This is a genomic window from Micromonospora tarensis (genome assembly GCF_016803395.1).
Lineage (GTDB): Bacteria > Actinomycetota > Actinomycetes > Mycobacteriales > Micromonosporaceae > Micromonospora > Micromonospora tarensis.
Map to the genome: position 1 here is coordinate 1 of NZ_JAEVHL010000030.1, position 42,257 is coordinate 42,257.

Here is a 42,257-nt window from a genome sequence, read left to right on the forward strand (position 1 = left end):
CGCCTGGCTGCGCCCGCCGGGCGCCGTCGCGCGCCGTGGCTGGAGCGGTTCGACCTGGACGCCGAGCCGGAGGTGGGTGCCGAGCTGCTGCGCGCCGCCCACGAGGCGCTCGGCGGTCCCGGTCTGTACTACGCCGCCCTGCCGGCGTACTGGCGGCGTCGACCCGAGGTGCTGGCCGTGGTGCGGGCACCGATGGCGGCGGCCCGACTCGCCGGGCTGGTCGAGCGGGAGGAACGGATCCGCTGCTCGTGGACCGGCACGCCACTGCCGGCGTCCTCCGGCCGGTACGACTTCCGCCCGCCCGTCGACGCGGCAGAGGTCAACGCCCTGGTCGCCCGGATCGCCGAGCCGGACGTGCTGACCGGCGCCGAGATCGCCCGGGCGGTCGGCGGCGTCGACCTCGCCACCGACCCACTGGCCTGGCTCGGGGATGCGACCGAGCGGTGGCGCGTCGCGGTGCGGGCCGGTGAGCCGGTCGGGCTGGCCGGGACGTTCGGCGACGCCTGTTACCCGCTGCTGGCCTACCTCGGCCTGCTCGACGAGGCGGCCCGGCCCGACCTGCTGGCGGAGGCCGTCCGGGTGCTGGCCGCCGACGGCGCCCGGGAGGTCATCGCCGACGTGCACGCGCACCGGGTGGCGGTGCGGGCGGAGCTGGAACGGACCGGGTTCCGGCAGTTGCGCTGCCGGGTCGTCTTCGCGCCGCCGAACCGGCAGGGCTAGCCGACCGGGGTGCGCCCGGTCACCCGGGCGCACCCCTCGGCCAGCGCGGGCCGCCGGCCCTGCCAGCATCGGACCATGCCGGAGATCATCGCGCTGTCGGTCGGCGGGTTGGCGCTGGTCGCGACGGCGATCGTCGGGCTCCGGCGCTGGTCGGTGCGTCGTGCGCGGCCACGCCTCGCGCCGCCGCGACCGCTCGACTTCGCCGCGGCCACCCGTGCCGCCGAGGCCGTCGTCGCCGCCGAGGCGGCGGACCCCGACGTCCGGCCGGAGTCGCGCAGCCGCCTGCTGAGCCACGGCTTCCGGACCGAGCGGGTCGTGCTGCTGCTGCACGGATACACCCTCGCCCCCGAGCAGTACGACTACCTCGCGCAGGAGTTCTTCGACAGTGGATACAACGTGTGGATCCCGCGCGCCCCGCAGCACGGGACCGTCGACCGGCAGGCCCACCACCGGGTCGAGGCCGGTGCGCTGAGGGCGTACGCCGAGCAGGCCCTCCGGGTCGCGGCCGGCCTGGGTGACGAGGTGGGCGTGGTGGGGATCTCCGGCGGAGCGGTGCTCGCCGCCTGGCTGGCCCAGGCACCCGGCACCGTGGTCCGGCGGCTGCTGTTGCTGTCGCCGTTCTTCGGCCCGGACCCTCGGCAGGCGCCGGCCTACGCGGTCCGGCCGCTCATCCTGCTGTACGGACGCCGCCTCCTGCCGGACCGGGTCACCTCACGCGGTTACTCCCTGGCCGCGGTCAGCCAGTACCTGACGATCGCGGGTACCCTGCCGAACCCACCCCGACGGACCGGTCTGCGCGCCGTCGCGGTCGCGATCAGTCCGCTCGACGGTGTGGTGGACCCCCGGGCGGCGGTCGACGTGCCGCGCCGGATCGCCGACGCGAACGGGACACCGTTGCGGGTCTGCACCCTGCCGGAGGCGCTGGGCGTCGGTCACAACACGCTCAACCTCGCCGCCCTCGGTGCCGAGGGCGCCGAGCTGCGCCGGCGGTACGTCGCGCTCTACGAAGGGCAGCCGGCGCCGACAGCGAGCCCCGCGGCGGGGAGTTGAGCGGCAACGCTCCGCTCCAGCGGGTGGCGGCTGGCGTGATCTCCGGTTCCCGGCCGGCGGGCACCGGGACCCTCGTGGCGTGGTCATCGCCGCGAGTGCCCCGGTCGCCCGCCCGGCGCCGGAACAGTGCCGTCGCGACCCCGCTACCTGGCGGACTCGCTGGCAGCGTTGAACACCGGCGGGGCGTAGCCGGCCGGCTTGTCGCCGATGCCGAGACCCGGGCTCACCACCCAGGACTGGTACCGCGGGGTGAACATCACGTAGGGCGCACCGAGCCGCGGCGCGCTGGCCTCGTCGAGCCGGCGACGGGCGTCGGCCGGGATCTCGAAGTCGAGCGCCCCGAAGTTGCTGCCGACCTGCTCGGCGCTGCTCGCCCCGATGATCACCGAGGCGACGGCGGGTTGGCTGGCCACCCAGTTGATCGCGACCTGGGCCATGCTGCGGCCCAGGCCGGCGGCCACCTGCTCCAGGGCCTCGATGACCTGCCATTCGTCGGGGCTGACCTCGCGACCTCCGGCGTCGGGGTTGGTCAACCGGCCGGTCCCGCTCAGGCCGTCGCCGCTGCGTCGGTACTTGCCGCTGAGCAGGCCGCTGGCGATCGGGCTCCACGCGGTGAGCCCCATGCCCATGGTCTGGGCCATCGCCACGTACTCCGCCTCGATGCCTCGGCTGACCAGGGAGTACGGCAGTTGCAGGTTGATCATCGGGGTCAGGCCGTGCGCCTCGGCGTAGCTCTGCGCGCGGGCCGCGTACCAGGCCGGTACGTCGGAGAGGCCGGCGTACCGGATCTTGCCGGCGCGGACCAGGTCGTCGAGGGTGTGCACGACCTCCTCGACCGGGGTGATCCGGTCCCAGGTGTGCAGCAGGTACAGGTCGATGTAGTCGGTGCCCAGCCGGCTCAGCGACGCCTCCACGGCGCGCCTGATGTGCTTGCGGCCGTTGCCGCTCGCGTTCGGGTCGCTCGGGTCGACGGTGTTGGTGAACTTGCTGGTCAGCACGAGCCGTTCGCGCACGCCGGCCCGGTCGATGAGTCGGCCGAGGATCCGCTCGCTCTCCCCGGCGGTGTAGAAGTCCGCCGTGTCGATGAAGTTCCCGCCCGACTCCAGGTACTGGCGGAAGATCGGCTCGGCCTCCTCCTCGGTCTTGCCGTACGCGGCGTGGAACCCGTCGACGCCGAAGTTCATGGTGCCCAGCGCCAGCCGGCTCACCCGCAGACCGGACCGCCCGAGCAGGTAGTAGTGGTTCATCGTCGCGTCCTCCCGGATCACGTGTCGGCCCCGAGCGGACCGCCTCGCAGACCTTTGCTCGGCAGAAATGGACCCGCAAGTCCAAAGCACGAGCTACTGTCAAACCGGCAGCTACCAGGTCAAAGGCGGTGACGGAGGTCTCATGACACGTGCCCTGACCCGCAAGGGTGAGGCCACCCGGGCGCGGATCGTCGCCGGGGCGGCAGCCGAGATCCGCGAGCGCGGCGTCGACGAGGTACGCCTCGAGGATGTGATGGCCCACACCGGCACCAGCAAGGGGCAGCTCTTCCACTACTTTCCTGACGGGAAGGAGGAACTGCTGCTCGCGGTCGCCCAGCACGAGGCCGACCAGGTCCTCCTCGACCAGGAGCCGATGCTCAGCAACCTGACGTCCTGGCCGGCCTGGCTGGCCTGGCGCGCCCGACTGGTCGAGCGCTACCGCGCGCAGGGGGTGAAGTGCCCCCTCAACGGTCTGCTCGGCCAGACCGGCCGGCGGGCGCCGGGCGCGCAGGCCATCGTGACCGGGCTCATGTGGCGCTGGCAGAACGCCATCGTCGAGGGCATCCGGCACATGCAGTCGACCGGGGACATCGCCCCGGACGTGGACGCCGACCGCGTTGCGGCAGCGCTGCTCGCCGGCATCCAGGGCGGCGTACTCCTGCTGCTCAGCACCGGAAAGACCGACCACCTGGAAGCGGCCCTCGACCTCACCATCGACTCGCTGCGGGCAGGCGCGCGGGTGGTCGGCACACAGAGAAGGCACAGCGATGACTGACAATGAGACCCGCCCACCGTTGGTGCTGCTGCACGGCCTCACCTACGATCGGCGACAGTGGGACCCGGTCCGGCGCGAGCTGGCGGTGATCGATCCGGCCCGGCAGGTGCTCGCCCTCGACCTGCCCGGTCACGGCGACTCGCCCCGGCGCGAGTCCTACCGGATGACGGAGGTCGCCGAGGTCGTGCACGACCAGGTGACCGAGGCCGGTCTCGCCGAGCCCGTCGTGGTGGGACACTCCGTCGGCGGGGTGGTCGCCACCGCGTACGCGGCCCGTTACCCGGTGCGGGGCGTGGTGAATCTGGACCAGATCCTGCTGCCCGGCCCGTTCGGTGTCGCCGTACGCCAGGCCGAGCCCACCCTGCGCGGCCCGGACTGGCGGCGGGTGTGGGACGGCATGCTGGCCGGGATGGGCATCGACTCGTTGCCGGCCGAGGCCCGCGAGATCGTCACCACCGCGACCGATCCCCGGCCGGACCTGCTGCTCGGCTACTGGGGTGAGATCATCAGCGGGTCCGACGAGGGGATCGCCGCCGAGCGCACCCGCGACCTGCGCTCCATCGCCGAGCGGGAAATCCCCTACCGCTGGGTCACCTCGTCCGAGCCGCCGCCCCGTTACCTGGCCTGGCTGACGGGCGCCCTGCCGGAGATCATGGTCACCGTGCTACCCGGCAGCCACTTCCCGCACCTGGCGGAGCCGGCGACGGTCGCCCGGCTGCTGACGAGCGGCTGAGCCGGGTCGACCACCAACGGGTTATCGTTGCGGCCGAGTTGCCGTAGATCGGAGCAGACGTGGCAGGTGACGACGACATCTCCGGGTGAGCACCCGGACCGGCCGCCGACGGGGGCGTGATCGCGCCGCCGTCGCCGCGGCCGCTGTCGTCGTGCCCTGTTCCCGCCGGGTCACCCGGGTGCACCCGGATCGTCGTTCTCCGAGGTTCCGATGTCTGTTCGACCTGCTCTGCTCGCCCATGACCTCGTGCGCGTCCGCGGCAGCCGCCGGGTGCTCGACGGCGTCTCCCTGACCGCCGCGCCGGGTCACCGGATCGGCCTGATCGGTGACAACGGCACCGGCAAGACGACCCTGTTGCGGGTCCTGGCCGGCGTCGACGAACCCGACTCCGGCGTCGTCACCCGCCCGCCGGACCTCGGGTTCCTGCACCAGGAAACGCCCTTCACCCCGTCCGTGACGATCGCCGCGGTCCTCGACGACGCGCTGCGTGAGGCCCGCGCGGATCTCGCCGAGCTGGACCGGGTGGCCGCCGCGCTCGCCGAATCGCCGGACCACGACCTGCTGCTGGCCGCGTACGGTGCGGTCCTGGAGCGGGCGCAGGACCACGATGCCTGGGACGCCGACCGGCACGCCCAGACGGTGCTCGACGGCCTCGGCCTCGGCGGGCTGCCCCACGACCGGACGCTGGGCGCGCTCTCCGGTGGCCAGCGTGGCCGGCTCGCCCTCGCGGCGATGCTGATCCGCCGGCCGAGCGCGCTGCTGCTCGACGAGCCGACCAACCACCTCGACGACGCGGCGGCGGCGTTCTGCGAGGAGCAGCTCCGGGCCATGCCCGGGGTGGTCGTGGTGGCCAGCCACGACCGGGCCTTCCTCGACGCGGTGTGCACCGACGTCATCGACCTGGACCCGGCGGTCGAGGGGCCAATCCGCTTCGGCGGCGGCTACACCGCGTACGTCACCGCGAAGCGGGCCGAGGCGCAGCGGTGGCGTCGGCGTTACGACGAGGAGCAGGCGCTCCTGGTGGACCTGCGGGAGGCAGCCGCCGTGACAGCTCATCAGGTCGCGCCCGGCCGTGCGCCCCGGGACAGCGAGAAAATGGGGTACGGGCACACCGCCGGCCGGGTGCAGAACCAAATCTCCCGCCGCGTCCGCGACGCCACCCGTCGACTGGAGACGATCGAACGCGACCAGATCCCCGCGCCGCCCGAGCCGTTGCGGTTCCACGCCGCCACTCTCGCCACCGGTGACAGCGACGAGGCGATCGTCCGGGCGGACCGGCTGGAGGTGCCCGGCCGGCTGGAGGTGGCGCAGCTGGAGATCGCGGCCCGGGATCGGCTGCTGGTGACCGGCCCCAACGGTGTGGGCAAGTCGACTCTGCTCGCCGTTCTCGCCGGCCAGCTGACCTACTCCGGAGCGCTCTGGCGGCGAGCGGGCCTGCGGGTCGGCCTGCTCGGTCAGGACAGCGTCTTCACCGACGCCCGGCGGACGGCCCGACACATCTTCGACACCACCGTCGGGGCGCGACGGGCCGAGATGGTGCCGCTGTCGTCACTCGGGCTGCTCGCGTCGACGGACCTGGACCGTCCGGTCGCCGAGCTGTCGGTGGGGCAGCGCCGTCGACTCGCCCTGGCCGTGCTCGTCGCCGACCCGCCGGAGTTGCTGCTGTTGGACGAGCCCACCAACCACCTCTCGCCGACCCTCTGCGACGAGCTGGAGGACGCCCTGAACACCGGTCCGGGCGCCATCGTCGTAGCCAGCCACGACCGTCACCTCCGCACCCACTGGCAGGCCCGACACCTTTCCCTCCCGGGCCAGCTCTGATCGAGAGGTTCGCGTCACGCCGGCTGAGCGTCGTCGGACGTCCGTGTCGCGACGAGGTCGTCGAGTCGTTCGAGGTCGGCACTGTCGGCGCGAACCACGTCCGCGGCGAGGGCGACGGTGGCCGGCTGGCCCCCGTTCCGTCGCGCCGCGGTGGCGACCCGGACCGACTGCGCGAGGTGCGCCCGCAGGTGCTCGGCGAGCAGGCGGTGAAACGGTTCACCGGTGGCCGCCCGCAGCGCGGTCAGCTGCTCGGCGGTGACCATGCCCGGCATGTCGTGCCCCTCGTGCGGATTGGTCGTCGGTGCGGCGGCCTCGGCGAGGAGCCGGTGGGCGCGCGCCAGATCGGCGCGCCGGGTGGCCGCGATCTGGTCGGCCAGCCGCCGCCAGGCCGGGTCCTTGGTCCGCGCCGGCACCGAATCGAGTACGGGCAGCAGGCGTTCGGCCATGGCCACCGTCAGCTGTAGCCAGGCGATGTCGGTGGGGTTGAACGGTCCCGCCGTACCCGTCGGTGTCGACGCTGACCCGGTCGCGGGCCGCACTGTCGCGGGTGGTGTGCTGGTGCTGGTCGTGTCGCCTGGTTCGGTGCCGCAGCCGGCGACGAGCAGCCCGGCGACGAGCACTGTGGACACTGTCGACCGGCGCATCCGACCTCCTCCGTTCCGCCCAGGGCGTGGGCCCGGCGTCACCGGGCCCACCGCCGTGGGGTGCGGCTGTCGTTCAGATCGGTCGGCCGTCGTGGCCGCACTTGATGACCGGACGGATGCAGTCCTGGACCCGGCGAGCCATCTCGGCCACCGGCCAGGCGTTGAAGAAGTCACCGTGCATCGTGTAGCCCGGCCCGGAGGCCAACCGGAACCGCGACGGGTCGCCGGTGACCGGGTACCGCAGCACCTGCCGCAACTTCGGCACGTGCACCGGGTGGGTGCTCGGGCAGGCCTGGTTCACCGGGTACGCCAGGTGGCTCTTGTGGTCCGGCGAGTCGAGGTCCCGGCCGTTCCAGCACTGCGGGAAGTCCAGGTACGACTCCAGCATGGTGCCCGACGGGCAGTTGACGAAGTCCTTCGACGGGGGCACCTGCCCGGCGTGCAGGCAGGACCACCGGGCGATGCTGTCGTTCGGCCCGGTGGCCTTCGCGTTGCCGGCGACGAGGCGCAGCCCCTGCGGGAACGGTTGGGTGTTCGCGACGACGTCGGAGCGGACGCCCTCACCGAGGTAGTAGAACGTGGCGATCGCCGGCTCCACCGGCACGTTGTCCCGGTACAGGGTGGGCACCCAGTAGGACGAGACGTCCACCGCCGGGTTGCAGCTGGTGGGGGAGCGGACCAGGTCCGGGAGGGTCGTGTTGGCGTTCGTCACGGTGGCGCCGAAGAAGCTGTGCATGTGCGAGGCCCCGGGCAGCCCGGGGAAGATGATCGGGTCGTCCGGCAGCCGGTGGCTGTAGGTGCAGTCGGCGGGGAACTCGGCAACCCGGATGACGTTGGTGCCGAAGTCGGCTCCGGCCTGGCCGGGGGCAGCGTCGGCCCGGTCGGTGGCAGACACCAGGTACGTGCCGAGTAGCACCAGCAGGGCGCCGATCGCCGTGGCGAGGCGCAGTCTGCGGTGGATGCCGGAGAGGGGTGCGGCCCTGTCCATCTCGTGACTCCTGTCGGGGGGACGGGTCAGGGAGAGCTCCGGCGTCGCCGCCGAAGACATCGGAGATTGCCCTGGCCAAACTGATGGTGGCCGTTGAGGCCGATGCGAGAGAGCGCTCTCAGCAATCCAAGCCTCGCCCCGATGTCGAAACTTGTCAATACGTACCGCAGGTGGTGGAAATGACGACGCCCCCGAGCCACTACATCCATGATCGAGCGCGATCATCCCGAGAAGGAGAGCTGGAGACGAGGGTGGGGCAGCCCGCACACGTCGGGCTGCCCCACCAAGGGGATCGATCAGCTGGGCTCAGAAGCCGAGGGCGCCCCGCCCGCCGACCACCGGCAGCCGCACCTCGCTGTCGTTCGGCGCGACCCGCAGTTCGGTGCCGCCCAACGGCAGGAGGGTGTACTCCTGGTCGCTGGAGAAGACGACCACGCCGATCCGGTGCCCCGCCGGGAAGACGTAGTCCTTCGGCTCCATGGTCCACCGGTAGTCGTACAGTTTGCCCTGCTTGACCGGCTCGGTCCGGGCGGCGCTCTTGCGGTTCTGCGGGTCCATCCAGCCCCGGGTCACCACGGTCGGCGTGGCGGTCGAGCCGGCCGGGCCGTAGTCGACCAGGTACGCGGTCAGGTTCGCGTCCGGCTTGTTGTCGATCGCCATCCGCAGCCGCATCTCCGGCCGCCCGGAGATGCGCACGTCCTGCGTCAGCTCGGGGGAGCGGTAGGCGAGCCGGTTGGCGCTCGCGGTGTCCGGGTCGGCGACCAGGGTGTCCGGGTGGATCGTGCGACCCTCGTCGACGAAGCTCTGCTCGACAGTGGCCTTCGGCGGTTTGCCGGTGGTCAGCGCGCCAGGCGCGGTGGCGTCGGTGGCGGCGAACCGCAGCCCGACCTCACGCGCGGCCGGGTCGGGCCAGTTGGCGTACGTGGTGTAGGCGCGGTCCTCCCGCTGGAGCACGGCGGTCGGCTCGTCCATGATGCCGTTGCGCACATTCCACAGCCAGAAGTCGAACCAGCGGTTCTCGGTCTGCTTGTACGTCCACGTCTGCCCGCTGGGCAGGGTCACCGACGCGCTGCTGCCCGGGCCGCCGTGTCCGCCCTGGTGCAGCCAGATCTTGCGCGGCACGTCCTGCTTGGCGAGTTGGTCCCACCAGCCGGCGAAGTGCTCGGTCTTCACGTTCCAGTCGTTGAGGCCGTGCACGACGAAGACGCTGGCCTTGACGTTGCGGGCGTCGAGGTAGTCGCGGTCCCGCCAGAACGTCGAGTAGTCGCCGGTGATCCGGTCCTGCTCCTCGGTGATCTGCGCGAGTTCGTCGGCGCACTGCCCCTCGGCGCGTGCCTGCCCGGCGGTGTACTGGGCCAGGATGTCGAGGTCCTCGCCCTGGAAGGTGCCGGGTGCGACGACCAGACCGTTGGCCCGGTAGTAGTCGTACCAGCTGCTGATCGCGGAGACCGGCACGATGGTCTTGAGTCCCTTGACTCCGGTGGTGGCCACCTGGTTGGGCAGCGTCCCGTTGTAGGAGACGCCGGTCATGCCGACCGCGCCGGTGGTCCAGCCGGCGGTGACCGGGGCGCCGTTCGCGTCGTAGCCCTTCGCGCGGCCGTTGAGCCAGTCGATGACCGCCTTGGTGCCGAGCGTCTCGGCCTGGTCACCGCTGGTCGGGCAGCCGTCCGAGTCGCCGGTGCCGACGCTCTGGCCGAGCACCACCGCGTACCCGCGCGGCACGTAGTAGTCGTCCAGCGAGCCGGGCAGGTTGGCCTTGGCCTGGGCCCGCTGGGCGCCCGCGTCGAGCGCGCGGCGTCCGGACCGGTCGGTCAGCCCGTTCTGCGGCAGGTCGTCGACCAGCACGCTCGGGTACGGCACGTCGCCCCAGGTGCCCTTGCGGTAGGGGCTGTGCTCGAAGATGACCGGCACCTTGAAGCCCTGCGTGGCGGTCTCCCGGGGGCGGGAGATGTCGATCGCCACCCGGTCGGGCCGGCCGTCGTGATCGGTGTCCACCGGGGTCTGGACGAACACCCGCTCCTCGATCGCGTCGGCGAGCGAGAACACCGGTTGGGTCATGCCGTCGCTGACCACGATGCCGGTGGGCGTGGCCGGAGTGGGCGGGGCAGCCGTTGCGGTGGGGGCTGCGCTGAGCACCAGGGCGCCGGACACACCGACGCTCAGTAGTGCCAGATGACGGGGTCGACGCACGCGCGTCTCCCTTCGGTTGGGCTGGTTGCCGGGTGTCGGCAGGGGCCGATCTCGAAGATCCATTTGTCGACATGCTAGGTCGGTACCGGCGTCCCGTCGATCCCCTCCGGCGGGACGCATCTTTCGTCCACAATGCGCCCGCGGTGGCGCAGGCGGGCAGCGGGTGAACCGAAAATCCCCTCGGCGAGACGCCCCGTTCACCGGGTGTCCATGCATATGATCTTGCGAGAAGCCGTCCGAAGAGGCGGCTTCGTCCACTTTAGACAAGGAGCGACATGCTCAGGAAAACGCGGTGGCTGTTGGCCGTCGCTGTCACGGCCACGTCGCTGACCGCCCTACCGGGCGGCTCTGCCACGGCGGGGCCCAGCGGCATCGGTCGGACCGGCACACCCGCCGCCTCGGTCGACGGGAAGACGCACACAGTCACCCTGCTGACCGGGGACGTGGTGACCGTACGAAGCACCGGCTCGGGCTGCCCGCACGCCACGGTGCGGCCGGCCGACGAGAACGCGGCGATCAGCCAGACCTGCGGCCCCGACGGCCACCTGCACGTCGTCCCCGCCCGCGTCGCGGCCCAGATCGGCTCGGTCCTCGACCCCGACCTGTTCGACGTCAGCACGCTGATCGCCGACGGGTACGACGACGACAACGCCACCGACCTGCCACTCATCGTGCAGCCCGCCACCGCGTCGGCCCGGGTGGCCGCGCTCGGTGACGTGCTGTCGTTGCCCAGCATCGGCGCGGTGGCTGGCCGGGTACCCAAGAAGAGCCCGGCCACCGCGAAGCTGGCTACCAACTCGTTGCTGGCCGGCGCGAAGAAGGTCTGGCTCGACCGCAAGGTCCGCGCCACCGCGCTGACCGGCGGCGGAGAGCACACCGACCTGGACCGTAACCTGGGCCAGATCGCCGCGTCCGACGCCTGGAAGGCCGGCTACACCGGCAAGGGCGTCCGCGTCGCGGTGCTCGACACCGGTGCCGACTTCACCCACCCGGACCTAATCGGCCGGGTCGCCGACCGGGCCGACTTCACCGCCGAGGGCGGCGACGCCGTCGACCACAACGGCCACGGAACGCACGTCGCGTCGACAGTCGCCGGCACCGGCGCGGCCGCGCACGGTCAGCGTCGTGGCGTGGCGCCGGACGCCCAGCTGGTGATCGGCAAGGTCCTCGACGACCACGGCTCCGGGGAGGACTCCGGAATCATCGCCGGGATGGAGTGGGCCGCCACCCGCGCCGACGTGATCAACATGAGCCTCGGCGGCAGCGACCCCGACGACGGCAACGACCCGCTCTCGCTGGCCGTCGACGGTCTCAGCAGGTCCACCGGCGCCCTGTTCGTGATCGCCGCCGGCAACAGCGGCGGGGCGATCTCCTCGCCCGGCTCCGCGGCCAGCGCCCTGACCGTCGGCGCCGTCGACCGCGACGACAAGCTCGCCGAGTTCTCCAGCCGCGGACCGCTGGTCACCAGCAACGTGGCCAAGCCGGAACTGGTCGCGCCCGGGGTCGACATCGTCGCGGCGCGGGCCGCCGGCACCAACCTCCAGGACCCCATCGACGAGCACTACGAGGCGATCAGCGGCACCTCGATGGCCAGCCCGCATGTGGCCGGCGCCGCCGCGTTGCTCGCCCAGCGACACCCGGACTGGACCGGTGCGCAGCTCAAGGCCGCCCTTGTCGGTGCCGCCGACCCGCTGCGCGGCATCGACCCGTACGCCGTCGGAGCCGGCCGGCTCAACGCGGCCCGGGCCCTCGGCGGCCCGACCAGCAACCAACCGGTGGTCAACCTCGGCACGTTCGCGTACCCGCAGTCCGGCACCGGCGAGACGGAGCTGAGCTGGGCCGGTGAGTCGACGGCGGTCCTCGATCTCGACGTGGCGATCGTCAACCACGACGGCCAGCCCGTGCCGCGCGGCGCGGCGTCGCTGTCGACCGACCGGGTGACGCTCAGGCGTGGCACGAGCGCCGGGACGACCCTCCGGGTGAACCGCGCCGCGCTGGCCGCCCGGCCGGGCTTCTACCTGGCCACCGTCACCGCCCGCACCGCTGGACGCAAGCTGGTCTCGACCACCCCGGTCAGCTTCTACGTCGAGCAGCCCAGCTACGACCTGACGATCCGGACGAGGCCGATGCCGGGCCTCACGGACGGCGCGGAGAGCTGGGTCAACCTGATGGTCGTCAATCTCACCGACCCGACGATCTACTACGGCGGAGCGTCCGGCGCGCCCGGAGAGACGTTCACGCTGCGGGTTCCGGCCGCCGGTACTCGGTGCTCGGCGCCTCCGTCGCCTACTACGTCGACGACGACGTGCTGGAGACGACGCTCGTCGGGGAGACCGACCTGGACGTGCGCGGCGTCCGCACGGTGACGCTCGACCCGGCGCGCGCCAAGCCGGTGGCCGCGACGGTCGACGGGGTGGCCACCACGCCCAGCCGGGTCGACCTCACCAACGTCGAGACCGCCCGGAACGGCAGTCCTGGTGGCACCAGGTCAACGGGTACGGGACGGCGACGACCGTCCGCACCTCCGCCCTGCCGAAGCCCACCGTCGGGTCCCGGCGTACCTGGGCGGCGGTCAACCTCAACTCCCCGGCCGGCACCACCTCGCCGTACCGCTACAACCTGGTGCACGAGTACACCGGCGGCGTGCCGGCCGACCCGGCTTACCGGGTGACCAGGGCGGAGCAGGCGAGGCTCGCCCGGATCGACGAGCGGTTCCACCAGATGGACTCGGCGGGGATGGTCACCCAGCTGGTCCGCAGCGGCTTCACCCCGGACGGGTTCCCGGTGACGCAGACCCACGAGGGGGACCTGCCGCCGTACCGCACCGACTACCTCTCGCCCGGCTACCTCTGGGCCGACGAGGGCGTCTACGGTGGCCTGTCGGCCCAGGAGGCGCCCCGCAGCTACCAGCCGGGCAGTCGGCAGAGCAAGGTCTGGGCGCGGCAGCCGCTGCACTCCGGCTGGTACGACGACCCCGCCGGCGTCGACCACAGCTGCGCCACCGCGCCGTCGCGGACCCGCGGCAACCTGCACATCGACCTGGTGTCGTTGACCGACCAGCACCAGCGGGCCGACTGCCTCCAGGGCGCCTCGATCGGGGTGAACCGCACGCTGTCGCTGTACCGCAACGGCACGTTGGTCGGGCAGCGGGACCGTCCGCTCGCCGACTTCACCGTGCCGCAGCAGCTGGCGGACTACCGGCTGACCCTCGACGTCGACACCAGCCTGATCCTGCCGATCTCGACCAGGGTCAACACCTCGTGGACGTTCCGGTCCGCCGGGCCGGGCGGGACGGGGAGCGTGCCGTTGCCGCTGCTCGCGGTGGACTACGCGCTGCCGATGGACACCAACAACCACGCCACCGGCGGGACGGCCGAGCTGACCGTCCGGCAGATGCGGGGGCTCAAGGCGCGGCAGGTGCGGTCGTTCCAGGTCTGGACCTCCACCGACGACGGTGCCACCTGGAAGGCGGCCCGGGTCACCGGTCGCGGTGACAGCTACCGGGTCGCGCTGCCGACGGCCACCGCGGGGCAGCCCGTGTCGCTGCGGGTGAAGGCCGCCGCCGACGGTGGTAGTGCAATCGACCAGACCATCATCCGGGCGTACCGCGCCGGCTGACGGTCGACGTGGTGGTGTCGGTCCGGCCCCGGCCGGGTCGACACCACCACCGTCACTGGCCCTCCCAGACCGCCTTCGCGCCGGAGTCACCGGTGCGGACCACGTAGTACAACGCGATGCCGGCGGTCACCACCGACAGCACCTGCAACGCCGCTGTCAGCGGCCGACCGGGCCGGTTGTCGGCGCTCGCCCCGGCGCTCCTCGGCGCGACGAGCCAGACCAGGGCCAGCGCCACGACCGCCAGGCCGAGGGCCGCCCAGAGCGTGTTGTCGCCGAAGTCCTGGTGCCGCTCCAGGATCGGGACGAACTCCGGGGTGACCCGGTTCGCGGCGCGCATCCGCTCGAAGAAGGCGTCACCGGTGAGCCGCGCCAGCAGCGCGGCGGCCGGCGCGCCCAGGGCGAGCAGCCCCAGCACCCACCGGGTGTGCGACCGGATCGGCGGCACCAGCGCGTAGCCGACCGTCAACAGCGCCAGCAGCGGCACGAACACGACCGCCGCGTGCAGCACCAGAGGGTGGGCGGGGATGCCCATGAACTCCTCGAACATCAGCGTCTCCTCCGGTGACCTCGGCCGGCGTCGATCGGTCAGGGGATGGACGGTATCGGTACCGAAGGGGCGTGTCAGCCCCCAGGATCGCGGTGCGTCAGAGTGGACGTCGGTGTGGTGGTCACCCACCCAGTCCACCCGGTCACCGGGAGCGCGGCAGACAGTCCTTCTTGTACTTGAGGCCCGACCCGCACCAGCAGACGTCGTTACGCTCCGGTGGCCAGGGGATCCGCGCGCTCGGTCGCGCCAACACCTCGGCCGCGTACGCCGCCCGGATCCCCGCGTCGGTCGGGTCGCCGTCGCGCCGCCCGGCGAACGCGTTCAGCCCGGCCACTGTCGCGCGGTAGACACCCAACCCGCTCTGCCCGGCAGCCGTCTGCCGGACCAGCTCCTTCTCCAGCAGGGCCCGGTGCGCGTCCCAGTCCGCCCCGTACACCTCGGCGAGCGCCGGGTGCTCGGCGAGCAGTCGATCGAACTCCTCCCGGGGCCAGAAGAGCAGGTCCGACTGCGCGCCCCCGCGCTCCCCGGCCCGGCGGACCAGCTGGGTCTCCAACCGGTCCGCCAGGTCGTCCTGCCGGTCGTGCGGCAGGTTGAGATTCCGGCGTACCCGGTGCCGCTGTTGCAGCAGGAAGAACGCGACACCTGGCGCGTCCGGCGGACCGAGGTCCACGGCGGATTCGGTCGCCCGGTCGCCGAGCACTGAGTCGACCGCCTCGCTGAGCCACGTCTCGGCGATCGCGGATCGACCACCGGCGTCCAGCGCCGCACTCAGATAGGCGGGCGCGTCGGGCTGCGTGAGCAGCAGCGGGCGCAGCGCCGTCAGCTCCGCCATCGCCTCGTCGTCGCGACCGCCGGCCCGGAACAGCACCCGCGCCCGCAGCGCCCGGGCGAACCCGGCCCGGGGGTCATCCGCCGACGGGTACGCCGCCAGCGCCTGCTCCGTGTACCGCAGGGCGGCCTCGGGCCTGGCCCGGATCTCGGCGATCTCGGCGGCCAGCGTCAGGGCGTCCCCGGCGTCGTCCGGATCCGCCAGCCGGCCCTGCTCGGCCGCCTCGGCGACGTCGGCGGCGACGCCGAGCGGGTCGGCCGTCCCGAGCGCCGAACGGCGGAGTTCGGCGAGGTCAGCCTTGGTGAGTACGTCTCTGGTCGGCACGATCTCACGGTACGTCGGCGGGCTCCCGCCCGGCCGAATTATGGTCATCTGCCGTCAACCCGCCGTCGGTAGCGTCCGGTCGCCAGTTTCTCGACCAGATCGCACAAAGGCGGAGTTATGGGCACGGTGGATCGGCGTACGTTTCTCAAGGCGATGGGAGTTCCCGCGATCGGCGCGGCGCTTCCGTTGGATCTCAGCAAGGCGCTCGCCATCCCGGCGAACAACCGGACCGGCTCGATCGAGGATGTCGAGCACGTCATCATCCTGATGCAGGAGAACCGCTCCTTTGACCACTACTTCGGCACGATGCGCGGGGTACGTGGTTTCGGTGATCCGCATCCGGCCACACTGCCGTCCGGGAAGGACGTGTGGCACCAGCCCAACGGCACCGACGAACTGCTGCCGTTCCGCCCCGAGGTGAAGGACCTCGGCCAGACCTTCCTGCCGGACCCGCCGCACGGCTGGAACGACGGGCACGCCGCCTGGAACGACGGCCGCTTCGACAGGTGGGTGCCGAACAAGGGCGTCACGGCGATGACCTACCACACCCGCCAGGACCTGCCGTACCACTACGCGCTCGCGGACGCCTTCACGGTCTGCGACAGCTACCACTGCTCGCTGATGGGCCCGACCGACCCGAACCGTTACCACATGTGGAGCGGCTGGGTCGGCAACGACGGCAAGGGCGGCGGCCCGGTCATCACCAACGCGGAGGCCGGCTACGACTGGTCGACGTACCCGGAGCGGCTGGAGCGCAACGGCATCTCCTGGAAGATCTACCAGGACGTCGGCACCGGCCTGAACGCCGCCGGCTCCTGGGGTTGGACGAACGACCCGTACATCGGCAACTACGGCGACAACTCGCTGCTCTACTTCCACCAGTACCAGAACGCGCAGCCCGGCACCCCGCTGGCCGACCGGGCGAAGACCGGCACCGAGATCCGCACCCAGGGCCGCGACCCGGAGGCGCTGCTGGCGGACTTCCGCGCCGACGTCGAGGCGGGACGGCTGCCGGAGGTCTCCTGGATCACCGCGCCCGAGGCGTACACCGAGCACCCGAACTGGGAGCCGGCCTACGGCTCCTGGTACATCTCGCAGGTCATCGACATCCTCGCGGCGAACCCCGAGGTGTGGAGCAAGATGGCGCTCTTCATCACCTACGACGAGGAGGGTGGCTTCTTCGACCACGTGGTCCCGCCGACGCCGCCGCAGACGCGCGAGCACGGCCAGTCGACGGTGCCGACCACCAACGAGATCTTCCCCGGCGACGCCGACCACCCGGCCGGGCCGTACGGTCTCGGCATCCGGGTCCCGATGGTCATCGTCTCGCCGTGGACCCGCGGTGGCTACGTGAACTCGCAGGTCTTCGACCACACCTCGCTGATCAAGTTCCTGGAGGCGCGGTTCGGGCCCGGCCGTCCGGACCTGATCGAGAAGAACATCACCCCGTGGCGGCGCGCCGTCGTCGGCGACCTGACCAGCGCCTTCGACTTCCGGCACCCGAACCGGTCGCGCGAGGTCAGGCTGCCCGACACCGACGACTTCAAGCCCGAGGACCTGGTCCGACACCCCGACCAGGTGCCGGTCCCGCCGACCGACCAGCGGCTGCCGAAGCAGGAGCAGGGAGTACGCCCGGCGCGCGCGATCCCGTACACCCTGCACGCCGACGGACGTCTGGACGGCGGCTCGTTCCGGATCGACTTCCGCAACTCCGGCGGGGTCGCCGCGGTCTTCCAGGTCCGCCAGGCCGGCAGCGCGGACGCCCCGCGCAGCTACACCGTCGAGCCGGGCAAGCACCTGGCGGACACCTGGGCGGTCGAGTCCGGGTACGACCTGTCGGTGCACGGGCCGAACGGCTTCTTCCGCCGGTTCACCGGTGGCCGGTCCGACCTCGACATCACCACCGGCTACGAGGAGCGGGACTACAAGCTCGGGCTGACGATCACCAACCGGGGGTCGAAGCGGGTCGAGGTGACCGTCCAGGACCGGTACAACTCCCGGCCGGTGAAGCTGTCGCTGCGGCCCGGCGCGACGGAGCGGGCCCACTGGCCGCTCGCGCGCACCCACGGCTGGTACGACCTGACGCTCAGCGTCGCGGGCGACGCCGACTTCGCGTACCGCTGCGCGGGTCACGTCGAGAACGGCAAGGACAGCATCAGCGACCCGTCCCTCGGCGGGCTGGTCTAGGCGGTCGCCCGGCGTTCGGAGGCGGATGTCTCGGTGAGCGGTATACCTGTGAGCATATTTATGCCTGTGAGGCATACCGCTCCCAGTGGCGTTCGCCCGCACGGACCTCACGCCGCGTAGCGGCTGGCCGTGCCCTCGACGCGCACCCGTCAACCCGCGACGACCGGTGGTGGCGGCCGAGCCGGCTACGGAATCTCGCCGAGGTAGCCGCGCATCGCCTCGCGGCTGCCCGGCAGGCCGTACTCCCTGAGGAGTTCGCTGACGTTGCCGAACTCCTGTCCGTCGATCAGCCACGGCTGGGACGACCCGTCCAGCGCCTCGTGCCGGGTGTCGGGGTGGGGCGAGAGCAGGGCGCGCAGCTGACCGGGCACGTCTGCGGCCGATCCGTAGGCGTGACCCAGCCGCGCCCAATCGATGTCGTCAAGTCCGTCGAGCACGCCCCATGCTCCCCGAGCCGGTGCGCGTCAGTGCGGTCGGGTCGGTCAGAACTCCTCGTACACCGCTGGGTCCTGGTTCGCGAGCGCCCGTCCGGGCGGCCCAGCGCGGTGATGGCGTCGACCTCCGCGTCGGTGAGCCTGAGCCCGACGGCGTCCAGGTTGGCCAACTGCCGCTGCGGGGAGGCCGCCTTGGGCAACGGAATCACCTGCCGGGCCACGTGCCAGGCGAGGATCGTCTGCGCCGGGCTGACCCCACGGTTGGTCGCGATCTCCACGACCACCGGATGCTGTTGCAGGTCGTTGCCGTGCCCGAGCGGGCTCCAGCCCTGCACGAGGATCCCGTGCTCCCGGTGGTAGTCCAGCGCCTCCTGCTGCGGGAAGTACGGATGCACCTCGATCTGGTTGACCACCGGGGCGACCCCGGTCTCGGCCACCAGTCGGTCGATGTGCTCCGGCAGGAAGTTGGAGAGACCGATGTGTTTCACCAGCCCGCGCTCGCGCGCCTCGATCAACGCCCGCCACGCCTGCACGTACAGATCGACAGTGGGGTTCGGCCAGTGGATCAGGTACAGGTCGATCCGGTCGAGGCCGGTGCGGAACACGCTCTCCTCGATGGCGGTGAGCGCCTCGTCGTAGCGGTGGTGCCGACCCGGCAGCTTCGAGGTGACGACCAACTCGTCCCGCACGCCGCCCGCCGAACGGGCGGCCCGACCCACAGCGCCCTCGTTCTCGTAGTTCACCGCCGAGTCGATCAACCGGTAACCCGCCCGGATCGCCTGGCCGATCGCCTCGACGCCCGCCGAGCCGTTCAGCCGGTACGTGCCTAGCCCGATCGCCGGCAACGTGGTGCCGTCGGCGGCCGTCAGGTGCGGAATCGTCATGATTGGGACCCTACCCGGACGTGGGGGCGTCTCGGATGGCGAGTGCGGCCTGGATGAGCGCCGCGTGGGTCAACGTCTGGGGATAGTTGCCGAGGTGGGCACCCGTCGCGGGGTCCATCTCCTCGGCATAGAGGCCGAGTGGGCTGGCGTAACCGACCAGGGCCCGGAACAGCTCGACGGCCTCGCGGCGACGCCCGGTGCGGGCAAGGCCCTGAACGAGCCAGAACGAGCAGGGCAGGAACGCGCCCTCGGTGCCGGGCAGGCCGTCACGGCCGGGCGGGTAGCGGTAGAGCAGTGCACCGCCGGCGGAGAGCCGGTCCCGGATGGCGTCGACGGTGCCCCGTACCCGGGGTGACTCGGCCTGGTCCATGTCGAGCAGCGGCAGGACGAGCATTGCCGCGTCGAGATCCGGGGAGCCGTAGCTGCGGACGTAGCTGTCCGCCGTCGGGTCGAAGCCGCGCGTCCGGACCTCGGCGGCGATGGCGTCTCGGGCTTTCCGCCAGCGTCGACGTTGCCGCTCCGGCAGGGGGTGCGTGTCGGCGATGGCCAGGGCGCGGTCCAGAGCGAGCCAGCCCATGAGCTTGGAGTGGACGTGTTGGCCGGGCTCCCGTACCTCCCAGATACCGGCGTCGGGCTCCTGCCAACGACCGGCGACCACGTCGGCGAAACCGCGCACCGCCCGCCACGTCTCGGCGTAGAGGCGGTGTCCGGCCTGCGCGAACGCCCAGGCGGCGTCAATCACCCAGCCATAGCCGTCGAGTTGGTGTTGAACAGCGGCATCGTTGCCCATCCGCACCGGACGGCTGTCGAGGTAGCCGGGCCAACCGGACAGTTCCCGTTCCGCTGGTACGTGCCTGCCGTGCACTGTGAGCAACGCCGGCAGGCGTGGCCGTTGCAGTCGGCTGGCGTGCAACAGCCAGGCGAGGAAACCGCGGGCCTCGTCGGCCTTGCCGACGCTGAGAAAGGCGCTGACGCCGATGCTGGCGTCCCGGGGCCAGACGTAGCGGTAGTCCCAGTTCCGTCCCCCACCGGGATCCTCGGGCAGTGACGTGGTGGGTGCGGCCACCGGTGCTCCCGAGGGAGAGTAGGTCAGCAGCCGCAGGGTGAGCAGACTTCGTGCGACGTGTTCCCGGAACGGCAGCCGATCGTCGATCTCCGCGGTCCACCCCCGCCATCGGGCCTCGTCCTCGACGAGCAGTTCCCAGGCGGCCGTCGGCTCGACGTGGATCACCGGTTCGCGGTGGGCCACGGCCAGGACGAGGATGACCGGACGGCCTGGACGGACCGTGACCGCTGTGGGCCGACCCGGCTCGATGCTGAGCGTGGGCGTGCTGGCCAGCGCGACCGCGAGCGCCCCCCACTCACACACCAGGCCCTGGCGCCGGTGCTGGACCCGGGGCCGGCGGTGCCGCGCGCCGAGGCGGGGGTCGAACTCCACCACCGCGTCGACCGCCGCCTGCTCGGCCGACAGCCGTCGCACGATCAGCGTGGTGGGCAGCAGGCGACCGCTGACCTCGGCCACCATCGCCTCGGTGAGGCGGAGCCGGCCGCTGCCCACCGCCCAGGTGGTCTCCAGGGTGGCGGTGTGCTGCCGGTACCGTCGTTCGACGACAGTGGCCGGCCGTGCCGGGCCGACCCGGAACGTGCCGGCGTCCGGGCCCCCGACCAAACGGCCGAACAGGGGATCGCCGTCGAAGCGTGGCACGCAGAGCCAGTCCATCCCGCCGTCACTCGAGACCAGGGCGGCGGTGCGGGTGTCGCCCAGCAACCCGTAGTCGCTGATCGGTGCCCCGTCAGTCATGGAGGTCGCTCCTCGCCAAGCCGGGGTTCAGCTGGCTTGCAGGAGCAACCCGAGCAGGGCCCCGTAGACGACGTGCACAGCAGCCGTGACCAGGGGAGTCTGGACGCCGTAGTTGAGCGCGAACAGCCCGGGCGGCTCCAACACCGCCGTGCTGGCCGGTCCCGCCCGCTGCGAGGCCATCCGCGGGTGCACCCCAGGGAGCAGCGGCAGGATCACCGTCAGCGCGATCCCGACGTGCAGAATCCCGAACAGCGCCCCGATCCACCAGGTGGCACTGTGCAACAGCGCGAACGTGGCCGCGTAACCGAGGGCGAAACCCTGACCGGCGCAGAGGTGGAGGAAGAACCCGACGACCCGGGCCCGATCGGGATCCTCGGTGACGAACGCGCCGAGCACCAGGGGAAGGTCGAGCCGAGTGAGGCCGGCCAGCTGAGCGGTGATCATCGCCGCGGTGAGCGCCGCGGTGGCGGCCAACCCGAACAACGCCCATCCGGCCCAGTCCATCTCAGCAGTCGACGACGTCGCGGGCATTCTCGGTCATCGGTCCACCCTCCGGCTGAACAGCGTGAATCCCACGGCCCGGACCGGACACCCGCCCACGGGGCGCCCGGTTTCTCACCATAAGCCACCGGACTCGTCGCGCTGACCTGCTCGCCCAGACGTCTCTTGACGAGTTCGGCGGGTGGGAGCGTTCTTCGCACGCGTCGGGCCGCCGAGCAAGCTCTGTCGTCAGCCGAGGTCGTCCTGGCGGGCCGTCTCGTAGACTGTCTCGACCGGCCGGACCACCCTGACCATCGAGGCGAGGTACTCCCGCGTCTCGGCATCGGTCGAGTAGATGACGGTGCCCTTCATCCCGCGCGTGAGCAGGACCTTGTACGTGTTGCGAATCAGCAGATCCGCTTGGGCGTCGCTGACCGACTTGCGACTGCGGAAAGCGGGGTCTTCGACTCCTCGCGTCGGGTCACCAGTTGGCCGTCCCTGGCGACCAGGTCCGGACCGATGATGACGCCAGACCAGTCGTACTCGAAGCCCTGTGCGGTGTAGACGCAGCCCACCTGGCCGAAACCGTTCGGGTCGGTGGCCCAGAACGCGCTGCCTGGTGCATCGCCGACGCTCCGGTCGCTCTTGACGTTCCAGGGTCGCGACCAGTTCCCGAGCTGCACGTCCGGCACCAGGCTGTCGTCCGGACGCGGATCGCTCCACGGCCAGCAGTACCCGGCGGACATCCTGGCGTTGACGTCGGACCCTTGTTTACCGGCGAGGAAGGCTTCCATCTCTTCCGGCGACTCGGCGAGACGCAGGTCGACCCTGCCGTCGCCGGTCCAGACCGACGGCTCGCCACCGTCGAGACCGAGCAGGTCGACGACCCATCGCTCGTACGTCTCGCTGCCCCCGCAGCGGAACTGGCTGTGCAGCGACACGACCTCGATCTCAAGGTCGAGCTGCCTCGCGTACGTCGAGATGACCTCGACATTGCCCAACTCGCCCGGCTTCACGACCTGATGCTCATCGAGCAGGAACACCGGTACCCGGGCCGCCGCGACAAGCTCGTCGATCTGGGGACGAGCCTTTTCCCGCTTGGCTTTCGGCGTGAACCGGTTGACGGAGGTCTCCCGGATGCGGTGCGCCTCGTCGCAGATCAGAACGTCCAGCCCGTTGCGTTCGGCGGACATGAAGCTGTTGAAGTAACCAAAGAGATTCTTCAGTCGGGTCGACCCCCTGCCGGCGTACCGACGCAACGTCTGGGTGAACGACCGTGAGCCCGTCGCGTGCATGACGGAACGGTTTTGCCGCGCCAACTCACCGAGCACCGAGAGCGCGATCACGCTCTTGCCACTGCCCGGCCCGCCCTTGACGACCACGACCGACTTCCGGTCCGCCGATCGGGCCCGCTCCACGGCATGCAGCACCAACTCGTACGCCACACGCTGCTGGTCCAGCAGCGTGAAGTGTGAACGGTCCTTCAGTTCCTGTGCGGCGTACCTGAGTAGATGGCGGCTGGGCCGTACCGAGCTGGTCAGGAAACGGTCGGCGGCACCCGCGCCTGATGCTGGCGCCAGGTGGGTGCGGAGGTAATCGAGAAACTGGCCACGCCGTTGCTTGGTGAAGATCCGGCTCTGCTCGGTTGCCCGGCGGTCGAACAGGTCGCTGACGTCGCGGTCGGTCGCGTTGTGCAGGTACGCCACTCCGCGGACCGGATTTCTTTGGTCGGCGAGGATGCCGAGGAAATCCGTCAGGTACTCGCAGTACTGCTCAACCTGAACGCCGGGATGGAGCCGCGGGCCGTGCGCGTGCTCCACGGCCACCAGGGTGTCGGAGCCCTCGTAGGACTCGGCATAGGACCACTGCTTCAGCTCCACGACCACGTAGGAGTCGTCTGACGTCCTCGGGTCCACGCCAGCGAGCACCACATCGACCCGCTTGCTGGTCAGTGGCAACTGGTACTCGACCAGCATCTCGGTTTGGCCGAGGCCCGCGTCGGCGAGATCCTGACCCAGTACCTGAAGGCTCCGTGACCAGGAGCGTCGTTCCGCTGGGCTCACGTTGCGACCGATCTGCTCCACGATCCGGTCTTCGAGCATGCCGCCGCCAGCCAAGCGCAGCAGACCATCGGCAGACGTACGGAACGCTGACAACACTTGCCCCCGGGCAGCACGAAGTGATCGTGCGCATGGGGGGCGTGTCCGGCAGCCGCCGGAAGCCCGTCGTGACGCGCTCCTACGTGATGGACTGTAGCGAAGAGATCAACTCAGCGCCACGTTGGCGCAGCCTGGCAGCTATCGCTTCGCGGCCGACCCGCGAGCCTGGCCGACCGGGTAGCGACGAGCCACCTCCTCGAGTTTGGTCGAAGCGGCCTCGACCAGGTCGATGCCGAGGACATCGGCGAGCCGGGTCAGGTAGATCATCACGTCGCCGATCTCGGCCTTGACCCGGCCGCCGGCCTCTCGGTCGGACATGACGGCCGCGGCCTGCTCAGGTGTGAGCCACTGGAATTCGGCGATCAGCTCACCGACCTCACCGGCGAGAGCCATGGCCAGGTTCTTGGGCGTGTGGAACTGCTGCCAGTCCCGCTCGTCGGCAAACGCCCGTACCCGGCTTGTCAGGTCATCCATGGCGGGGAGCATCGCAGACGTCCCGCACCAGCCCGCGCCGTGCCCTTACTTGTCGGAAAGGCCGACCGACTTCACGGCGGAGGTGAAACCTGAGCCAGGCGCGGTGCTCGCCGAGGGCCAGCGTATCCAGCCACTCGCGGCCGTCAGGTCGTCGAACGTCACGACTGAAGCCACAGCGCGTACCGGCTCGTCCCTCCGGCCCTGTCAGTGGTGGGACATCGGTTGCTCTGTTCTTTCAGGAAGCCTGGATGGCCCGCCACGGTCAACTCGCGAACAGCATCCTCGTCGGGAACTCGCCGCTGGAACGCCAGGCCTTGACGATCTTTGCCGTGATCGCACCTGCCGCCGAGTTGAAATCGCCGTCTTCCACGCGGGCGGTCAGGGTGTGTGGGTCGATAGTCAGCACACGGTCGAACTTGTCATCCAGACCGAATTCGTAGCGGACCTCGTCCGACGTTGCCTCGACACGCCGCGCAGTCACCATCATCCCCATTGCCTAGCCTCCAAACTCCGAGTAGTCCTCGTAGGTCGGCCCGGGTATGGATCCGCCCCAGTCGGACACCTGGTTGGCCGCAAGGTGTGCCTCCCGGTATGCCGCTTCCGGATGGGCCTGGTAGTACTGCAGCTCTGCCAATTCGTGCTCCAGCAGTGCGTAATCCTCGGGCAACGGGTCGCCTCGCCGCAAGCGCAACCATGCCTCAGCCATCGGTGGGCTCGGGTCGTATCGTTGATGGATGATCCCGCCCGCGTAGTCATCCATCGGATGGGCGTCGAAGAAGATGTGCCGACGGATCTGCTCGATCTCCTCCACTGAGAACCCTCGGGAACCGTCTAGGCGGGGCGCGTCCGTGACCTGGCGTGCTATGGCGTCGATATCGTCCTGCCGACGGATCGCCTCATATGCCTCCTCCGCCCAACGGTCCTGTCCTCCATAGTCCGCCAAGTTGCGAGGCCGGGTGGTGTGGCCGCCATGAATGCCTGGTGCGGCACCGGCCGCGCTGCCTGGACGTGCGTCCGGCGAACGTTGGAGTCGTCTCAGCGCCTGCTTGAGCTTGTCGATCAGGTCGCCGAGGCGGCGGATCTCCGGCATCAGCCGGCGCAGGCTGTTCAGCAGTGCGCGCAGCAGCCGCGCGATCCGCGCACCCCAGGACGCGACAAGCGTGCTGACCTGCTCCGCGACCAGCGGGGCGGCCAGGCCGCCGGTGACGAGGAGTTCGCCCGCGTACGTGATGAGGCGGGAGACGCAGGTGGCGATGGCGTCGCGGACCAGGAGTCGGACGGCGGCGACCAGGCCGGCGGCGCCTTCGGTGATCGTGGCCAGGGTGTCGGCGCCCTGGGCGAGGCCGGCGATGGCCTGCTGTTGTTCGGCGGCCCAGGCGCGGTAGGCGGGGCCGGCGCTGCCGCCCCAGGTGGCGACGTCGGTGGTGACGGCGCGGGTCAACGTGGCCGCTTCTTCGCGTAGTGACCCGGCGACGTTGCGCCAGGTCTGCGCATGCGCGGTGATCGCCGCCGGGTCGCCGGCGAGCCAGTCCAGGGCTTCGCTGAGCGGCTTGACGTGTTCGATGAGCCAGGCGATTCCGTACTGGAGGAGGGCGCCGACCGGGTCGGAGACGATGGCGAGCGCATCCAGGCCGGCGCTGACCACGCCGAGGCTGCCGTCGATCCAGCTGCCGGCGCGCACCCCCTGTGCGATGAGTTCGATGTCCTCGCAGATCCACGCGCCCGCCCAGGCGCTGGGCGGGGTGTCCGCTGCGGCGGCGACGAGGGGGTTGGCGGTCACCGACGCTGCCGCACCCCGTCGAGCAGTCGCTGGGCGTGGGCGTCGGAGTGTCGGTAACGCTCCGCGCTGGTCCGCAGCCTGCCGGCGGTGTCCCGTACCGACCCGGCGGCGGCGCCGATGCCGTCGACCAGAGTTTGTTGCAGGCCGCCGAGCAGCACCGGCATCAGCGCGCAGAGCTGCCCGTAGGCGTCGCCGCCCAGCCGGACGTGCTGGCCGGCCTGTTGGGCGGTGTCGAGGCTGTCGGCGCGGCGGTCGAGGCGTGCGGCGTGTGCGGTCAGGTCGTCCGGGTCGACCTGGATGCCGTCACCGGCCGGCATCGCGCTGCCCCTGGTCGTGGCCGAGCCGGCTGCGGTACGAGTCGATGATCGCCTGGGCGCTCGCGTCGGCACCACCGAGGGTGTCCGTGGTCAACGCGCTGACCTGCCGTAGCAGCTCCGCGCGGGCGGCTCTGCTGGTCTCCAGAATCTGCTCGGCGGTGCGTGCCGCGGACTGGTGCCGGATGCGCTCGTCCAGTCGCAGGTCGATGAGCTGGCCAGCGGAGTCGACGGTGACGTCGACCGTCCGCTCGGGGTGGTGCGCGGTGCCGGTCAGCGCCCGCACGTTCGCCGCCAGCGCCCTGGTCCGTTCCGCCCGGTCGGCGAGCGACGACTCCCACTCGTCGAGCCGGCGACTCGCCGCGTCCAGCGCGGCGTCGTCCGCCCACATGTCGACCCTCCCCAGGGGACCCCACCGCCGGGCAGCGCCGACGAGGTCACCGGTACGCTACCAACTGGTGGCGCTGCGTGTGGCCCCGTGTGTGTCCGGCGTGACCCCCGCCGGGGAATCGGAGTCGCGCCGGGAGCGGGTCGGGAAAGATTGCTCCCGTGACGAGCAGCAACATGCATCGGGGATGGACCAGCCGAACGGCCTGGCAGGGGCGGTTCGACGCTCCGCTGCGCGCGTTCCTGCGCACCGAGACCGGCGGGGCGCGGGTGGTGCTGGTCGCCGCGGTGGCGGCGCTGGTCTGGGCCAACCTGGACGTGTCGTCGTACGAGTCGGTGTGGCGCACCTCCTTCTCGGTCCAGCTCGGCGACTGGCCGGTGTCACACGAGCTGCGCACCTGGGTCAACAGCGGGTTGATGACGTTCTTCTTCCTGGTCGCCGGGCTGGAGCTGCGTCGTGAGTTCGACATCGGCGAGCTGCGGGAGCGGCGTCGGCTGGCGTTGCCGATGCTGGCCGGGTTCGGCGGCATGCTCCTGCCGATCGGGATCTACCTCGCGTTCAACGCCGGGCAGACCACCGCGGCGGGCTGGGGTGCGGTGATGGCCACCGACACGGCGCTCGCGCTGGGCGCGCTGGCGGTCTTCGGGCCGCGCTTCTCGGATCGGTTGCGCGGTTTCCTGCTGACCGTCTCCGTCGTCGACGACCTGGTGGCGATCGCGGTGCTGGCGATCGCGTACCCGGAGCACCCGTCGGTGACCGCGCTGCTCGTCGCGGCGGCGATCTTCGTCGTCGTGGTGTTGGCCCGGGGCTGCGGTGTGCGCTTCGGCCCGGTCTACGCGCTGTTGGGGGTGGCGGCCTGGCTCGCGGTCTCGGAATCCGGTGTCGACCCGGTCGTGGTGGGTCTGGTGATGGGGTTGCTGACCTACGCCTACGCGCCCGGGCGCAGCGACCTGCAGCGGGCCAGCGACCAGTTCCGACTCTCCGGGAACAGCCCACCCCGCAGCTGGCCCGGATGGCCCAGGCCGGGCTGGTCTCGGCGCTGTCGCCGAACGAGCGGCTCCAGACGCTCTACCATCCGTGGGCGAGCTACCTGGTCGTGCCGCTCTTCGCGCTGGCCAACGCCGGGATCGTGATCGACGGTGACCTGCTGGCCCGAGCGGTGACCTCGCCGGTCACCCTCGGCGTCGTGCTGGCGTACGTCGTCGGCAAGCCGGCTGGGATCGTGGTGACCTCGTGGTTGGTGGCCCGGTTGAGCGGCGACCGGTTCCGGCCGCCGGTGGGCTGGCTGGCCGTCGCCGGGGTCGGCACGGTCTCCGGCATCGGGTTCACCGTCGCGCTGTTGATCGCCACCCACGCGCTGCACGGCCCCGCCCTGGACGAGGCGAAGCTCGGCATCATCGTCGCGACGCTCGCCGCGTCCCTCGTCACCTGGGTGGTGTTCCGCTCGGTCGGGCGGCTCGCGCCGGCACGCCGGGCGCGCGCGCTGCTGGGGGTCGCCGAGGGGATCGTCGACCTGATGCTGCCGGTCGATCCGGACCGTGATTATATGCGCGGGGACCTCGACGCGCCGGTGACGATCGTGGAGTACGGCGATTTCGAGTGCCCCTACTGCGGGCAGGCCGAGCCGGTGGTCCGGGAGTTGCTGGCCGACTTCGCCAACGTCCGGTACGTCTGGCGACACCTGCCGCTCACCGATGTCCACCCGCACGCCCAGCTCGCCGCCGAGGCCGCCGAGGCGGCGGGGGAGCAGCACGCGTTCTGGGAGATGCACGATCTGCTCCTCGCCCACCAGGACGCCCTCAACCCCGCCGACGTGCTCGGCTACGCCGAACAGCTCGGCCTGGACCTGGACGGGTTCCGGGAGCACATGGCCAAGCGGATGGGCGTCGACCGGATCGCCGAGGACGTCGACTCCGCCGACCTCAGCGGCGTCACCGGCACCCCGACCTTCTTCGTCAACGGCCGACGCCACCACGGGGCGTACGACATCGCCGCGCTCTCGGCGGCGGTGAAGTCGGCGTTCGCGAGCGCCAAGTTGCGCCCCGAGTACCACCCCCGGGAACCCGGGCGTCTCGATGGTGGGCCGGCGAGCTGACCGCCGGGACTTCTGGCCGTCATTCGGCCAGGTAGCCGAGGGACCTCGGGGTCCGATCGGCCTCCGCTCCGCCGGGGTGGGGATGTCCTGGTCGTTACCTATGGAGCTGAATCGTCTGCGACATCAGCTCCATAGGACGCCCATCCACCACGCCGCGCCCCGCCCGGCAGCCCGTCATCCCTCAGGACGTTCAGGTGGTGGGGAGGCCGGCGAGACGGCTGGCTCGTCGTCCCGCGACGGCCACGACGACGGCCAGGACCAGGGCGATCAGGAAGAAGATGTCCGCGCCGGTGAAGGCCGCGTGGAAGCCCGCCGTCGGGTCGGTGGCGGAGCTGGCTCGGGTGTACGCGATGGTCAGGATCGAGATGCCCAGTGAGCCGCCGATTTGGTGGGCGACGTTGACGAGACCGGACGCGGCGCCGGCGTCCTGTGCTTCCACCCCGGCGACGCCGCCCTGGGTCATCAGGATGATGGCGATGCCCTGGCCGATTCCGATCACCAGAAGTGGCAGCAGGACGTCTGGGAAGTAGCTGGAGCCGGTCGAGATGCGGGACAGCCACGCCATGCCGGCCAGCGCGATGATGAGGGACACCACCAGCAGGGCGGGACGGCCGAGCCGGTTCTGCAGTGGCCGGATGGCGTACACCATGGCGAAGAACATGCCGGTGATGGGAACGTACGCGAAGCCGGTCTGCAGGGCGCTGAGGTGCAGCACCTCCTGCAGGTACTGACTGAGGAAGTAGAAGGTGGAGAAGGTCGCGCCCACGATGAGGATCCGACCGGCGTACGCCCCGGAGCGTTCCATGCTGCGGAAGAGTCGCAGTGGGGTGATGGGCTGGGGCGCGCGGTGCTCGATCAGCACGAAGGTGCTGAGGAGTGCTGCGCCGAGGCCCAGTGACACCACGGTGGCCGGTGCGCTCCAGCCGGCTGCGGCGGCCTGGATGAAGCCGTACACCAGGGCGGTCATGCCGCCGGTGGAGGTCAGCGCGCCGCCGAGGTCGAAGGTGCCGGAGCGGCGTTCGGTCTCGGCCAAAAAGCGCGGCGCGAGCAGTGCGATGGCGATGCCGATCGGGACGTTGACGAGCATGCCCCAGCGCCAGGACAGCAGGTCGGTGAAGACGCCGCCGATCACGATGCCGACGCTGCCGCCGGCGCCGATGACCGCGCTGTAAAGGGCGATCACCCTGGCCCGGGCACCCGGTTGGGGGTGGTCGGCGACCAGCAGCGCGAGCGTGGAGGGCACCGCCAGCGCGGCGGCGAGGCCCTGCGCGACGCGGGCGGTGATCAGCCAACTGCCGCTCTGGGCGAGGCCGGCGGCGAGGGACGCCACGGTGAACAGTGTGATCCCGGCGAAAAAGACGCGGCGGCGGCCGAGCAGGTCGCCCGCTCGCGCGCCGAGCAGGAGCAGGCCGCCGAAGGCCAGGACATAGGCGTTCTGCACCCAGGACAGCCCGGACTGGGAGAGACCGAACTGCCGCTGTACGTGGGGGAGCGCGGTCGTGATGATCGAGGTGTCCAGCGTCATCATCAGCTGCGAGCCGAGGATGAGCGCCAGGGCGATCCCGCGACGGGTTGCGGGAGTCGGGGACATGGTCCGCCTTCTTTCGCGCTAGTCTGATAGAGAACCTCCGGTTAAGTGGAGGCGCACTATCACTCTAGTGATAGTTGCCCTCCGCTTGCTAGCGCTGGGAGACATCGGCACCGTGACGGCCCTCACCCATCTGCGCGTGGCTCGCCCGCACCGGGCGGACGCGGCCCGTAACTACGACGCGATCCTGGCGGCGGCCCGGCTCGCCTTCGCCGAGCAGGGCGCGGACGCTCCGCTGGAGGAGATCGCTCGCCGCGCCGGGGTGGGCATCGCGACCCTCTACCGCAACTTCCCCACCCGAGAGGTGCTGATCGAGAACGTCTACATCACCGAGGTCGAGGTGGTGTGCGAGGCGGCCCGGGAGGCCGAGAGTCTGGCCCCCCGCGCCGGTCTGTACGCGTGGCTGCGGCGCTTCGTCGAGTACATCGGCGCGAAGCAGCCCCTGGCCGCCGGTCTCAACCGGGAGTCCACCGCCTACCTGGAGTGTCGGCGAGCGCTCTACGCGGCCGGCGGGCCGTTGTTGGAGCGTGCCCAGCGAGCCCGCGAGGTGCGTGCCGACGTGGCGATCGACGACGTCATGCGCCTCGCCAGCGCCATCGCCTCCGGGCACTTTCCCCAGGCTGAGCAGCGCGAACGCGTGCTCACGGTCGCCCTGGACGGGTTGAGTACGCCGCCGGGGTGACGCCCGGCCGTCGAGCTGCGGCCCCTGTCCACAGTGGAGCAACTGCCGAACGTATCCGGTACATCACGATGGACCTGGGCTCTTGACTCTGGTGAGACATCGGGCCACCATCTGACAACGTTGTCACCGACCCCCGTTATCTGACAACGTTGTCATTACTGGAGGCACGATGTCCGAGCCCACGCCCGTTTCGCGGCGTACCTTCCTCTCCGCCGGAGCCACACTGCTGGCGTCGGTCGGGGTGACCGCGCTGTTGCCGGACGCCGTCGCGGCCGCCGCCCCGGCGACGCCGACCGCCGGCGGTTCGGCCACCGACCTCGCCAAATACCGTCCGGTAGCGGTCTCCTCCACCGACTACGCGCCCACGCCCGCCACCTTCGCGGTGGACGGGCTGCCGCAGGTGGGTGTCCGGGGCAGTGGTTGGCGGGCCGCCAACGGCGATCCCCAGTGGATCTCGGTGGACCTCCAGGCGCTCTGCCGGGTCGAGGCAGTCACACTGGTCTTCGAGGCCACCCTCGCCGACGGCCCGTTCGACGGCAACTACACCGAGACCGACGGCGACGAGATCCTCTCCAGCGCCGCCACGGCGTACCGGATCGAGGTCTCCACCGACAACCGCGCCTGGCGGTCGGTGTACGAGACCGCCGACGGGCAGGGCGGGGTGCAGGCCATCAAGCTGCCCGATCCGGTCGAGGCCCGGTGGATCCGGATGACCGCCACCAAGCGCTCGAACAGCAACCCGGTGGGCCTCAACGGCTTCCAGGTCTACGGCGTACCCCTGGCCGGCCGCCCGAAGGCCGAGGGCTGGACCAGCTGGGAGGGCGGCAACACCGGCCCGGCCCCGGCACTCACTGTGGCCGCCGACGGCACGGTGCCGCTGGAGTCGGGCTGGTCGTTGACGATTGACGACTTCGCCGGCACCACCGACGGCGGGGAGCTCTCCCGGGCCGGCGTCGACGTCAGCTCCTGGCTGCCGGCGACGGTCCCCGGCACGGTGCTGGGCACCCTGGTCGAGCAGGGCCACCTGCCCGACCCGGTGGCCGGCTTCAACAACATGCGCATCCCGGAGGCGCTGTCCCGGCACACCTGGTGGTACCGGCGCGCACTGCGGTTGCCGCGCGAGCTGGACACCTCGGCCGGTCGACGGATCTGGCTGGAGTTCGACGGCATCAACCACGAGGCGACCGCCTGGGTCAACGGGGTGCGGGTCGGCAGCGTGAAGCACCCGTTCGCGCGGGCGGCCTTCGACATCACCGACGCCCTCGCCGGTCACCGGGGCGAGCACGTCCTCGCCGTCCGGGTCACCCCGATGCCGCACCAGGGCACCCCCGGCGACAAGGGCGCCGACGGTCGCACCTTCCTCCAGTCGGCCCACCACTACCTGGACGCGCCGACCTACCTGGCGGTGTCCGGGTGGGACTGGATGCCCGCCGTCCGCGACCGGGTCACCGGCCTCTGGGACCACGTCCGCCTGCGCAGCACCGGCCCCGTGGTCGTCGGCGACCCGCACGTGCGCACCACACTGCCGGACCTGCCGAAGACCGATAACGCCGAGGTCACCATCCGGGTGCCGGTCCGCAACGCGACCGGCACCGCCACCTCTGTCACCGTCCGCGCGGAGTTCGACAGGGTACGCGTCGAGTCCACTGTCACCATCCCCGCCGGCGCGAGCACCACCGTCACCTTCACGCCTGAGCGCTTCCCCGCGCTGCGCCTGCGCAACCCCCGGCTGTGGTGGCCCAACGGCTACGGCGACCCGCACCTGTACGACCTGACCCTCACCGCCACCGTCAGGCGCACCGTCAGCGACCGGCGTGAGCTGCGCTTCGGTGTCCGTGAGTTCGGCTACGACTGGCACCAGCCGATCGTGATCTCGCCGCCCGGCAAGCCCCCGCTGGAGTTCGTCGACGGCGCCGCGGCGCAGACCGTCACGTTCGACCGGCAGCACGCCCGGCACGTCCGGATCCAGGCCGGCCAGCGCGCCACCGGCTGGGGCATCTCGATGTACGCGCTGTCGGTGGCCGACGGCACCGGCCCGGACCTCGCCCTGCGCCGCGACGCCACCGCCTCGTCGTCGGAGAACGACACGAACGTGCCCGCCCGGGCTGTCGACGGCGACGCGGCGACCCGCTGGGCCTCGAAGGCCGAGGACGACCAGTGGATCCAGGTCGACCTCGGCGCGGCGGTCGACTTCGACCGGGTCACCATCGTGTGGGAGCAGGCGTACGCGCTGGACTACCGCGTCCAGGTCTCCGCGGACGGCGACGCCTGGAGCGACGTGACGTCGGTCAGCAACGACACCCCGCTCGGCAGCCGCGCCACCCAGGTCGAGACGTTCGCCAGCCAGACCGCCCAGCACGTGCGCATCCAGACCGGCGCGCGGGTGACCTCGTGGGGGGTGTCCATGTGGGCGCTCTCGGTGCAGCGGCAGGCCGAGCCGGACGTCGACCTGGCCCTGGGCCGGACCGCCACCGCGTCGTCGTCCGACGGCGACTCCAACGGCCCGGACCGGGCGGTTGACGGCAACCCCCGGACCCGGTGGTCGTCGACGTTCGAGGACGACCAGTGGATCCAGGTCGACCTCGGCGCGCCGGTCAGCTTCGACCAGGTCACCATCGTCTGGGAGCAGGCCTACGCCCGTGACTTCGTCATCCAGGTCTCCACCGACGGGCGGTCGTGGACCGATGTGAAGTCGGTCAGCAACAAGATCACTGAGCTGAAGATCAGCGTCAACGGGGTGCCGGTGTTCGCCCGGGGCGGCAACTGGGGCTGGGACGAGCTGCTGCGCCGGGTGCTGCCGGACCGGCTGGCCGACACCGTCGAGATGCACCGCGACATGAACTTCACGATGATCCGTAACTGGCTCGGCAGCAGCAACCGCGAGGAGCTGTACCGGGCCTGCGACGAGCAGGGCATCCTGGTCTGGAACGACTTCTGGCAGGCCGGCGGCTTCCTGCCCAACCCGCCCGGCTACGTCGACATCGCGGCCGACACGATCCGGCGTTTCCGGCACCACCCGTGCATCGTGGTCTGGTGCGGCGCCAACGAGGGTGACCCGCCGCCGATCGTCGACGCCGGCCTCAAGCAGGCCGTCAGCACGGAACACCCGGAGATCCTCTACATCCCCAACTCCGCCAGCGGCATCGTGAGCGGACGCGGGCCGTACCACTGGGTCGACCCGAGCACCTACACCGACGTGAAGATGTACGAGGCCGACTCGTTCGGCTTCCACACCGAGATCGGCATGCCGGTGGTGTCGGTGGTCGAGAGCATGCGCAACCTGGTCGGCGACGCACCGCAGTGGCCGATCGGCGAGGTGTGGAACTACCACGACTGGTCGACCATCGGCAACCAGCGCGTCGGCACGTACCAGGCGGCGATCGACGCGCGGCTCGGTGCGTCCGACTCGCTTGACGACTTCGCCACCCGGGCGCAGTTCGTCAACTACGAGAGCCACCGCGCCATGTTCGAGGCGTGGAACGCCAACCTGTGGCAGGACGCCACCGGCCTGCTGCTGTGGATGTCGCACCCGGCGTGGCACAGCACGGTCTGGCAGACCTACGACTACGACCTCGACGTCAACGGCGCCTACTACGGTGCCCGCAAGGGCTGCGAGCCGCTGCACGTGCAGGCCGACCCGGGCAGCTGGCAGGTTCGGGTGGTCAACCACACCGCCGCGGCGCTCAACGGTGTCACGGTGAGCGCCCGCCGGTACGACCTGAACGGCAGGCCGTTGGGCACGGCGCAACGCCAACGGGTGGACGTGGCCCGCTCGGCCACCACGCCGGTCTTCCCACTCGCCGCCCCGGACGGTGCCGGGCTGCACCTGGTGCGGCTGGAACTGCGGGACAGCCGCGACCGGCTGCTCACCGAGAACACCTACTGGCGCTACGACAGGGCTGAGCAGATGCGGGCGCTCAACGACCTGCCGAGCACCCGGCTGTCGACCTCGTCGAGCACGGCACGCGTCGTGGACGGCCGGAACACCGTCACCACGACGGTCCGCAACCAGGGCCGCACCGTCGCCGCGTTGGTCCGACTCGCGGTCCGTGACCAGCGCGGCAACCGGGTGCTGCCGGCCCGCTACAGCGACAACTACTTCTGGCTGCTGCCGGGGGAGACCCGTGAGGTGCGGATCTCCTGGCCCGCCCGCGCGGGCCTCACCGGCAAGGCCACGGTGACCGCGCAGGCGTACAACTCGGCCAGCAGTTGACAGCTCGCGGTGGGAGGCGGCGCCCCGATCGCCGCCTCCCACCGCGTTCCGGCGGCCCCGGCTGTCGTCAGTGGATTGCCCCGGCGCCGTTCACTGGGTGTTTCGGCGAGCGTCATGTCGGGCGGTTGGGATCAGGAAAGCACGGCAACATCGTCTGCTTTCCGGAAGGTCATTCATCCATGTCGCAGTCACCTCCGACGCTGCCGCGTCGTCACTTCCTCGCCCTGGGCGGCGTCGCCGCCGGCGCGGCGATGCTCGGCGCCGAGCCCGCCTCGGCGAGTTCCGTCGGCGCGGACGACCGGATCACCCTGTCCGGTTACGCGTTCACGCTCGGCGTCGCGTCCGGCGACCCGATGCCCGACGGGGTTGTGCTGTGGACCCGGCTGGCACCGGAACCGCTCGCCCTCGACGGGTTGGGAGGAATGCCCGAGCGCGCGGTCAACGTGCGGTGGGAGGTGGCCGAGGACGAGACGTTCCGCCGGGTGGTGCGGCGCGGCGTGGAGCGGGCCACGGCGGCGTGGGGGCACTCGGTACACGCGGAGGTGCACGGCCTGCGACCGGACCGCGTCTACTGGTACCGGTTCCGGGTCGCGGACCAGGTCAGCCCGGTGGGCCGCACCCGCACGGCACCTCGGCCGGAGGCCGCCCTGGGGTCGCTGACCTTCGCGTTCGCCAGCTGCCAGGCCTACACCGACGGCTACTTCACCGCCTACGAGCACATGGCCCGGGAGGATCTGGACCTGGTGGTCCACCTCGGTGACTACATCTACGAGGGCGGTGGCGCCGGTTCGATCGGCCGGCCACACCTCCCGGCGGTGGAGACGTTCACCCTCACCGACTACCGGATCCGCTACTCGCAGTACAAGCTCGACCCGGCGCTCCAGGCCGCGCACCGGACCGCGCCGTGGGTGGTCGCCCCGGACGACCACGACGTGGAGAACAACTGGGCCGGTGACCACTCGCAGCCGGACACCGAGCCGGACCAGGATCCGGCCGTGTTCCGGCTGCGCCGGGCCGCCGCCTACCAGGCGTACTACGAGAATCTGCCGCTGCGCCGCTCGTCGATGCCCCGAGGGCCGGAGATGCAGGTCTACCGGCGGCTGACGTTCGGCGACCTGCTCCAGCTCGACGTGCTCGACACCCGGCGCTTCCGGGACCAGCAGCTCACCGACCAGTCGTTGCGCTGGGACCCGAACCGGCAGCTGCTCGGCGCCAGGCAGGAGGCCTGGCTGCTGGCGGGCCTCGGCGCGTCCACCGCCCGCTGGAACGTGCTCGGCAACCAGGTCTTCGCCATGCAGGCCGACCACACCGACGGTCCGACCGAGACGTTCGGAATGGACACCTGGGACGGGTACGCGGCGGCGCGGCAACGGCTCTTCGACGGGCTGGCGCGGCGCAACGTCGACAACTTCCTGGTCATCACCGGTGACGCGCACCGCAGCGTCGCCGCGGACCTGAAGCTGAACTTCGCCGACCCGGCCTCGCGCACGATCGGCACCGAGTTCCTCGGGACCGCGATCAGCTCGGGCGGCAACGGGCAGGACATGGACGCGCTCGGCGTGACGTGGCTGGCCGAGAACCCGCACATGAGGTTCCACAACTCCCAGCGGGGATACCAGGTCTGTCACCTCGGTCGTGGCGAGATGCGGACCGACTACCGGGTGGTGCCGTTCGTGACCGCGCCGGGCGCGCCGATCACCACCCGGGCCAGCGTCCACGTGCAGAGCGGCCGGCCCGGCGTGGCCCACGTGTCGGCGTAGTGGACTGGGCCTGGCGGCTGGTCGTCGAACCGGGTCGGTGTCGACGACCAGCGCCGGGGTCGCGCGGCGGCGCCGACCGGGTGCCCGGTGGGCAGAGCCGGTCCGGTCCCGGGCCGGGTGGTTGGTCCTGCCGCGCGGAGGCGTCCTGAGCCGGCGTGGCGAGGGGGGCCGCGGAGCCAGTCACGGAGGTCTTGCGGCGGTCATCGTATACAACATACGCTCCCCGGATCGCCCACTTGAGGAGCTCTCCATGACGAACCTCTCCGTCCGGGAAACGAACCTGCCCCGCCGCCGTGTGCTCCGGGCCGCGGTGGCCGCGGCCGCCGTCGTCTGCACGCTCGCCGCCTGCTCACCGGTGTCGAACAACGACGGCGGCCAGCCCGGCGACAACCAGTCGGCCGGTCAGGATTCCTTCGGTACGCCGGCGGACCCCGCCGCCGTGAAGCAGGGCGGCAAGCTGGTTATCGCCCTCTCCGCCGAGCCCGACGCGCTGGACCCGACGCTGTCGAGAAGCCTCTACTCCCGGTACGTCTTCCAGGCGATGTGCCAGAAGCTCTACGACGTCGACGAGCGGGCGCAGGTCGTACCGCAGCTCGCCACGGCCCTGCCCACGACGAGCGGCGACGGCCGCACGGTGACCATCCCGCTGCGTCCGGGTGTGCGCTTCGCGGACGGGACGCCGTTCGACTCCGCGGCGGTGAAGGCCACCCTGCAGCGCCACCTCAGCAACGCCCGGTCGGCGCGCAAGAGCGAACTCGGCCCCATCGACGGCGTCGACACCCCCGACGCGCAGACCGTCGTGCTCCGGCTGAAGCAGCCGTTCGCCCCGCTGCTCGGCGCCCTCGCCGACCGGGCCGGCATGATCATGAGTGCCCAGGCGCTGCGGACCCGGGGTGACGACTTCGCCTCGGCGCCGGTCTGCGTCGGCCCGTTCAAGTTCGCGAAGCGGGTGCCGCAGAACTCGATCGAGGTCGTGAAGGACCCGAACTACTACGACGCGAGCAAGGTGCACCTCGACGCCATCTCGTGGCGGATCCTCACCGACGCGAGCATCCGCGCGGCCAACCTGCGCTCCGGCGACGCGCAGGTCGCCGACAGCGTCTCCACCCAGGACTTCGCCTCGCTACGCCAGGACGCGTCGGTCTCCGTTTTGCAGTCGCAGTCCCTCGGATATCAGGGCCTGACCATCAACATCGGCAACGTCGACGGCGTCGGCACCGCCCCCAAGCCCATCAACCGCCCGCTCGCCCAGAACGCCAAGGTGCGGCAGGCCTTCGAGCACGCCATCGACCGCAAGGCGCTTGTCGACGCGGTCTTCAACGGTCTGCACGCCGTCGCCTGCTCGCCGATCTCGCCCGCCAGCCCGTTCTCGTCGCCCGAGGCGCAGGCCTGCCCGGCGCACGACCCGGCCAAGGCCAAGCAACTGCTCACCGAGGCGGGTGTGCCGACGCCGTACCCGGTGACGATGCTCGCCTCGAACACGCCGGACACGCTGCGTCTCGCGCAGGCGTTGCAGTCCATGGTCAAGGACGGCGGGTTCGACCTCAAGATCAACCCGGTGGAGTATTCCTCCCTCCTCGACGAGCAGGACCGGGGCAACTTCGAGTTGTTGCAGCTCGGCTGGAGCGGACGGATCGACCCGGACGCCAATATCACCAACTTCGTCGGCACCGGCGCCAGCCAGAACGTCGCCGGCTACAGCAACCCGCAACTCGACGCCCTGCTGACCCAGGCCCGGCAGGCCGGCGACGTCGAGGAGCGCAAGAAGCTCTACGGGCAGGCGGTCACAGTGCTCCAACAGGACGACGCCCTGATCTACCTCTACCGGCAGCGCAACCTGACCGCCGTCAGCAAGCAGATCCAGGGTTTGCAGGTCTTCCCCGACGGCGTGCTCCGGGCCGCCTTCGCCGGCTACACCAAGTAGCTCGCCGTGGCCCGGTATCTGCTCACCCGCGCCTGGCAGTCGGCGCTGACCCTGCTGTTGTCCACGATCGTGGTGTTCGTCGGCGTGCGGGCGCTCCCCGGTGACCCGGCCCTCGCGCTGGCCGGTGAGGACCGGTCGCCGGAGGCGCTGGAGGCGATCCGTCGGCACTACGGGCTGGACCAGCCACTGCCGGTCCAGTTCGCCCAGTACGTGGAGCGGATGGCGCAGGGCGACTTCGGGGTGTCGATCCGCACCGGTACGCCGGTCTCGTCGATGCTCACCACCGCCCTGCCGGTGACCGTCGAGCTGTCCATCCTGGCGATCCTTCTCGCCACGGTGCTCGGAGTGGGTGCGGGGGTGCTCGCGGCGGTCCGGCGCGGGCGCCCGGCGGAGTGGCTCGCCAACGGCCTGGCCCTGATCGGCCTGTCGGTGCCGCACTTCTGGCTCGGGCTGCTCGCCATCCTCTACCTCTCGGTGGCGACCGGGCTGTTCCCCGCCTCCGGCTTCGTGCCGTTCCTGGACGATCCCGTGGACAACCTGCACCACCTCGTCCTGCCGGCGGTGATCCTCGGCACCGGCCTGGCGGCCATCATCATGCGGCAGACCCGCTCGGCGATGCTGGACTCGCTCTCCTCCGACTACGTCCGGACGGCGAAGGCGAAAGGGCTGCGACCGCGCGCCGTGATCACCCGGCACGCCCTGCGCAACAGCCTCATCGTGGTGGTGACCGTCGTGGGTCTCCAACTCGGCGGTCTGATCTCGGGCGCGGTCGTCACCGAACAGATCTTCGGGCTGCCCGGCTTCGGCAAGATGACCATCGACGCGGTGTTCCAGCGGGACTACCCGGTGATCCAGGCCGTCGTCCTGCTCACCGCGGCGGCCTACATCGTGATCAACTTCCTGGTGGACCTGCTCTACTCGGTCATCGATCCACGCATCCGGGTGACGGGAGAACCGGCATGACCGTCCTCTCCGTACCCATGGCGGAGACCGCCGGCAGTGTCACCCGGCGGGCCCGGGTGCTGCGGCGGCTGCGCCGCAACCCGCTCGCCGTGGTGAGCTTCGTCGTGCTCGCGCTGGCGATCGCCATCGCGCTGCTCTCGCCGTGGCTCGCGCCCTACTCGGTCGACCAGACCGACTTCGCCCGCACGTTCGCGCCTCCCGGCACCCCCGGGCACCTGCTCGGCACCGACGACCTCGGCCGGGACGTGCTGTCCCGGATCATGCTCGGCGCGCGGGCGTCGTTGCTGGTGGGGCTCCTGGCGGTGGCCACCTCGCTGGTCATCGGGGTGCCCCTCGGGCTGGCCGCCGGCTACTTCCGGGCCTGGGACGCGGTGATCTCGCGCTTCACCGACCTGCTGCTGGCCTTCCCGTTCCTGATCATGGCAGTGGGGCTGGCGGCCATCCGGGGGGCCAGCCTCGGCAACGCCGCGGTGGCCATCGGCATCGCCCAGATCCCCGGGGTGATCCGGGTCGTCCGCTCGGACACGCTGCGCCTCAAGTCGCTGGACTTCGTCGCGGCTGCCGTGGTGGACGGCGCGGGCGACCTGTGGGTGCTGGCCCGGCACATCCTGCCCAACGCGACCTCGGTGATCCTGGTGCAGGCCACGGTCGCCATCCCGGCCGCGATCCTGGGCGAGGCGGTGCTGTCGTTCCTGGGCCTCGGCATCCAGCCCCCGGCGCCCAGTCTGGGCACGATGCTGGCCACCGCGCAGCAGTTCGCCGCCCGCGCGCCGTGGGCCGCCGTCCTCCCCGGTGTCGTGATCATGGGGTTGGCGTTGGCGTTCAACGTCTTCGGTGACGCCCTGCGGGACGCCCTCGACCCGAAGGGAGATCGACGATGAGCACGGCCCCGGCCGGCGCCGCCGCGCCCGTCCTGGAGATACGCGACCTCTCGGTGTCGTTTCCGACCGAGACCGGCACCGTCTCGGCGGTCGACGGGGTCAGTCTGGACCTCGCGCCCGGCGAGATCGTCGGAATGGTGGGCGAGTCGGGCTGCGGCAAGAGCGTCACCGCGATGAGCCTCGCCGGCCTGCTCCCGGGCAGCGCCCGGGTCACCGGCTCGGTGCGGCTGAACGGCACCGAGCTGGTCGGCGCCCGCGAGTCGGCGCTGCGACGGGTACGCGGCCAGGAGATCGCCTACATCTTCCAGGAGCCGATGACGTCGCTGAACCCGGTGCTCACCGTGGGTCGCAGATCGGCGAGGTGCTCCAGGCCCACCAGCGGATGTCCCGGCGGGCGGCGCGGGCGCGGGCGGTCGAGCTGCTGACCCTGGTCGGGATCCCGTCCGCCGCGCTTCGGGTCGACAACTATCCCCACCAGCTCTCCGGCGGCATGCGCCAACGCGTGATGATCGCGATGGCGGTGGCCTGCGGCCCGAAGGTGCTGGTGGCCGACGAGCCGACCACGGCGCTGGACGTCACGGTCCAGGCCGGCATCCTCCAGGTGCTGCGCGACCTGCGCGACCGGCTCGGCACCAGCGTCCTCATCATCACCCACGACCTCGGCGTGATCGCCGACATCGCCGACCGCGTCGTCGTCATGTACGCGGGCCGGGTGGTGGAACGGGCGCCGGTGGACGACCTGTTCGCCAACCCACGGCACCGGTACACCGCCGGGCTGCTGTCGGCGTCGCCGCAGCCGGGGCGGCACGCCGGCACGGACCGGTTGACGGAGATCCCCGGTCTGGTGCCGGTGCTGTCCCGCCAACCCGACGCGTGCACCTTCGCCGACCGCTGCCCCGCCGCCGACGGGCAGTGCCACGACGCCGCCCCGCCCCTGGTGAACATCGGTGTCGGCGAGCACCTGGCGGCCTGTTGGCACCCCTGCTCCGTGGCTCCCCAGGAGGCGAACCGATGACGCCGCAGCCGAACGCGCTGGAGATCGAGGACCTGGTGATGCACTTCGGTCCGGTACGCGCCGTGGACGGCGTCTCCCTGACCATCCCGAGGGGCCGGGTCACGGCCCTGGTGGGGGAGAGCGGCTCCGGAAAGTCGACAGTGGGCCGATGCGTGGTGCGGCTGGTCGAGCCGACCGCCGGGACGGTCCGGATCGCCGGCACGGACGTCACCCACCTGTCCCGGCGGCGGTTGCGGCCGCACCGCGGCGCGGTGTCGATCGTCTTCCAGGACCCGGCCGCGTCCCTGGACCCGCGCATGCTGGTGGGCGAGATCGTGGCCGAACCGCTGCGGCTGGCCGGCAGGCGGCTCTCCCGGCGGGACCGGGACGCCCGCGTCGCCCCGCAACTCGAACGGGTGGGACTGCGTGCCGAGGTGGCGCGTCGCTACCCGCACGAGCTGTCCGGGGGGCAGCGCCAACGGGTCAGCATCGCGCGGGCGCTGATCTCCGAGCCGATGCTGCTCATCGCGGACGAACCCACCAGCGCCCTCGACGTGTCCGTCCAGGCATCGGTGCTCAACCTCCTCGCCGACCTGCAACGCGACATCGGGTTCGCCTGCCTGTTCATCACCCACGACCTGTCCGCCGTGGAGTACCTGGCCGACGACATCGCCGTCATGTACCTGGGTCAACTCGTCGAGCGGGCAGCCGCGAGCGGATCTCGCCGGCCCGCCCACCCGTACACGCAGGCGCTGCTCTCCGCCGCGCCG

At 71.3% G+C, this 42,257-nt stretch carries 33 protein-coding genes and 2 pseudogenes; 17 read left to right on the plus strand and 18 right to left on the minus strand.

Translation table 11 applies throughout. The annotated features are described in order from the left end of the window. Positions 1 to 720, plus strand: a 720-nt coding sequence (locus JM949_RS09495) for an acetyltransferase (RefSeq protein ID WP_238432861.1), incomplete at its 5' end; no start/stop codon positions are given. 75 nt (positions 721 to 795) lie between these two features. Then, positions 796 to 1,770, plus strand: a complete 975-nt coding sequence (locus tag JM949_RS09500; protein WP_203148052.1) for an alpha/beta hydrolase — start codon at positions 796 to 798, stop codon at positions 1,768 to 1,770. A gap of 143 nt (positions 1,771 to 1,913) precedes the next feature. Here JM949_RS09500 and JM949_RS09505 read toward each other — a convergent pair whose 3' ends face one another. Next, positions 1,914 to 3,017: an aldo/keto reductase gene (locus tag JM949_RS09505; protein ID WP_203148053.1), complete on the minus strand. Its 1,104-nt coding sequence runs from the start codon at positions 3,015 to 3,017 to the stop codon at positions 1,914 to 1,916. Positions 3,018 to 3,159: 142 nt separating this feature from the next. Between JM949_RS09505 and JM949_RS09510 the strand changes: the two genes are divergently transcribed. From JM949_RS09510 to JM949_RS09520, 3 genes are all read left to right on the plus strand, one after another. Continuing rightward, a complete protein-coding gene (locus tag JM949_RS09510; RefSeq protein ID WP_203148054.1) occupies positions 3,160 to 3,792 on the plus strand; it encodes a TetR/AcrR family transcriptional regulator in 633 nt (210 codons plus the stop codon). Beyond that, complete coding sequence (locus JM949_RS09515) at positions 3,785 to 4,525, plus strand: alpha/beta fold hydrolase (protein WP_203148055.1); 741 nt, start codon at positions 3,785 to 3,787, stop codon at positions 4,523 to 4,525. Before JM949_RS09510 ends, JM949_RS09515 begins: the two co-directional genes overlap by 8 nt. A gap of 210 nt (positions 4,526 to 4,735) precedes the next feature. After that, entirely contained in the window at positions 4,736 to 6,346 is a 1,611-nt protein-coding gene (locus JM949_RS09520; protein WP_203148056.1) for an ABC-F family ATP-binding cassette domain-containing protein, read from the plus strand. Between the two features lie 14 nt (positions 6,347 to 6,360). Here JM949_RS09520 and JM949_RS09525 read toward each other — a convergent pair whose 3' ends face one another. From JM949_RS09525 to JM949_RS09535, 3 genes are all read right to left on the minus strand, one after another. Further along, positions 6,361 to 6,990 carry a DUF305 domain-containing protein gene (locus JM949_RS09525; RefSeq protein WP_203148057.1) on the minus strand — a complete coding sequence of 210 codons (630 nt, stop codon included), beginning with the start codon at positions 6,988 to 6,990 and terminating at the stop codon, positions 6,361 to 6,363. A gap of 73 nt (positions 6,991 to 7,063) precedes the next feature. Next, on the minus strand, positions 7,064 to 7,978 hold the full coding sequence (locus JM949_RS09530; RefSeq protein ID WP_203148058.1) for a DUF1996 domain-containing protein: 915 nt from the start codon (positions 7,976 to 7,978) through the stop codon (positions 7,064 to 7,066). A 306-nt stretch (positions 7,979 to 8,284) separates the two neighbouring features. Beyond that, positions 8,285 to 10,168 carry a Xaa-Pro dipeptidyl-peptidase gene (locus tag JM949_RS09535; RefSeq protein ID WP_203148059.1) on the minus strand — a complete coding sequence of 628 codons (1,884 nt, stop codon included), beginning with the start codon at positions 10,166 to 10,168 and terminating at the stop codon, positions 8,285 to 8,287. A gap of 275 nt (positions 10,169 to 10,443) precedes the next feature. Here JM949_RS09535 and JM949_RS09540 point away from each other — a divergent pair, with 275 nt between their 5' ends. Continuing rightward, on the plus strand, positions 10,444 to 12,534 hold the full coding sequence (locus JM949_RS09540) for a S8 family serine peptidase (protein WP_203148060.1): 2,091 nt from the start codon (positions 10,444 to 10,446) through the stop codon (positions 12,532 to 12,534). Positions 12,535 to 12,609: 75 nt separating this feature from the next. On the opposite strand, the gene JM949_RS38505 is transcribed toward JM949_RS09540, so the two are convergent. Further along, positions 12,610 to 12,744 (minus strand): hypothetical protein, encoded by a 135-nt coding sequence (locus JM949_RS38505; RefSeq protein WP_255545552.1) that lies wholly within the window; start codon positions 12,742 to 12,744, stop codon positions 12,610 to 12,612. A 46-nt stretch (positions 12,745 to 12,790) separates the two neighbouring features. On the opposite strand from JM949_RS38505, the gene JM949_RS09545 reads away from it, so the two are divergent. Further along, entirely contained in the window at positions 12,791 to 13,786 is a 996-nt protein-coding gene (locus tag JM949_RS09545) for a hypothetical protein (RefSeq protein ID WP_203148061.1), read from the plus strand. A 52-nt stretch (positions 13,787 to 13,838) separates the two neighbouring features. Here the strand turns inward: JM949_RS09545 and JM949_RS09550 are convergent, their stop codons facing one another. Continuing rightward, positions 13,839 to 14,333 (minus strand): DUF2231 domain-containing protein, encoded by a 495-nt coding sequence (locus tag JM949_RS09550; protein WP_203148062.1) that lies wholly within the window; start codon positions 14,331 to 14,333, stop codon positions 13,839 to 13,841. Positions 14,334 to 14,475: 142 nt separating this feature from the next. Then, positions 14,476 to 15,486, minus strand: coding sequence for an SEC-C metal-binding domain-containing protein (locus tag JM949_RS09555; RefSeq protein WP_309232085.1), 1,011 nt, complete (start codon positions 15,484 to 15,486; stop codon positions 14,476 to 14,478). A 117-nt stretch (positions 15,487 to 15,603) separates the two neighbouring features. Here JM949_RS09555 and JM949_RS09560 point away from each other — a divergent pair, with 117 nt between their 5' ends. Further along, entirely contained in the window at positions 15,604 to 17,673 is a 2,070-nt protein-coding gene (locus JM949_RS09560; protein WP_203148064.1) for a phosphocholine-specific phospholipase C, read from the plus strand. Between the two features lie 286 nt (positions 17,674 to 17,959). Here JM949_RS09560 and JM949_RS09565 read toward each other — a convergent pair whose 3' ends face one another. The 10 genes from JM949_RS09565 to JM949_RS09605 form a co-directional block, all read right to left on the minus strand. Continuing rightward, positions 17,960 to 18,991, minus strand: coding sequence for an aldo/keto reductase (locus JM949_RS09565; protein WP_203148065.1), 1,032 nt, complete (start codon positions 18,989 to 18,991; stop codon positions 17,960 to 17,962). A gap of 10 nt (positions 18,992 to 19,001) precedes the next feature. Further along, positions 19,002 to 20,792, minus strand: a complete 1,791-nt coding sequence (locus JM949_RS09570) for a glycoside hydrolase family 15 protein (protein ID WP_203148066.1) — start codon at positions 20,790 to 20,792, stop codon at positions 19,002 to 19,004. A gap of 27 nt (positions 20,793 to 20,819) precedes the next feature. After that, complete coding sequence (locus tag JM949_RS09575; protein WP_203148067.1) at positions 20,820 to 21,296, minus strand: hypothetical protein; 477 nt, start codon at positions 21,294 to 21,296, stop codon at positions 20,820 to 20,822. Between the two features lie 225 nt (positions 21,297 to 21,521). Further along, the gene (locus JM949_RS38510) at positions 21,522 to 21,644 is read right to left on the minus strand and encodes a hypothetical protein (RefSeq protein ID WP_255545557.1); all 123 of its coding nucleotides are present in this window, start codon (positions 21,642 to 21,644) and stop codon (positions 21,522 to 21,524) included. 35 nt (positions 21,645 to 21,679) lie between these two features. Beyond that, entirely contained in the window at positions 21,680 to 23,374 is a 1,695-nt protein-coding gene (locus JM949_RS09580) for a DUF2075 domain-containing protein (protein ID WP_255545553.1), read from the minus strand. A 195-nt stretch (positions 23,375 to 23,569) separates the two neighbouring features. Next, positions 23,570 to 23,905 carry a nucleotide pyrophosphohydrolase gene (locus JM949_RS09585; RefSeq protein WP_203148068.1) on the minus strand — a complete coding sequence of 112 codons (336 nt, stop codon included), beginning with the start codon at positions 23,903 to 23,905 and terminating at the stop codon, positions 23,570 to 23,572. A gap of 262 nt (positions 23,906 to 24,167) precedes the next feature. Beyond that, positions 24,168 to 24,398, minus strand: coding sequence for a hypothetical protein (locus JM949_RS09590; protein ID WP_203148069.1), 231 nt, complete (start codon positions 24,396 to 24,398; stop codon positions 24,168 to 24,170). A gap of 3 nt (positions 24,399 to 24,401) precedes the next feature. Next, entirely contained in the window at positions 24,402 to 25,685 is a 1,284-nt protein-coding gene (locus JM949_RS09595; protein WP_203148070.1) for a WXG100 family type VII secretion target, read from the minus strand. Then, complete coding sequence (locus tag JM949_RS09600) at positions 25,682 to 26,002, minus strand: type VII secretion target (RefSeq protein WP_203148071.1); 321 nt, start codon at positions 26,000 to 26,002, stop codon at positions 25,682 to 25,684. The genes JM949_RS09595 and JM949_RS09600 overlap by 4 nt, the downstream gene beginning before the upstream one ends. Further along, the gene (locus tag JM949_RS09605; RefSeq protein WP_203148072.1) at positions 25,989 to 26,390 is read right to left on the minus strand and encodes a YbaB/EbfC family DNA-binding protein; all 402 of its coding nucleotides are present in this window, start codon (positions 26,388 to 26,390) and stop codon (positions 25,989 to 25,991) included. Before JM949_RS09605 ends, JM949_RS09600 begins: the two co-directional genes overlap by 14 nt. A gap of 173 nt (positions 26,391 to 26,563) precedes the next feature. Between JM949_RS09605 and nhaA the strand changes: the two are divergent. After that, a pseudogene (gene nhaA, locus JM949_RS09610) lies at positions 26,564 to 28,482 on the plus strand (Na+/H+ antiporter NhaA). 190 nt (positions 28,483 to 28,672) lie between these two features. On the opposite strand, the gene JM949_RS09615 reads toward nhaA, so the two are convergent. Beyond that, entirely contained in the window at positions 28,673 to 30,073 is a 1,401-nt protein-coding gene (locus tag JM949_RS09615) for an MFS transporter (RefSeq protein ID WP_203148073.1), read from the minus strand. A 136-nt stretch (positions 30,074 to 30,209) separates the two neighbouring features. On the opposite strand from JM949_RS09615, the gene JM949_RS09620 reads away from it, so the two are divergent. From JM949_RS09620 to JM949_RS09670, 8 genes and pseudogenes are all read left to right on the plus strand, one after another. Then, positions 30,210 to 30,752 (plus strand): TetR/AcrR family transcriptional regulator, encoded by a 543-nt coding sequence (locus tag JM949_RS09620; RefSeq protein WP_309232086.1) that lies wholly within the window; start codon positions 30,210 to 30,212, stop codon positions 30,750 to 30,752. Between the two features lie 169 nt (positions 30,753 to 30,921). Next, entirely contained in the window at positions 30,922 to 34,965 is a 4,044-nt protein-coding gene (locus JM949_RS36730; RefSeq protein WP_238432862.1) for a discoidin domain-containing protein, read from the plus strand. A gap of 179 nt (positions 34,966 to 35,144) precedes the next feature. Next, positions 35,145 to 36,725 (plus strand): alkaline phosphatase D family protein, encoded by a 1,581-nt coding sequence (locus JM949_RS09645; RefSeq protein ID WP_203148074.1) that lies wholly within the window; start codon positions 35,145 to 35,147, stop codon positions 36,723 to 36,725. Between the two features lie 250 nt (positions 36,726 to 36,975). Then, a complete protein-coding gene (locus tag JM949_RS09650; RefSeq protein WP_203148075.1) occupies positions 36,976 to 38,649 on the plus strand; it encodes an ABC transporter substrate-binding protein in 1,674 nt (557 codons plus the stop codon). A gap of 6 nt (positions 38,650 to 38,655) precedes the next feature. Next, entirely contained in the window at positions 38,656 to 39,612 is a 957-nt protein-coding gene (locus JM949_RS09655; RefSeq protein WP_203148076.1) for an ABC transporter permease, read from the plus strand. Further along, positions 39,609 to 40,493: an ABC transporter permease gene (locus JM949_RS09660; protein ID WP_203148077.1), complete on the plus strand. Its 885-nt coding sequence runs from the start codon at positions 39,609 to 39,611 to the stop codon at positions 40,491 to 40,493. The genes JM949_RS09655 and JM949_RS09660 overlap by 4 nt, the downstream gene beginning before the upstream one ends. Then, positions 40,490 to 41,508: pseudogene (locus tag JM949_RS39635) on the plus strand (ABC transporter ATP-binding protein). Before JM949_RS09660 ends, JM949_RS39635 begins: the two are co-directional and overlap by 4 nt. Further along, the coding region (locus JM949_RS09670; RefSeq protein ID WP_203148078.1) for an ATP-binding cassette domain-containing protein at positions 41,505 to 42,257 on the plus strand (753 nt) is incomplete at its 3' end. The pseudogene JM949_RS39635 and the gene JM949_RS09670, both read left to right, overlap by 4 nt.

Bases quoted from the DNA above. Each gene is read 5' to 3' on its own strand.
- JM949_RS09515 (WP_203148055.1), top strand. From the start codon at position 3,785: ATGACTGACAATGAGACCCGCCCACCGTTGGTGCTGCTGCACGGCCTC.
- JM949_RS09575 (WP_203148067.1), bottom strand. From the start codon at position 21,296: ATGGACTGGGCCGGATGGGCGTTGTTCGGGTTGGCCGCCACCGCGGCG.
- JM949_RS09530 (WP_203148058.1), bottom strand. From the start codon at position 7,978: ATGGACAGGGCCGCACCCCTCTCCGGCATCCACCGCAGACTGCGCCTC.
- JM949_RS36730 (WP_238432862.1), top strand. From the start codon at position 30,922: ATGTCCGAGCCCACGCCCGTTTCGCGGCGTACCTTCCTCTCCGCCGGA.
- JM949_RS09520 (WP_203148056.1), top strand. From the start codon at position 4,736: ATGTCTGTTCGACCTGCTCTGCTCGCCCATGACCTCGTGCGCGTCCGC.
- JM949_RS09585 (WP_203148068.1), bottom strand. From the start codon at position 23,905: ATGGATGACCTGACAAGCCGGGTACGGGCGTTTGCCGACGAGCGGGAC.
- JM949_RS09580 (WP_255545553.1), bottom strand. From the start codon at position 23,374: ATGCTCGAAGACCGGATCGTGGAGCAGATCGGTCGCAACGTGAGCCCA.
- JM949_RS09500 (WP_203148052.1), top strand. From the start codon at position 796: ATGCCGGAGATCATCGCGCTGTCGGTCGGCGGGTTGGCGCTGGTCGCG.
- JM949_RS09510 (WP_203148054.1), top strand. From the start codon at position 3,160: ATGACACGTGCCCTGACCCGCAAGGGTGAGGCCACCCGGGCGCGGATC.
- JM949_RS09605 (WP_203148072.1), bottom strand. From the start codon at position 26,390: ATGTGGGCGGACGACGCCGCGCTGGACGCGGCGAGTCGCCGGCTCGAC.
- JM949_RS09615 (WP_203148073.1), bottom strand. From the start codon at position 30,073: ATGTCCCCGACTCCCGCAACCCGTCGCGGGATCGCCCTGGCGCTCATC.
- JM949_RS09565 (WP_203148065.1), bottom strand. From the start codon at position 18,991: ATGACGATTCCGCACCTGACGGCCGCCGACGGCACCACGTTGCCGGCG.
- JM949_RS09505 (WP_203148053.1), bottom strand. From the start codon at position 3,017: ATGAACCACTACTACCTGCTCGGGCGGTCCGGTCTGCGGGTGAGCCGG.
- JM949_RS09660 (WP_203148077.1), top strand. From the start codon at position 39,609: ATGACCGTCCTCTCCGTACCCATGGCGGAGACCGCCGGCAGTGTCACC.
- JM949_RS09550 (WP_203148062.1), bottom strand. From the start codon at position 14,333: ATGTTCGAGGAGTTCATGGGCATCCCCGCCCACCCTCTGGTGCTGCAC.
- JM949_RS09590 (WP_203148069.1), bottom strand. From the start codon at position 24,398: ATGGGGATGATGGTGACTGCGCGGCGTGTCGAGGCAACGTCGGACGAG.
- JM949_RS38510 (WP_255545557.1), bottom strand. From the start codon at position 21,644: ATGAAGGGCACCGTCATCTACTCGACCGATGCCGAGACGCGGGAGTAC.
- JM949_RS09540 (WP_203148060.1), top strand. From the start codon at position 10,444: ATGCTCAGGAAAACGCGGTGGCTGTTGGCCGTCGCTGTCACGGCCACG.
- JM949_RS09600 (WP_203148071.1), bottom strand. From the start codon at position 26,002: ATGCCGGCCGGTGACGGCATCCAGGTCGACCCGGACGACCTGACCGCA.
- JM949_RS09560 (WP_203148064.1), top strand. From the start codon at position 15,604: ATGGGCACGGTGGATCGGCGTACGTTTCTCAAGGCGATGGGAGTTCCC.
- JM949_RS09645 (WP_203148074.1), top strand. From the start codon at position 35,145: ATGTCGCAGTCACCTCCGACGCTGCCGCGTCGTCACTTCCTCGCCCTG.
- JM949_RS09525 (WP_203148057.1), bottom strand. From the start codon at position 6,990: ATGCGCCGGTCGACAGTGTCCACAGTGCTCGTCGCCGGGCTGCTCGTC.
- JM949_RS09570 (WP_203148066.1), bottom strand. From the start codon at position 20,792: ATGACTGACGGGGCACCGATCAGCGACTACGGGTTGCTGGGCGACACC.
- JM949_RS09650 (WP_203148075.1), top strand. From the start codon at position 36,976: ATGACGAACCTCTCCGTCCGGGAAACGAACCTGCCCCGCCGCCGTGTG.